We start from the raw sequence: 57,671 nt of genomic DNA, 5'->3' as shown, positions 1-57,671 counted from the left end.
TCCGACACCGGTGCGGCGCCGCCCAGCTGGCTGGACGGGCGCATCCCGACCAGGACGACCGCCATCGCGACGTACAGGATCGTGACGGCGCCGACGCCGAGCAGCATGCCCTGCGGGACCGTCTTGCGCGGGCTGCGGGCGTCCTCGGACGCGGTCGCGATCAGGTCGAATCCGATGAAGGCGAAGACGATCGAGCTGGCCGCGGTGAAGATGCCCATCAGGCCGAACGAGCCGAACGAGGAGTCCAGGATCCAGCTGAGCAGGGTCGGACTGGCCGTTGCCGGGGCCGGTCGTGCGTCGGGGACGAACGGCTTGTAGTTGTCGAAGTTGATGTGCGTGGCGCCGACGACGACGACCAGCAGGATCACCGCCACCTTCGCCAGCACCACGACGGTGAGCACGCGGGACGACAGCTTGGTGCCGGTGACGATCAGCGCGGTCAGCACCAGCAGCAACAGCGGCGCGACCAGGTTCAGCTTGGCGTCGGGGCCGAAGAACTGGGCCACGCCGGCGGGCAGGGTGACGCCGAATCCGTCCAGGGTCGCGAGGAAGTACGCCGACCAGACGCGCGCCACGATGGCCGCCGCGGTCACGAGCTCGAGCACCAGCGCCCATCCGACCAGCCAGGCCCACATCTCGCCGAAGGTCACATAGCTGAAGGTGTACGCGCTACCTGAGACGGGGATCGTCGACGACAGTTCGGCGTAACAGGCCGCAGCCAGTACGCAAACCACCGCCGCGATCAGGAACGACACAATCACCGCGGGGCCGGCGACGTTGGCCGCCTGCTTTCCGCTGAGACTGAAAATGCCGGACCCGATCATCACACCTAGTCCGAGAACGACTAGGTCGCGACGACCGAACAGGCGCGGCAGACGGTGCCGCGCATCCTCGACTCGAGTGAACGCCGACTCGACCGGCAGGCGCCGGCCTACGGTCTGTCCGTTCGCTGAGGGGGCCATGGTCAGGGGTGCCTCCGTTGCTACTAGGGCAATCGGGCCGAACAGTAGTCGACCAGTGGGGATTCGGGCCAGACCTCCTCAGGTATCTGCCGCGCGGTGGCTTGCGATGCCGCTGCCACTCCCGCATGGTCAGGACATGGTGCCCGACGAGGTCAGCGCAACGCCTTCCAGGGCGGAAGATTTCGCTGTGTTACTGGCTGACTACGAACGGCATCTGACGGCGGAAAGAGACCTCAGCAAACATTCCGTCCGAGCCTACATGGGCGATGTGATGGATTTAATCGATCATTTGACTCGGCTTGGTCACGATGATCTGAGCGGTCTCGATATTCGTGGTCTGCGGTCCTGGCTGGCCAAGCAGCAGAGTCTCGGCAAGTCGCGGACCACGATCGCGCGGCGCGCGACCGCCGCCCGGGTCTTCACCGCCTGGGCGCAGCGGACCGGGCGGATCGAGACCGATCCAGGCGCGTTGCTGGCCAGCCCGAAGCCGCACAAGTCGCTGCCGGGCGTGCTGGGGCAGGCCGACACGCGGGCGGTGCTCGACGCCGCGGCGGTCGCCGCGGACGACGGCAGCCCGGTCGGGCTCCGCGATCTGGCGATCATGGAGTTGCTCTACGCAACGGGTATCCGGGTCGGCGAGCTCTGCGCCATCGATGTCGACGACGTCGACGCGGGCCGGCGGGTGATCCGCGTCTTCGGCAAGGGCCGTAAGGAACGGTCGGTGCCGTACGGCGTACCGGCAGGGGTTGCTCTGGATGGGTGGCTGGACGGGGCGCGGCCGAAGTTGTTCCGGCCCGGGAGCGGGCCGGCGTTGTTCCTCGGAGCCCGGGGGGCACGGATCGATCAGCGGACCGTACGGCGGCTCGTGCACGCCCGGATGGCGGCGGTCGACGCGCCGGACCTGTCGCCGCACGGGATGCGGCACACGGCCGCGACCCACCTGCTCGAAGGCGGCGCGGATCTGCGCAGCGTGCAGGAGTTGCTCGGTCACGCTTCGTTGGCGACCACCCAGATCTACACGCACGTGTCGGGGGATCGGCTGCGACGCGCCTACGAACAAGCGCATCCACGCGCCTGACCTGGGGCCTCGATACGGCAGACTGCGGAGTATGCGGGTTTCGGCGAAGTCTGACTATGCGTTGCGGGCGCTGATCGAGATCACCCAGCGATGGGTGGCGAACGATCCCTCGGTGGTGTCTGCCGAGGAGCTCAGTCGTGCGCAGGGGATTCCGCACGGGTTCCTGCAGGGGATCCTCGCCGACCTGCGGCGGGCGGGTGTGCTGTCGAGCCAGCGTGGTCAGTCGGGCGGGTGGAAGCTCGCCGTCGACCCGAACGAGGTGTCCGTGGCCGACGTCATGCGGGCGGTGGACGGGCCGATCGTGAGCATCTCCGGAGTGCGGCCCGAGAGCGTCGCGTACAACGAGCGGGCGGTCGTGCTGCAGCGGGTGTGGATCGCCGCGCGGGCGAGCCTGCGGGACGTGCTGGAGCACACGACGCTGACCGACCTGGCCAAGGGCAAGCTGCCGGCTGGTGTCGAGCGTCGCTCGAAGGACGAAGACGCCTGGCAGGCGCGGGTCCCGGGGAGCTGATCCGGGGTCGGTTCGGCGGGGCATCAGTGCCGCCGGATCAGGAGGCTGCCGATGAGCGTGCCTGCGGCGGCCAGACCGACGACCACGCTGGAGGCGAAACCGCCGCGAGGTGAGGCCTCAACGGCCGGCGGAGAGGCCTGCCGGCGTGGGATGCGTGAGTCGGCCGGCTGTTGGGCTGTTGGCGGGGTAGTTGGGCGTGGCGGAGGGAGCTCCGCAGGCATGGCTGTTGGCGGGGTGGCTTGGATGGGCGCGCTGTCGTGGCGGGGTGCGGGTGGGCCTGGGACTGGGGCGTTGGGGTCGGCTGGGGTCGTTGGCAGTAGGCGGACTGGGTGGTGGGGGAGTAGGGAAAGCGGGTTCAGGTAGGTGGTGGACTCGAGTAGGCCCCAGTGGAGGCAGGTTGCTGGGGCACAGTGGGAGGCGGCTGCTGAGAGGTGGCCTAGTGGGGTGCCTGGGGTGACTTGGGTGCCTTTGCGGACTGTGGGGATGACCGGTTCGTAGGTGGTGCGGAGCGGGCCGGTGGCGATGACGATGACGCCGCGGCCGGCGAGGGGACCGGCGTACGTGACTGTGCCGGAGGTGGCGGAGCGGACCTGCTGGCCGGGAGAACCGCGGAGGTCGAGGCCGCGGTGGCCGGGGAGCCAGGGCTTGGGCGGGGGCGCGAAGCCGCGCACGACCTCGGGGCGAGGAGAGAGTGGCCAGACCGCAGCCGGCTGCGCCGGAGCGGCGGTCGGAGGGGCAGGCGCGGGGGTGGCCCAGGCGGGGAGGGTCGCGGGGGTGGCCCAGGCTGGGAGGGGCGCCGGGGTGGCCCAGGAGGGGAGGGTTGCCGGGGTGGCCAAGGCTGTGATGGCGGCGGGCGCGGCGGCTGTCAGGGCGGTGGCTGGGGCGGGGTTGGTGGGGGTGGCCGGGGCTAGGAGGGCGACGGCGGCGAGGAGGGTGAAGGTCATACAGGGAATGTGCCGTTGGAGGTGGGGGATGGGGACTGGGAATCTGTGGGGGTGTGGACAAGTGGGGCCGGTTAGGTTTGGGTGGCGGGTTTCCCGTAGACTTTTGGTGGCGTCCCACGTGAGTGGGGCGACTTCGCACGCCCGCATGTCCCGAGACTGACTCCAGCAACCCTGGTGGCGGTGGGGGCGCACCACTCGGTCCCGGATCTTCGGGGTCGGTGCGCGCGGGTGTCAGGCGCAACGGACCAAACCCGGTCCGCTGCGGGACAACCGAGACTGTGCCGTCCGAGTGTGCAACGCCGGGCCGGCACGACAGGAGGAACACCTCATGGCCGTCGTGACCATGAAGCAGCTGCTCGAGAGCGGCGTCCACTTCGGGCACCAGACCCGTCGCTGGAACCCGAAGATGAAGCGATTCATCTTCACCGAGCGCAACGGCATCTACATCATCGACCTGCAGCAGTCGCTGTCGTACATCGACCGCGCCTACGAGTTCGTCCGGAGCACCGTCGCCTCCGGCGGCGCGATCCTGTTCGTCGGCACCAAGAAGCAGGCCCAGGAAGCGATCGCCGAGCAGGCGACCCGGGTCGGCATGCCCTACGTGAACCAGCGCTGGCTGGGCGGCATGCTCACCAACTTCCAGACCGTCAACAAGCGGCTCCAGCGCCTCAAGGAGCTCGAGCTGCTGGACTTCGACGACGTCGCCGCCTCCGGTGTGACGAAGAAGGAGCTGCTGCAGAAGCGTCGCGAGCACGACAAGCTGCTCAAGACCCTCGGCGGCATCCGCGACATGGGCCGCGTTCCGGCCGCTGTCTGGATCGTCGACACCAAGAAGGAGCACCTCGCCGTCGACGAGGCGCGCAAGCTCAAGCTGCCGATCATCGGCATCCTGGACACCAACTGCGACCCGGACGAGGTCGACTTCCCGATCCCGGGCAACGACGACGCGATCCGTTCGGTCGGCCTGCTGACCCGCGTGGTCGCCGACGCCGTCGCCGACGGTCTGATGTCGCGCGGTGGCCAGGGCGCGGCCGCGGCCGGCGAGGAGCTGGGTGCCGAGGAGCCGCTGGCTGCTTGGGAGCGCGAGCTGCTGGAGAGCCAGAACGGCGCCACCACGGAGGCGAAGGCCGCCGAGGCCCCCGCCGCTGAGGCCACCGCCGTCGAGACCCCGGCCGCCGAGGCCGCTGTCGAGGCCCCCGCCGCCGAGGCTCCGGTTGCCGAAGAGGCCCCGGCCGCTGAGGCGACCGAGGCGCCGGCTGCCGACGAGGCGCCGAAGACCGAGGCCTGACCGGTCTGTCACCGCAGGGAGCCGGAGCCGCCGTACTACGGCAGCCCGGCGCCCGGCGGTGACAAAGCCGCCGGCCCGGCCCGTGCGGCGAATCCCATCAGCTGACGCACCACACAAGACTGAGAGATCGAGGAATGGCGAACTACACCGCCGCTGACGTGAAGCGGCTCCGCGACGCCACCGGCGCGGGCATGATGGACGCGAAGAAGGCACTCGAGACCACCGACGGTGACTTCGACAAGGCGATCGAGGAGCTGCGCATCCACGGCGCCGCCAAGGCCGCCAAGCGTGGCGCCGAGCGCTCCGCCACCAACGGCCTGGTCGCCGCCGCGGAGACCGCGATGGTCCAGCTCAACTGCGAGACCGACTTCGTCGCCAAGAACGAGCAGTTCCAGCAGCTCGCGGCCGACATCGTCGCGCACGCCGCCGCCAGCAAGGTCGGCGACGTCGAGGGTCTGCTCAGCGAGAAGCTGGCCGACGGCAAAACCGTCGCGGAGAACATCGAGGCGCTGGCCGCGGTGATCGGTGAGAAGCTCGAGCTCGGCAAGGTCGCCGTCTTCGACGGCAAGGTCGCGGCGTACATGCACAAGCGTGCGGCCGACCTCCCGGCCCAGGTGGGCGTGCTCGTCGAGTTCGAGGGCGACAACGCCGAGGCCGCCCGGGGCGCCGCCATGCAGGCCGCCGCGATGCGTCCGCTCTTCACCACCCGCGAAGAGGTCCCGGCCGAGACGGTCGAGAGCGAGAAGCGGATCGCCGAGGCGACCGCCCGCGAGGAAGGCAAGCCCGAGCAGGCGCTGCCGAAGATCATCGAGGGCCGGGTGAACGGCTTCTTCAAGGAGGTCGTGCTGCTCGAGCAGTCCTCGGTCCAGGAGAACAAGAAGACCGTGAAGGCGGTCCTCGACGAGGCCGGCGTGACCGTCAAGCGGTTCGCTCGCTTCGAGGTCGGAGCCTGACGGTTCACCGACCGAACAGCTAGTCAACGCAGTCGACGAGGAGGCCGGAGTCGTGACGGAAACCCTGGGTACCGAGACGAATCCGGCCTCCGAGCCGTTCGACCCGGCCTATCGCCGGGTGCTGCTGAAGTTGTCGGGTGAGGTGTTCGGCGGCGGCAAGCTCGGCGTCGACCCCGACGTGGTGAACTCGATCGCCAAGCAGATCGCCGAGGTGGTGCGCTCCGGCGTACAGGTCGCGGTGGTCGTCGGTGGCGGCAACTTCTTCCGCGGCGCCGAGTTGCAGCAGCGCGGGATGGAGCGCAACCGCGCCGACTACATGGGCATGCTCGGCACGGTGATGAACTGCCTGGCGCTGCAGGACTTCCTGGAGAAGCTGGGTGTCGAGACCCGGGTCCAGACCGCCATCACGATGGGCCAGGTCGCCGAGCCGTACATCCCGCGCAAGGCCGACCGGCACCTGTCCAAGGGCCGCGTGGTGATCTTCGGCGCCGGTTCCGGCATGCCGTACTTCTCCACCGACACGGTCGCCGCCCAGCGCGCGCTGGAGATCGGCGCCGAGACGCTGCTGATGGGCAAGCAGGGCGTCGACGGGGTCTACGACTCCGACCCCAAGAAGAACCCCGACGCGGTCAAGTTCGACCAATTGTCGTACGACGACTTCCTGTCCCGCGGGCTGCGGGTGGCCGACGCCACCGCGATCAGCCTGGCCCGCGACAACGCGTTGCCGATCGTGATCTTCGGACTCGAGGAGGGCAACATCGCCCGCGTCGTCCGGGGTGAGAAGATCGGGACGGTCGTCTCGCCGGGGCAGTAGTCACACGCACTAAGATCACGGCCAACACACGGGCCCAGGTCCGTCGTGGTGTAAACCAGCGTTCGTAGGGTTGGATCAGGCCGCACCGACGCGGCCCCGAGGAAGCGAGGAATGTCGTGATCGACGAAGCACTCCGCGAAGCCGAGCAGAAGATGGCGAAGGCCGTGGAGGTCGCCAAGGACGATTTCGCCGCGATCCGCACCGGCCGCGCGCACCCGTCGATGTTCTCGAACATCGTGGCGGACTACTACGGCTCGCCGACGCCGCTGCAGCAGCTGGCCGGTTTCCAGGTGCCGGACCCGCGGACCGTCCTGATCTCGCCGTACGACAAGGGCGCGATGGCGGCGATCGAGAAGGCCATCCGCGACTCCGACCTGGGCGTCAACCCGGGCAACGACGGCTCGGTGATCCGGGTGACCATGCCGCAGCTCACCGAGGACCGCCGCAAGGAGTACATCAAGGTCGCCAAGACCAAGGGCGAGGACGCCAAGATCTCGGTCCGCAGCATCCGCCGGCACGCGATGGACTCGATCGGCAAGTCGGTCAAGGACGGCGAGGCGGGCGAGGACGAGGGCAAGAGTGCTGAGAAGCGGCTGGACGGGATGACGAAGAAGTACGTCGACTCGATCGACCAGCTGCTCAAGCACAAGGAAGCCGAACTGCTCGAGGTGTGATGGGCGTCGACCAGAGCACGCCCGCGCCGAGCCGCGCCGGGCGCAACCTGCCCGCGGCGATCGGTGTCGGGGTCGGTCTCGGTGCGGTCATCATCGGTTCGCTCTTCTGGTACAAGGCTCTGTTCGTGCTCGTCGTGCTGGCCGCGGTCATCGCGGCCGTCGACGAGCTGGTCCGCGTGTTCCACGCCAGCGGCGCCAAGCTGTCCCGGATCCCGTTGTTCGCCGGTACGACGGCGATGCTGGTCGCCGCGTACTACGGTGGCCCGCTCGCCCTGCTGATCGCGATGGCGCTGACCGTGCTGGCGACGATCTTCTGGCGGATGCCCGGTGGTTCGATCGGCTTCGTCCGCGACGTCACCACCAACGTGTTCCTGATCGGGTACGTGCCGCTGCTGGCCGGGTTCGCGATCCTGCTCGTCCAGCCGGACCACGACGGCCCGAAGCGGGTGGTGACCTTCTTCCTGGTCGTCGTGGCCAGCGACGTCGGCGGCTACGTGGCCGGTGTGCTGTTCGGCAAGCACCCGATGGCGCCGACGATCAGCCCGAAGAAGTCCTGGGAAGGGTTCACCGGCTCCACGCTGGCTTGTATCGGCGCCGGCATCGGCTCCGTGGTCTGGCTGCTCGACGGCCCCTGGTGGGTCGGCGCGATCGTCGGCGCGGTGGCGGTGCTGACCGCGACGGTCGGCGATCTGGCCGAGTCGATGATCAAGCGCGACCTCGGGATCAAGGACATGTCGAACCTGCTGCCGGGTCACGGCGGCGTGATGGACCGGCTGGATTCCTTGCTGGCAACGGCTCCCGCGGCCTGGCTGTTGCTGCATCTACTCGTTTGACGTAGGCGGCGCCGCCGGGTTCGATGGCCGTATGACCATCGCACCCGACGGCCGCTCCCTGCACGGTGACATCGTCCGGCTGGACCGGCTCGTTGCCTCGGACATCGATTCCCTGTACGCCGCGATCGCCAGCGAGCAGGTCTATGCCGGCGGATTCGGCGGCGGGCCGGCCGCGATGCCGGCCAGCGTCGGCCACATGCGCGAGACGTGGATCCCCGCGGCTGCCAACCGCGTCGCGTACGTCGTCCGCCTGGCCGCCGACAGCGAACTGGGCGCCGAGGGCACCGTCGTCGGCACGTCGAGCCTGGCCGACGTCGATCTCCACAACGAGCGCACCCACCTCGGCTACACCGGGTACGCACCGGCCGTCTGGGGCACGAAGGTCAACCCCGCGGCGAAGCTCCTGCTGCTCCAGCACGCCTTCGAGGACTGCGGTTTCGGCCGGGTGAAGATCCAGACCGGCCTCGCCAACACCCGCTCCCAGGCCGCGATCGCCAAGCTCGGCGCGACGCGTGAGGGCGTTCTCCGCCGGCACATGAAGCTGGCCGACGGCTCCTGGCGTGACACCGTCGTCTTCTCGATCCTGGCCGACGAGTGGCCGGACGTCCGCAAGAAGCTCCAGGACCGGATCAGCGGCTAGTGAGGCTCCTGAGTCCAGCCAGCTCGCCGAGCAACCGATAGGACTCCAGCAGATCGGCGCGGTCGTACGTGTTCGTAGTGATCAGTACTTCGTCCGCGCCCGTCCGCTGCACCAACCCGCCCAGCGCGGCATCCACCTCCGCAGGCGTGCCGTAGATCTGCCCGCTGAGCGACTGCTCGAAGAACCCGCGCTCCTTCTCGGTCATGTCGAGCTCCAGCACCGTGGCGATCGACTGCAGCGGCGGGAACACGCCACGGGTCCGCGAGTACGCACTGGACCAGGCCTCAGGCAGCAGTAGTCGCCTAGCCGCTTCACCAGTCGCAGCCACGGCCACTGTGGCAGCCAGCACGACGTAAGGCGCACCCGCCCAAGCGGACGGCTGGAAGTCGGTGCGGTAGCGGTCGATGAGGCTCAGCAGCTCCTGCTCGCCTTTGACCCCAGCGATCACCAGGGGTAGTCCGAGCGAGGCTGCGAGCACAGCGCCTTCCCCGATCGCCAGCACGAACGGCGGCACGGTCAGGCCCTCGCCCGGACGTGCATGGACCTGCGGATGGTTCTGCTGAGTACCGGTGAAGTACCCGAGCAGCTCCCGCACCTGGTCGCTGAAGTCCTCCGCCGCGTCCTTCTCGACGCCCAGCGCCCGCCTGATCCCGTTGGTGAAGCCCACTGATCGCCCGAGCCCCATGTCGATCCGCCCCGGGAACAGCGACTCCAGTACGCCGAACTGCTCCGCCACAACCAATGGCTGGTGATTGGGAAGCATCACTCCACCAGTGCCAACGCGGATGCGAGACGTGGAAGCCGCCACCGCCGCCGCCAGGACAGTAGGAGCCGACCCGACCACCCCCGGCACGCTGTGATGCTCGGACACCCAGAACCGGTGGTACCCGAGCTCCTCGACCTGCCGCGCCAGCTGGACGGTTCCCCGAAGCGTCTCCGCCTCTGTCTCGCCCGCCCGGGTCCGCGACCGGTCCAGGACCGACAACGGGACCCCCGCGAGCGCAGTACCGGCCAGTGAATCCATGAAGAGTCCAACTGGCCCACCCAGGTCCCCATTCCCCGGTGACAGCGGCCGGTTTCGATCTGCGTCGAAATTGGCGGTGATATTTTCACGGCTCCCAGAGGGTGATGGAAATCTGATGACAACGCGCTGACCTGCGAAAACACCCCGATGTCAGTCGCTGAGCGTGCCCGGACGTGCCCGGAGAGTGGGTTTACAAGCCCGGCCGGAAGGAATCCACTGACATGTGCGACGGCCACGGAGGCCGCCGCGTCGAGGGCTTGAGGAGCTCACACATGAACAGTGATCTGTTCCAGCCGCCCGTGAGGCTCGGGAGGCGTACGACCACGAAGTTGAAGGCCGTGGCATGCGGTCTGGCCCTGATCGCCGGCGTGTCGATTCCGATGGCCGCGTCGGCCTCGGTGGCACCCGGACCGGCGGCCACTGCCCAGACAGGAGCCAAGGTCAGTACCGGGTTGTCGAGCGCCACGCTCGCCGCCAACCAGGCCGCCGCGGCCAAGAAGGTGCCGACGCTCGGCCACTCGACCCAGACCCTGCGCTCGCTGAGCATCCAGTTCCAGTACCAGCAGACCGGCTACTGGTGTGGCCCGGCCGCGACCCGGATGGCCCTGTCGGCGCGGATGTCGTCGCCGCCGAGCCAGCAGGAGCTGGCCAACCAGCTGCCCACCACGACCAACGGCACCGACTGGATCGGCCAGGTCACCCGGGTCCTCAACAACCGGCTCAACACCGGGTACTACGAGACCAAGGAGATGCCGAACGACCCGCCGACCCAGGCGCAGCGAAACCTGCTCTGGTACGACATCCAGTACGACATCGACCGCGGCTACGCGATCGTCGCGAACATCGTTGCCCCGGCCAACAACCACCCGCCGGGCTACCCGAACTACACGATCTGGCACTACTTCACGGTGATCGGCTACGACACCAGCGACTCGACCGTGCTGATCGCCGACCCGGCCGGCTTCGGCCCGGCGACGTACTGGCTGACCTTCAACCAGCTCGCCACCCTGATCCCGCCGAAGGGCTACTCCGCCTGACCTGAGCCTGGGTTGATGTGGCGACCTCGGTCGCCACATCAACCCATCGAGCGGAAAGATAAGTTTGAGGCTGTGACGACAGAGCCTCGGTTGGAGATCCACTACTGCACCCAGTGCCGCTGGCTGATGCGGGCGGCGTGGACCGCGCAGGAGTTGCTGACGACCTTCCCGAAGGAGCTGGGGGAGGTGGCGCTGGTCCCGGGGACCGGTGGGATCTTCGACATCTCGCTGCAAGGCGAGCTGCTCTGGTCGCGGAAGGCCGAGGGCGGGTTCATCGAGTTGCCGCTGCTGAAGCAAATGGTCCGGGACCGGATCGCGCCGGACCGGCAGCTGGGCCACTCCGACCGCAGGGCAGGCGCGACCGAGTTGTGATCCCCGGCACGTCGGGGATGTGAATTTGTGAATCGTCGACCGCCCGCGCGACAATGGGTTGCGATGACTACCTCCCTCCCGCTCGTTTTCGATGAGCCGCGCCGTGCCAAGAAGCCGCCGCGGCACCTGGCCGACCTCAGTGGGGAGGAGCGCCGCACCGCGGTGACGGCGCTCGGCGAGCCCGCGTTCCGGGCCAAGCAGTTGTCGAACCACTACTTCGCCCGGCTGACCGACGACCCGGCCGACATGACGGATCTGCCCGCCGCGACCAGGGACAAGCTGGTCGCCGAGCTGATGCCGCCGCTGCTGACCAAGGTCCGCGACCTGGAGTGCGACAACGGCACGACGCGGAAGTCGCTCTGGAAGCTGCTGGACGGTTCGCTGGTCGAGTCCGTGCTGATGCGGTACAAGGACCGCACCACGATGTGCGTGTCGTCGCAGGCCGGCTGTGGCATGGCCTGCCCGTTCTGCGCGACCGGCCAGGCCGGTCTGACCCGCAACATGAGCACCGCCGAGATCGTCGAGCAGGTGGTGGACGGCGCCCGCGCGCTGTCACGTGGCGAGATCGCCGGCGGCCCCGGCCGGGTCAACAACATCGTCTTCATGGGCATGGGCGAGCCGATGGCCAACTACAAGGCCGTGATCGGCGCCGTACGCCGGTTCACCGAGCCCTCGCCCGATGGCCTGGGCATCTCGGCGCGTGGCGTGACCGTGTCGACCGTCGGCCTGGTGCCGCGGATCAACCAGCTCTCCACCGAGGGCATCCCGGTCACCCTGGCGCTGTCGCTGCACGCGCCCGACGACGAGTTGCGCGACGAGCTGGTCCCGATCAACAACCGGTGGAAGGTCGACGAGGTCCTCGACGCCGCCTGGGGGTACGCCGAGAAGACCAAGCGCCGGGTCTCGATCGAGTACGCGATGATCCGCGACATCAACGACCACGCCTGGCGGGCCGACCTGCTCGCCGAGAAGCTGGCCGCCCGCGGCGACTGGGGCTGGGTGCACGTCAACCTGATCCCGCTGAATCCGACGCCCGGCTCCAAGTGGACCGCCTCCGACCCGGCCGACGAGCGCGAGTTCGTCCGTCGCCTGCAGGCCGGCGGCATTCCGACCACGGTCCGCGACACCCGCGGCCAGGAGATCGATGGCGCCTGCGGCCAGCTCGCCGCCGCCAACAAGGACTGACCGCGTGCTCCGCCCGGAGTTCGCGGTCAAGCGCTTCGGCGAGCGGTACGACCGCGCCGAGGTCGATGCTCTGATCGACAAGCTCCTGGCGACGGTGAACCGTACGACCACGCCGTCGGTGACCGTTGAGGATCTGCGCAGCGCTGCATTCCGTACTCCGCTGCTCGGCCCCGGCTACTCGGCCCAGGAGGTCGACGACTTCCTGACCGATGCCGAGCAGTGGATGCCGGACCGTCCGGCCGTGCGCCCGATGCCTACCGGGCAGCACCGCGAGGGGCCGCTGTTCACCCCGGTCCGTATCCGCGAGGGCTATTCGTTCGAGGACGTCGACGAGTTCGTCGAGCGGGTGATGGCGACGGTGAACGGCGAGCCGGTCAAGCGCCCTGTCACCGTCCGCGAGCTCCGCAAGGTGCGGTTCACGCCGGTCCGGCTCTCCGAGGGCTACGACGTCGAAGAGGTCGACAACTGGCTCGATCAGGCCGAACGCTGGCTCACCGGCGAGGACTGAACCGCACCGGCACGAACGGCGGCAGTCCTGAAATGGGATGATCGAGCGGTGAAGATCCTCTCGATCCAGTCCGCGGTCGCCTACGGCCACGTGGGCAACTCGGCCGCCGTCTTCCCGCTCCAGCGCATCGGCGTGGAGGTGTTGCCGGTCTACACGGTCAACTTCTCCAACCACACGGGCTATGGCGCATGGCGTGGTCCGCTGATCAGCCCGGACGACGTTCGCGAGGTCGTGCTGGGCATCGAGGAGCGGGGAGTCTTCCCGCAGATCGACGCGGTGCTGTCGGGCTACCAGGGCGGTGAGGGGATCGCCGACGTCATCCTCGAGACGGTCGATCGGGTGAAGAAGGCCAACCCAGCGGCGGTCTACTCCTGCGACCCGGTGATGGGCAACGCGAAGTCCGGCTGCTTCGTCGCCCCGGCCATCCCCGTGCTGCTGCGCGATCGGGTCGTACCGGCCGCCGACATCATCACGCCGAACCAGTTCGAGCTGGGCTTCCTCACCAACACCGAGCCGGACACCCTCGAGTCGACGCTGGCCTCGGTGGAGCTGGTCCGCGCGACCGGCCCGCGCACGGTGCTCGTGACGAGCGTCGAGCGGCCCGACCGCGAGGAGGGCACGATCGAGATGCTGGCGGTCGACGACAGCGGCGCGTGGCTCGTCCAGACGCCGTACATCCCGATGAAGGCGAACGGTTCGGGCGACGTGACGGCCGCCCTCTTCACGGCCCACTACGGACGTACCGGCGACCTCGCCGATGCGCTCGCCCGCGCCACCTCGAGCGTCTTCGACCTGCTCACTCGCACCCACGAGTCGGGCGAGCGCGAGTTGCAGCTGATCGAGTCGCAGGACGCCTACGCCAATCCGAGGATGCAGTTCACCCCGACCCGCGTCGCCTGAGGTTCGTACCCAGGGAAGGAGGTGGCCTTGCCGAGAAAGCGCTTGGCGCACAACTCGAACATCGTCTTGGCCATCCTTCATCTCGCCGGCGGAAGCCGGTTCGCCGACGCGGCCAGAGAGCTGCGCGATGGCAGCCCGGCGGCCTCCGGCGACTTCACCGAGCTGCCGGCCGAGCTGGCCGTCAAGGTTCTGAACCAGGCCGGTCATGAGTTCCGGCACGCGGCCGACGGCGACCTGGGGTCAGCAGAGCTGGCCCTTGAGGAACTCCTCGCGGCCGCACCGAAACGCGAGACCCTCGGCCGGGCGCTGCGCGATGCTGAGTCGCTGCGGACGTACCTGCTCAACCATGGCGGACGAGAGCGCCGGGCCGGTCTGCTGTCGGACGATGCGCAGCGGTACTTCGATCGCCTCCTCGATCTCACCTGCGAGTTCATCTCCCGTACGGTCCACGAAACCGACCTGGCCGGCCGCGCCGAGCGGGCCGGGATCGCGGAGTTGCTGGCGAACGTCGACCTCTGGCGGCAGGAAACGGCCGAGCTGCTCAGGACGGACGGCAAGGCTTGGAGTGGGGATGCCTTGGCCGTACTCCGGGTTGCGGGTGCCCAGGCCAGACGCAGCACCCAGCCGGAGATCCTGCCAGGAATGGACCGACTCGGCGCTCTCGAAACCGCAGTCGGCGGACTCACCAAGTCGCTGGCGATCATCGGTGAGGGAGGGCTCGGCAAAAGCGTCCTCGCCGGCCAGCTCTTCGAACGGTTCCAGGCCGATACCTCGACCATCTTCGTGCCATGCACCCGGATCCCGGCCTCCGCGGAACTGACCGACTCAGCCGCGGTCGACCTGGCCTTCGGGCAAGCGACTGCCGGCGACCGGGATGCAGGCCCGCTGACCGCGATCCTGGCGAACCTGCCGGCCGGCTCGCGGGCCGTCGTCATCGTGGACACTCTCGACCTGATCCTGACCGAGCAGAACGCGGACGACGTCGCCTATGTGCTGCGGCAGATCGCACGCACGGCCCTGCTGTTCATGACGTGCCGGGACCAGGAGTGGCACAGCTACCTGGAGTCGGAGCGCGACCTGGTCGAGGCGCTCTATCGCGTCCCGGCCTTGAGCTCCGACGAGATTGGCGAATGGGCGGAAGCGTACGTACAGGCGAGCGGCCTCCCGCAGGACCGGCGGGAGACCTTCGCGGCAAGCCTGAGCCACCGCCTGTCCGCAGCAGGTGTCAGAGACGTCTTCTCGTCGCCACTGCGCCTCGCGATGGCTTGCGACATCTATGCGGCGGCAGGTGTCGTCCCGGCGGGGCTCACCATCACACGGCTCTATGAGGCCTACTGGGAAGGCCGCGTGGCCAGGGACCGGCGTGGCAGGCGGGCCTACCGGGCCGCGCATCAGGTCCAGGCCGCCGAGGCGCTCGCGGCGTCTGTCTGGGAGGCCAGCGGCAGCCGGTTCATCGAGTACGTTCCAGCAGACGACGCGATGACCGCTACCGGCCTCAACGATCTACTCAGCGAGGGAACCGTCCAGGTGCTCGGCGGGCGGTACGCCTTCTTCCACCAGACCTATGCGGAGTACGCCGTTGCGCGCCACCTCGCCATTCGCGCCACCTCGGCCGAGCTGGACCGGCTGGAGGCCGGATTGCGCGCCGGAGTACCCGGCTACTGGGCGGTCGCCAAGCACTTGCTCATGCTGGAGATCCCTTCGGACCGGCTGCAGGAGCTGGCCGCACATGTGCCCAGGGACTCGGTCGAGGGGATCCGGCTCCACTTCCAGAGTGCGATGGCGCACGACGACAGCCGGTTGGTCGAGCGCCTGGCCGCGGAGCTGAAGGAGCGCCGCCCGGCGCTCCTCATCGCGAGCGTCGGCGTACTGGAGTCGGCGGCCGGAGACTGTGTCGGTCCTGCGCTCGACATCGCCCTGTGGTGCTTGGGTAACGCCGACACCTCGAGCTTCCCCACGGTCGCCATGACGGTCGGACCGTTGATCCCCGCCGCCCGATCGGCAGACCAGGCCGCGGCTTTGGGGCGCGCGTTGGATATCTGTCTGAAGCGGATGGCCGCCGACCGGAGGAGGCACATCGGCCCGGTCATCAGGCGGCTGCTCGAAGACGCGGTGACAGCCGATGCGACCGGGATCGACCTCCGGATGCTGGTCGACCGGTACGGCCAACTACCCGAGCCGGCCAGGGCCTGGGTACTGTCTGCGGCTCGCCATCGGGCTGCCGGTCCACAGCTGACGACAGCGCTGATCGTGCGGGCACTCGGTCTGAAGTGCCCGACCGGAGCGACGGAGGACGCCGCCGGGTTGTTGATCAGTGTCTGGCAGGAGCCCGAGGTTCGCGCGGCGGCGGGTTGGTCGGACTGGCGGTCGATGCTCAGCGCGGCCTTGCCGGAGCGCTGGAACGCTTGCCAGTTGCGGCTGATGCGCCACCTGTGCGCCGACCGGGCAACGGCACTGGAGTTGCTGGCGGCCGTCTTCGATCCGGACACGTCGATCGAGCGGACGCAGTACACGAACGCCGTCCTCAATCTGGCTGCCGACGAGCCTGACCTGGTTGCTCAGGCCGTCATCCGGACACCGCGGACGACCTCGAACGGCGTGCTGGGCACGTTGGCCACGGTGGCGAGCCATCTAGCCGGGCGGGTGGACGCCCACGCCCAGTCGGAGCTCGCCGATTCCATGGAGGCTTACCTGGGCGATCATCCACACGTGATCTGGCCGGTCGTCCTCAAGCTCGCCTGCGACAACCCCAGCAGGCTGCGGGAGTACGTCGAGCGGTTGACCCGCTTCTCGGTCGAGGACGCCGACGGTCTGATGCACGGACGATCGACGGTACGCCGTGCCTTCGCCGTCATTGTGTCCGCGGCCGAGCCGGCCGTCGTCCGCGAACTCGAAACGGAGCTCAGGGCGCTGTGTACGTCCGGGGATCCGGCCGATCTCGAGCAGATCGCCCGCCTGCAGGGCCGACTGACACCCGTCTCGGCCACCGCTCGCCAATGGGTCTCTGAGCAACTTCTGGAAGGCACCCGGCCGAAGGTTGCGAGGGCCGCCGCCCAGGCTACGGCCGACTCGTTGAACGAGTGGGATCGAGAAGAGCTCAAGGGGCCGGGTCTGGAGTGGCTGCTCGGATTGGTGGCCTCGGAGCAACCACACTCCGTCCGGGCCGTGGTTGCCGCGGTGGACCAACAGACCACGAGCCTCCAGCTCCCGGAGACCTGGGGACCTGTCGTCGTCGACCGGCTGGTGCGCTCGCTCGCCAGCGGCGAGGACCAAGAGGTCCAGACCGCGCTGATCCGGCTGATCAGCTCGATCGACCACGCGACCGGAATCAGCACGGCCGACGCGGTACTGATCATCGAAGCGCATCTCGAGGCCGCCCGGGTTGCCCTCGAACGGTCGTCCGCAGCAGACTCCCGGGCCAGGTCCGCGGCCTATGCCCGGCTGCTGGCTGCTGTCACCACGCTCGGCGCGACTCACCTCGGCCTTCAAGAGCTGGGCGACCTCGCGGTGCGCGTGCTCACCACGATCGACTCGGCCGCCGTCGTCTGGCGGGAAAGACCTGGTCACGACAAGTCCGGACGCCCGCGCAAGAACCTGGCGGACATGCTGATCCGGGTTGTTACCACCCAACCCCTCGCGATGCCGCGACTGGAGGACGCCTGGCCGCACTGCTCAGCCTCCAACAAGGCCGCGATTGCCGAGTGCGTCGCGCTGGTGGAGGCCGGGACCCGGGGCGTCATCAGTCTCAGGCTGGCCCGGCGGGCGGACTGCCCGCCGGACATCTCCAATCTGCTGCACGCCCGCTTCGGCGGATAGCCAAGTCAGCAGACTGCACGCCCGCTTGGTGGTCAGCACGGTTAGAAGACGCGGACTGCGACCTCCGCGGGGGCTGCGAGGAGTGAGGTGATCTCGTCGTCGAGCTTGACGAGCGTGACCGATGCGCCGGCCATGTCGAGGGAGGTGCAGTACTCGCCGACATAGCTGCGGCCGACGGTGATGCCGCGCCCGGCCAGTTGCTCGTGCGCACGCCCGTACAGGATGTAGAGCTCGCTGATCGGGGTGCCGCCCAGCCCGTTGATCATCAGCGCCACGTTGTCGCCGCGCTCGTAGGGCAGGTCGGTCACGACGGCTTCGAGCAGTTCGTCGATGATCGTGTCGGCATCGGCCAGCTTCTCGCGGCGGCGGCCGGGTTCGCCGTGGATGCCGACGCCGATCTCCATCTCGTCGTCGCCGAGCTCGAACAGCGGGCTGCCCTTGGCCGGCGGCGTGCAGGACGTCAGCGCCATCCCCATCGTCCGGGTCACCGAGTTGACCTTCTCGCCGATCCGGACCAGCTCGTCGAGGTCAGCGCCGGACTCCGACGCCGCCCCGACCGCCTTGATCACGAAGAAGTTGCCCGCCACCCCGCGCCGGCCGACCGTGTACGTCGAGTCGGCCACCGCGACGTCGTCGTCCACCATCAGCGTCTTGATCGTCACGCCGTCGGCCTCGGCCATCTCGCGGCCCATGTCGAACGCCATCCGGTCGCCGGTGTAGTTGTTCACCAGATGCAGCACACCCTTCGGCGAGGCGAGCAGCTTGCTGGTCTCGAGCACGTAGTCCATCGGCGGCGCGGCGAACACGTCACCGGGGCAGGCCGCATCGAGCATGCCTTTGCCGACGACCATCACGTGCGCCGGTTCGTGGCCGGAGCCCGACCCCTGGACGATCGACACCTTGTCCGGGCTCGGCGCGTCCGCGCGCATGATCAGGTTGTACTCCGGGACGTACCGCAGCGAGTTCGGATTCGCCAGCGCGATGCCCTTGAGCATCTCCGGCACAAAGTTCTTCGGGTCGTTGACGAACTTCTTCACGAGGGGCCTCCTTGCCACTCTTGCACCAATGCCTCGAACAGGACGGCGACCGCGGTCGCGCCGGCATCGACGCTGCCGATGCTGCGTTCGCCGGTGTAGGCGGCCCGCCCGCGACGGGCCTGCAGCTTCGCGGTGTCGTCGGCCGTGGTCCGGGCGACGGCCGCGGCAGCGCGGAGTACGGTGAGCGTGTCGTTGCCTTGGGCAACCTGACTCTCGATCTCGTCGGTCGCCGGGACGAGCGAGTCGAGCAGGGTCTTCTCGCCGAGGCTCGCGCCGCCGCGGGTCATGATTCCCTCGGCCGCGCTACGCAGCATCGCCACCACGGTCGGCCCGTCCAGCTCGGTCTTGCCGGCCGCGGCGGTGGCGGCGCGCAGGAACCCGGTGCCCCAGATCGGTCCGGAGGTACCACCGATGCGGCTGGTGATGACGACGGCGACCTTCTTGAGGAAGGTCGAGCTGTCGGTCCGGTCGAAGCCGTCCCAGTCGGCCAGCACGATCTCGAAGCCGCGGGCCAGCGAGTAGCCGAAGTCGCCGTCGCCGACGACCGCGTCGAGATCGCCGAAGTACTTCTCGTTGGCCACCGCCGTCCGGGCGATCGTCCGGACCACCCGCTCGACCTCGGGAAGCGAATCAGTCATGGTCGGTGCCTCCGTTCGGCGATGCAGGTGACGTGGGCGACCCGGGTGACGCGGGTGACGCGGTGACGGCCGGCAGGACAGCGGCCAGGTCGGCGAGGGTGACGTAGGCGCCGGGGGAGGCGGCGCTGTGGTTGGCCAGCACCGTGACCGGCTCGAGCTCCGGGTCGCCGAGTGAGTCGACGACGAAGGCCGCCTCGGCGAACTCCTCGTGCGCGGTGTAGCCGTTGACCGTCACGACACAGGCGATCCCGGCTGCATGGGCCGCCGCGAGCCCGAGTGCTGAGTCCTCGATCGCGACCGCGTCGTGAGCGGGCACTCCGAGACGTTCGAGAGCCAGCAGGTAGACGTCGGGCGCGGGCTTCTTCCGCGGTACGACGTCGCCGGCCAGGACGGTGAAGTCAGCTGCCCGGGTACGACCGACGACATGCTCCAGCACCGCGCGGACGGACGCCTCGGCCGAGGTCGAGGCGACGGCGAGTCGCCAGCCGGCGGCGTACGCCTCCTCGACGATCCGCACGATCCCCGGCCGGGCGGGCAGTGCGCCGTCGGCAACCCTGGCGGTGTAGAGCTCGGTCTTGCGCCGGTGCCACCGGGCCACCACCTTGGCCTGTGCCTCCCAGTCCTCGGGCAGACCGGACTCGGCCACGAACGACGGGGTGAGCAGGCTGGCCATCCGCTCCTTGCCACCACCGATCCGGAGCTTGTCGGCGTACTCGTCCTCGGACCAGCGCACCGGCAGCCCGAACTCGGCGAAGGTCTGGTTGAACGCCGGCAGGTGGCCGTCGCGCTCGGTGTCGGCCAGCGTGCCGTCGACGTCGAAGACGAGGGCGCTCACCATGCCTTCCCCGCACTCCCGAAGCGGTCGACGAGGCCGTCGACCAGGGTGACCACGTCGGCGCGCACGTGCCGGAACAGCGACGGCGGGTCCCAGGAGTTCTTCGCCTCGGCGTCGCGCAGGAAGTCGAGATTCGCCTTCATGTAGGCGATCTTGAGCGCCGTGGAGATGTTGACCTTCGCGCAGCCGCGGGCGATCAGGTCGTGGAACTGCGCGTCCGTCATCCCGCTGCCGCCGTGCAGCGCGATCGGGATCCCGGTCGCCTCGACGAGATCGGTGACGCGCTGCCCGTCGAGCTCCGGCGCACTGGAGTAGATGCCGTGCGCGTTGCCGATCGAGGGCGCGAAGACGTCGACCCCGGTCTCCTTGATAAAGGCGAGCGACACCTCCAGCGACTGCCGCTTGGCCTCCGCATCGGAGCCGATGCCGTCCTCGACCCCGGTGATCGACTCGATCTCGCCCTCGACGTGGGCGCCGACGGCGTGCGCCTCGCGGACCACCTCGACGGTCTGCCGCTGGTTCTCCTCGACCGGCAGCGCGGAGGCGTCGAACAGCACCGAGTTCCAGCCTTTGGCCAGGCAGTCGCTGATCACCGCGCGATCGGGGCAGTGGTCCAGGTGCAGCGTCACCGGTACTTCGATCCCCGCCGTCATCCCGCGCCAGATCGCCATCAGCACATCGGCGCCGATCGACCGGACGGTCTTGACCGAGGTCTGCACGATCATCGGCGAGCGCCGGTCGACCGCGGTCGCGAGCACGGCCTCGAGGGTCAGGTCGTTGACGATGTTGATCGCCGGTACGCCGTACCGGTCGGCCAGGGCTCGATCGACGATCTCCTTCAGCGCGACGACTGCCATCGCGGCACCTCCTCCGCCGTAACGCTAGAAGAGGCGATCGCCTGTGTCAGTGCGGAGAATCCCCCGTCTTTGCTGGGGGATATCCCTACCGGGACCGTCAGCGGTTCAGGCGTCCCTGGGACCCGGCGATCAGCTCCGAGCGGCTGCGCGCGCCGGTCTTCCGCAGTACCGCGCTGACGTGCTTCTCGACCGTCTTGACCGAGATCACCAGCTGCTCGGCGATCGCTCGATCGCCCAACCCCTGCTGGACAAGGGCGCGCACCTCGCGCTCGCGGGCAGTCAACCCGTCCGCATGCGACTCGCTGGACAGCCTGCCTTCCCAGACCTCGCCGTGCGGGACGATCGACTCACCGCGGGCCGCCGCGGCTACTGCTCCCGCCAACGCGGCACCATCGGCCGTGGTCTCCACACACCCATGGGCACCGGCCAGCAGCAGATCGACCACGGCCTGGTCATCGCCGGGCCGGCAGACCGCGATCACCGCCGGCGCCTGCTCGCCCTTCACCAGCTCACGGATCAACCCCAGTGAATCGGCTAGTGGCTCCTCGTTGACGGCGACGACCGCTACTGCCGGCCGCAGCCTCCCCACTGCTTCCAGTGCCTCGGCTGTCGTCGATGCCTCGCCGACAACCGAGAATGGTGGCTCCGACCAGGCAAGCAGCCGCGACAACCCAGCCCGCAGCATCGGCTGAGCCGCAACCACCAGTACGTCCACCCGTACGTCGCTAGCCATCACCGCACGTTGGTGCGGGAACACTGCCCGGATACTGGTTCCCCAGCCGGGCATGGAGTCCAGCGACAGCGAACCACCCGCCCCCTGCGCCAGCTCGACCATGCGTCGCAGCCCGAGGCCAGTGCGGAACTCATCCGGCTCCCGCAGCCCCTGCCCGGCCGCGAACCCCTGTCCGTCGTCCTGCACGAGCAGGGAGAGGGAGGCCGACTCATACGCCAGCCCGACCCGGACTGTCTTGGCGCGGGAGTGCTGCACGATGTTGGTGATCGCCTCCTGGGCAACGCTCAACACCCGTTGCGCCAGGGCCCGGTCGAGCGCTACCGGCGTACCGGCGACTACCAGGCGGGCGTCGACGGCTCTGGCGCGTGATGCCCAGGCGAGTTCGGAGCGGAGTACGTCCTCGAGGCTGTGGCCTTCGAGCGGCGAACTGCCCGCGCCGAGCAGCGCCCGGCGGATCGAGGCGACTGTGTCCCGCGCCGACTCCTGGGCCTCCCGGAGCTGACCAGCGAGTTCCACGGGTGCCAGTTGCTCCGCCCGCTCGAGCCCGGACAGCATGCCGACGAGTCCCTGGGCGAGGAGGTCGTGCACCTCGTCCAGCAGCCGCCCACGCTCGGCCGAGGCAGCCTGGAGCCGGGCTCGCTCCTCGGCAGCCTCGTAGGAGTTGGCGTTCACCAGTGCGACGGTCGCGTGCTTGGCGAACATCCGGAGCAGATCGGCATCGGCGCGGTCGAACCGGCGGCCTGCATCCCGGGAGAAGACGACGCAGGCACCGATGATCCGGCCGCGCCACTCCAGCGGTACGCCGATCACGCTCGTGAGGGTGGCCCGGTCCTCAGCGCTGATGTGTCCGCCGACGACATCGTCGTACCGGTCGAACCAGACCGGGCCGCGGCGGCGGACCACCTCGCCGGTCATCCCCTCGCCGAGCGGGAACACCCGGCCGGACTGACAGCGGACGCCGATGTCGGCCTGCTTGCGGTAGGTGCCTGCCGTCTCGTCGACACTGGAGATCGAGCCCGCGTCGCAGCCCATCAGCTCGGTGCAGCGCTGCAGGATCCGCTCCAGCAACGGCTGCAGCTGGAGCTCACCGGCGAGATCTTCGGCCACCGCGTTCAGCGCCTCGGCGCGTGCGGCCGGTGACGACGCAGGTCTGTCGTGGACGGTCACCGCCGGCTCCCTTCGGCCACACCAAGTCCCTGTGTAGCACAGGGCGCGAAGCCTCAGCAGTGGCTAGCCGGCGCAGATCAGCTGGACCGCTTCCTCGATCGAATCGACCAGGTGGATCGACGACGCCATCGGTCGGCCAGCGGCCAGGCGGTCCAGGACATCCCAGACGGGGACCGTTCGTGACCAGTGCTCGACCCCGACCAGGATCATCGGCGTCTGCATGACCTGGTCGCCGTAGTAGTTGGGGGTGACGGCCTGGAAGATCTCCTGGACGGTGCCGGCGGCTCCGGGGAGGTAGATGATGCCGCCGCGAGCCCGGCTGAGGAGGACGTCCTCGCGGAGGGCGTTGGAGAAGTACTTGGCGATGGAGCTGGCGAAGACGTTCGGGGGCTCGTGGCCGTAGAACCAGGTGGGGATGGAGACGCCGCCATCGCCGGGGAAGGTCTGGCGGACTGCCAGGCCACTCAGGGCCCAGTCGGCGATCGAGGGGCGGAAGGACGGCGTACCGGCGAGCATGGCTAGGGCTGAGGCGACCGCTGCGTCGTCGTACCCCGAGAGGCTGGAGCCCAGGTTGGCTGCCTCCATCGCGCCGGGGCCACCCCCGGTCGCGACGGTCAGGCCGGAGCGGGCGAGCGTGCGGCCGAGCAGGACGGCCGACCGGTACGTCGGGTTGGTACGGGCGATCCCATGCCCGCCCATCACGCCGATCCACGGCCTGTCGTCGGGTAGCTCATGCAGCGAGTCGGCGATCGAGTGGTCGTGCAGTGCGGCCGCCAGAGTGCGACTGGTGTCGCCGCGCTCGTCGTGCTGCCTCGACCAGGCGTAGATCCGCGCGTCCGGGGTCGCCTCGTACCCGTCCGCCAGACCCGCGTACAGCTCGTCGGCGTCGTACAGGCGACCGCGGTACGGGTCGAAGGGCAGCTCCGGGATGGTGGGGAAGATCAGCCCGCCGCCGTCGCGCACCCAGTCGGCCGCGGGCTCCTCCATCGGGCAGCCCAGGAACAGCGACCCCATCGGCGACAACTTGAGCAGTACCGCCGTACGCCCGGTCAGGTCCACCGACTGCACCCGCCACCCGCCCATCGAGGTGGCCCCGGCGGCGATCACCTCGTCGAAATGCCGCAGCGATTCGATGTCAAGGTGAGGGATGCTCGGCATTGTCACGAGGAGTCACCCTAGGCCACCGCCGGGGCGTGATAGCGGTTGGCTCTTGGATGAGGTATTGCTAAGTACATGACACACGCGGAGCTGTGGGAGCGTCACAAGGCCGTCATGCCGGACTGGCTTGCGTTGTACTACGAGCAGCCGATCGAGATCGTCAAGGGATCCGGCCGCCGGGTCACCGACGGCGAGGGCAAGGAGTATCTCGACTTCTTCGCCGGCATCCTGACCAACGCGATCGGGTACGACATCGCGGAGATCTCCGACGCGGTCCGCGAGCAGCTGGCGACCGGGATCGCGCACACCTCGACGGTCTACCTGATCCGGCGGCAGATCGAGCTGGCCGAGAAGATCGCGGAGCTGTCCGGCATCCCGGACGCCAAGGTCTTCTTCACCAACTCCGGCACCGAGGCCAACGAGGCGGCGATGCTGTTCGCCACCCAGAAGCGCCGCTCCAACCAGGTGCTGGCGATGCGCAACTCGTACCACGGCCGCGGCTTCGGCACCGTCGCCATCACCGGCAACCGTGGCTGGTCGGCGAGCAGCCTGTCGCCGGTCAACGTGCAGTACGTGCAGGGCGCGTACCGCTATCGCAGCCCGTTCAAGGACCTGCCGGACGCGGAGTACATCAAGGTCTGCGTGGACGACCTCCGCGAGGTGATCAACACCGGTACCGCGGGCGACGTCGCCTGCATGATCGTCGAGCCGATCCAGGGCGTCGGCGGCTTCTCGTCCCCGCCCGACGGCCTGTACGCCGCGTTCAAGGAGGTGCTCGACGAGTACGGGATCCTCTTCATCTCCGACGAGGTGCAGACCGGCTGGGGCCGGACCGGCGACCACTTCTGGGGCATCCAGGCGCACGACGTGGTGCCGGACGCGATGACGTTCGCGAAGGGCCTGGGCAACGGGTTCGCGATCGGCGGGGTCGTCGCGAGGCCGGAGCTGATGGACAGCCTCAGCGCGAACAGCCTGTCGACCTTCGGCGGCAACCCGATCTCCACCAGCGCGGCCAAGGCGACGATCGAGTACCTGCTCGACAACGACCTTCAGGCCAACGCCGCCAAGCGCGGCGCGCAGTTGATGGACGGCCTGCGCGGCATCTCCGACGAGTTCCCCGAGCTCGGCGACGTCCGCGGCAAGGGCCTGATGCTGGCCACCGAGCTGATCAACCCGGCCGACGGCAAGCCTGACGCCGCCGTCACGGTCAAGCTCCAGCAGGAGGCCATGGAGCGCGGCCTGCTGCTCGGCAAGGGCGGCCTCTACGGCAACGTCCTGCGGATGGCCCCACCGATGACCCTGACCGAAGAGGAGACCACCGAGGCCCTGGAGATCATCCGGGACTCGTTCAACACGCTACGCTGACCGGCTCCGGCCTCTGGGGGAAGCGAATGCGTCTGTACGTCGCCGTGCGCGAAGGCGATTCCGTCGAGATCTCGGGACTGATCGGTAGCGGCGTCGCCTACGCGCTGGGCAAGCTCGGCGCTGCCGGCGACCGATGGCAACAGCTCGACGAGGCGGTGGTTTCCTGCACGGTCGAGGTCGCCGGTACGCCGACCGTCCGCGAGCTGACTGTGCTGGCGCTGACCGAAGCGCGGGCGGCCGGCCAGGCCTCGAGGGTCGACGGCCTCCGGACCTGGCTGGCCGATCCGGCCACCGACGAAGAGTTCGCAGCGGACGAAACCGTCGAGGCGGCCGGGCTGCTGGACGGGGATCTGGTGGTGCTCTACATCGAGCACCGGATGAAAGGGATGTACGACTTCATCCCGGCCGCCGATCCCGCCGACGTCTTCGCGCAGCTGCAGTACTCGGACCGGGCCAGGCGGCGGGCTCGCAAGATCCGCGGGGTGCTGCTCTACACCGACGCGGACGTCGAGTTGGCTGCCTTCGTACGGACTCGTTTCGATGAGCTCAACGCGTTGTCCGGTGAGCTGTTCGAGATCTCGGTCTTCGAGCGACCGCAGAGCTGGCGGACGGCCAGGCGGTACTGGAAGGACCGGTTGAGCCCGGAGCAGTACCGGATGCTGAGCGCGCTGCGATGGCTGAAGTGGACGCCGTACGACAAGCTCGGGGCGTACGAGGTGGCGCGCGAACTCGGCGTACCGGGGGCCGAGCTGCCGTGTCTGGTCCTGCTCGCGTCCGGGCGCGACAAGTACGTCTTCCCGATCGGGGACGCCTCGATGGCAACCTTCCGCCGGCTGTTCAGCGACCTGTCGGCAACCATCGACGGAAGCGGCCCGGACGAAGGCGGGATCGTGCGGCAGCTGGCCGCGGCCGAGCAGCGGTTGCGGGCGGAGCTGGTACCGGCCGCCAGAGGCTATGAGTTCAAGGGCGCGACAGTCGTCATTCACACCGGAGGACAGGCCATGACCGAGAACTTCAACTTCCACGGCCAGACGACCTTCATCAACCGCCCGGTCGACACCGTCATCACCGACTTCCAGAACGCCCACGCAACCGGCACCGACCTCACCAGGCTGCTGCGGCTGGTCCTGACCAGCGACCAGCTAACCGACGACCAGCGCGAACAGGTCGCCCAGCTGATCGACGAGGTGGCCGGCGAGCTGAACACCGCCGACGCCGACAAGACCCGCACCAAGCTCGAGCGAATCAAGACCACCGTGAGCAAGGCGGCCGACATCGCCACCCCCGCCCTCGGCATCGTCGCCAAGGTCCTCGAACTACTGCCCTGACGGGCTCCCACCGCGAAGGTGGGAGCCCGTCAGGCCGGCTAGCGGACGGTGAGGTTGTAGGTGGTGGTGCCGGTCTTGCCGTCGGCCGAGCGGGCCGAAATCTTGACAGCGTAGGTGCCGCGCGGGGTCTGGAAGCTGGTGAAGAACCAGACGTTGCTGGTGCCGTTCTGGGCGATGGTCGTCGGGTTGAAGAAGGTCTGGGTGCCGGCGGGGACGCCGGTGGCGGTGAGGGTGAGGTTGCCGGCGCCGCCGGCGGCCTTGACCACCGTCTGGGCCAGCTGGCCCTGGGTGACGGAGCCGCTGGACGGCGTGGCGGTGACCTGTACGTCCCCAGTCGGCGGTTGGTCGCCTTCGACTGTGAGGGTGACCGTAGCGGTGGCGGTTTTGCCGGCCGCGCTGGTAGCGGTCACCGTGATGGTGTGGTTGCCGGCCGGGGTATTGGTGCCGGCTTCGAAGGTGAGTTTGGCGGTGGAGCCTGAGGCGATCGACTCGGGCTGGAAGGTGGCCTTGGCGCCGGTCGGCAGGCCGGAGGTGGTGAGGGTGAGGTTTTCGGACCCGCTGGAGCCGGCCGTGCTGGTCACCGTGGTCGAGATGTACTTGCCGGCGGCAACCTTCAGCGTGGCCGGGGAGACGCCGACGCCGAAGTCGCCGGTCGGGGGCGCGTCGCCGACCTGGGTCTTGACCCAGTCGCCCATGTCGTTGGTGAGCCGGCCGTAGACGCTGTACCACTTGAAGTCCGAGCGGCTCCAGGAGGCGACGCCGATCACCTTGCCCTGGACGATCAGCGGGCCGCCGCTGTCACCGGGCAGGATGGTCACCCGGCCGTCGGCGTACCCGGCGCAGATCATCGTCGCGGGCTTGAACCCGGCGCCGACCCCGTTGCAGACCTGCGCGCCGTCGACGATCGGCAGCGACGCCTTGTCCAGCGTGACGTCGCGGGCGGTGTCGTCGAAGTCCTTCTTGCCATAGCCGAAGCCCTGCGCGGTCACGCCCGGCTTCTCGAGACCGGCGTCGGCAGAGTTCGCGTACGACGCGTACTTGCCACCCGGCACCGGGATGTCGGCGTCCGTGGTGACCACCGCGACGTCGTACCCCTGGTCGAAGTTCACGTACTTCGGGTGCTTGATGTACGACACCACGCCGACCCGCGTCCCGCCACTGGCGTTCAGATCGTTGAGGCCGTACAGGAAGCTCTTGGCGCCGGCCGCGTCCGCACAGTGCGCCGCGATCAGGATCTTGCGCGGTGCGATCGCCGTACCGGTGCAGGTCTGGCCCTGCGGCCGGGTGCCGCCCTCGCGCAGTCCCGCGATGATGGACGGGAACTCGCTGACGGTCGCGTCCTGCCCACCGGCGAAGTTGGCGCCGGGTGTCGACGACTTGACCGGCACCGTGTCGCCCTCGTAGTTGGCGGCCGTCGGGGTGAAGTTGAGCGACCAGCCGTCGATCGTGCCGGTGTCGAAGCGGTAGACGTCCTTCACCTGCAGCTTCCAGGTGCCGTTGCGGGTCTCGCCCGACGTGTTGGCGGTGAAGGTCTGGTGGAGTCCGTCGGGGGAGCCGACGCCGCCGGCCTTGCGCAGGTTGATGACGGCACCGGATGGCCCGACCAGATCGACCTGGAGGTCGCCGGTGTAGGTGTGGTTGATGTCGACCTTGACGCTGGTCGTCGACGTCCCGTTGCCGTCGCAGCCGGTGATGGTGGTCGAGGTGGAGACCGCTGCGCCCGCGTCAGGGATAGCCGCGTCCTCGGTTGAGGCGCCGCCCGCACACGTCGGTGGCTCGGGGTCGCCGCCACCGATGAAGCCGGTGTAGAGCAGCTTGTTCGGCGAACCGCTGCCCGCGTTCTTCACGACACCGGCGCTCGCGTTGCTGGTCAGCGCCGAGGCGACCGCAGCAGGCGTGGCCGAGGGATTGCCTGCCAGGTAGAGCGCCGCGGCACCCGCGACGTGCGGTGCCGCCATCGACGTACCGCTGATGCTGTTGGTGCCGCCGTTGTTCCAGGTCGAGGTGATCCCCGATCCCGGCGCGAAGATGTCCAGGCAGGTCCCGATGTTGGAGAAGCTGGACCGGTTGTCCTGGTTGTCGGTGGCGCCGACGGTGATCGCCTCCGGCGCCCGGGCCGGGCTGTAGTTGCAGGCGTTCGCGCCGTTGTTGTTGCCGCCGGCAATGGAGAAGGTGACGCCGGCGGCGACCGCCTTCTGGACGGCGTCGTCGACCGACGAGTTCGTCTCGCCGGACAGGCTCATGTTGGCGACGGCCGGCTTCTTCGCGTTCTGGGCGACCCAGTCGATCCCGCCGATCACCTGGGACCACTCGCCGTTGCCCTGACAGTCCAGCACCCGTACGCCGACCAGCGCGACGCCCTTCGCGACCCCGTACGTCGTACTGCCGACCGTACCGGCGACATGCGTGCCGTGCCCGTTGCAGTCGTTGGCGATCGCATCGTTGTCGATGAAGTCGTAGCCGTCGGTCGCCCGGCCACCGAAGTCGCTGTGCGTCTTGTAGATGCCGGTGTCGACGATGTACGCCGTGACGTTGGTGGCCTTGGTCGGGTACGTGTACCCCTGGTCGAGCGGCAGCGCCTTCTGGTCGATCCGGTCGAGACCCCAGGTCGGGTTGGCCTGGCGGTCAGTGGCGTGAGCCTTGCCGTCCTGCTCGACGTACTTGACCTCTGGGTCCGCAGCAAGCTTTAGCGCCTCGGCCTCGGTCAAGGAGGCCGAGAAGCCGCGCAGTGCGGTCGTGTAGGTCAGCTTGACCTTGCCGCCGTACTTGGAGGCCAAGGTGGAGGCCGTTGCGCGAGCACCGTCCTTCAGCACGACGATGTAGCTGCCTGGAATGGTGCCCGGGGCACCGGCACCCCGGATGGTGGGGCTGGGCGCGGGTGGTGGGGCGGCAGCCTGCGCCGGTGGTGCCAGTACTGCGAGTGACAGACACACGATGGCGCCATAGGCCCCTGAGCGTGGGAGTTTCATCAGCTCTCCGTTCGGTCCCCGGCCACCCAGGGCGGAGGGGGTGGGGTGGCCGGTCCGATCACTGTCCTGGCGGGTTCGGACGAGAACAATCCGGGCAGCAGTAGGTAGGGGTACGTGACTATTGGTGCCGGGACCCTCACAGAAATGGGTTTCCCCCCCGTAGGCTCGGCCCCACATCCACGGGAGCGCAGATGGCTGGAGCACCGATCACCAGGACCAGTTCGCCAGTGCTGGTCGGCCGCGCCGATGAGTTGCGCCTACTGGCCGCCACGGCGAGCCAGTCCGGCGTTGCGCTGGTCGAGGGCGAGGCGGGGATCGGTAAGAGCCGCCTGATCAGCGAGTTGCTGCGCGAGCCCGACGTACGCGACAGACACCTGATGATTGGCTTCTGCCAGCCGCTGCGCGAGCCCTTCCCGTACGGCGCCGTGGTCGAGGCGCTCAGGAGCTACCCGCGCCACTCCGGTACTCCGCTAGGCCAGTTGACCTCGGTACTGCGCCCCCTCTTACCGGAGCTCGCAGACCGGTTCCCTGACGCGCACTGGCCAGCTGCAGACCCGGCGACTGAGCGGCACCAGGTGTTCCGGGCCATCCGCGAACTGCTGGCGGCAGCTGGCCCGGCGCTGCTGGTGGTGGAGGACCTGCACTGGGCGGATGACGGGTCCCGCCAGCTGCTGCGGTTCCTGATGACGGACCCGCCCGAGAACCTGTCGATCCTGGTCACCTACCGGCGGGAGGACCTGACGACCGGACCGCCGCTGGGAGCGGAGTACCGGCCGCCGGTCTGGTTGCCGAGCGCGGTAGTCGCTTTGCAGCCGCTCGACCTGGCCGGAGTCCGGTCGCTGACCGCCGGGATTCTGGGCGTGGAGGCGATCGCGGGCGACCTGGCCGAGCTGTTGTATGACCGGACGGCCGGCATCCCGGCGGTGATCGAGGAGGCGGTCCGGACGTTGCCGCTGCCGGTCGATGGGAGTACTGCGCGGCGGGCGCTTGAGCAGGTCGAAGTACCGGCTTTGCTGCGGGATGCGATGGCTGAGCGGCTCTCTGGGCTGGACCAGGAGGCCAGGGAGGTTAGCTACGCAACTGCAGCCCTCGGGATCCCGGCGGCGAGTGAGTTGCTCGGGCGGGTGACCGGTCAGGCTGAAGACGCGGTCGGCGCGGCACTCACCTCTGCATTGGCAGCAGGAGTCCTCAGGGATTCGGGTGACGGCCGCTACGACTTCCGCCACGCGCTGGGGCGGCAAGCGGTCTATGACAGCTTGCCGAGTCCGCAGCGGCAAGCACTGCACCGGAGGATCGCAGAGACCCTCGCAGAGACCAGTCCGCAGCCGCTGCTCCAGTTGGCCGAGCACAGTCGGCTCGCTGGTCGCACGCAGGAGTGGCGGCGGTTCGGAGAGGCCGCGGCCGACAGGGCCGGAGAGATCGGCGACGCCTCGACCGCTACCCGCCTGCTGCAACGCCTACTGGCTGAGCCCGACCAGGCGGTCGAGGCACTGGACCGGCTCGCGTCGAAGCTGGGATCCGTGGCCTACACAGGTCTGGATCAGCGGGACCCGATGGACACCCTCCAGCGGCTGCTGACCGACCACCGGCTCTCACCTGGAGTCCGTGGCGAGGTACGCCTCTACGCGGGCCTGCTGATGATCCGTGCGGCAGGCAGCATCGCGGCAGGCCGGGCAGAGATCGAGCGAGCCCTTGGAGACCTGGTGGACAGACCAGATCTCGAGGCCCGAGCGATCTCCGTCCTGGCCCAATGCTGGCTTGGCGCGGCGACGCTCGACGAGACCGGGCTGTGGGCGCAGCGAGCCGACGAGCGCCTTCACCAGGCCACCGATCCGGTACTGATCACCTCACTGCGCGCGAACCTCCTGGCCTCGCGACTGCACGCCGGTGACCCGTTCGTCCTGTCAGAGGTCGCTGAGCTGGCGTCCGACGGAGCCAGTGCGGCCGAGCTGCGCCACCTGGCCAGGGCGCACTGCAATCTCGCCGACGCGTGCATGTCGATCGGCTACTACGGCAAGGCCACCGACTTCCTCCGCAGCGGCCTCCAGTTCGCCACCGACTGCGGAGCGCCTTTCGTCGTCAGTACTGCGCGCGCGACCCAGGCAAGAGTCGACTGGTTCACTGGCGAGTGGGCCGGGCTCGACGAACGCGCGAGTCAGCTACTGGACGAGTACCGCGACCTGTTCCCGCTCACCAGCGAGCTGTCGCTGGTACTGGCCTCGCTGGCCGTCGCACGTGGTGAGTGGGCTGAGGCCGAGGCCTACCTGGCTGCCACGGGGATCGACGAGCCGGCCAACGCCATCGCGCCGATCGCGTTGGGCAGCTTCGGTCTGCTCGCGTGGATGCAGCTCTCCCGCAATGAGCTCCAGGCCGCAGTGACGACCGTCAACCGTGGGTTGGATCTCCTGCGTCGCAAGCAGGTCTGGTCGTGGGCGGGGGAGCTGGTGCCGTCGGCAGTCGCCGTGCTGCTTGCTGATGGGCGCGATGACGAAGTACGGAAGCTGCTGGGGGAGTTGGACGACTGTACGGCCGACTTGGAGGCGCCGCTGGCACGGGTGGCGTTGCGCTGTGGTCGAGCGCAGCTCGCGGAGTACGAGGGCGACTACAAGCGAGCAGTGGAGCTCTATAGAGAAGTAGAGATCCAGTACGAGGCCCTGCCGGCGCCGTACTTCGCCGCACTGGTCGCGGAGCGCGCAGCGCATTGCGGACTCGCACTGAAGCAGCCGGCCGACGCCTTCGCCAAGCTGGCGGAGACCTTCGACCGCCTGGGAGCGCTCAGGGATGCAGCACGCTGCCGCCACGAGCTACGGAACCACGGAGTCGCTGCTCCGAGCCGCAGAGGCCGCCGCGGCTACGGCGCCGAGCTGTCCCCGCGGGAGCAGGAAGTGGCTCGCCTGCTCGGCCGCGGCCACACCAACCGTGAGATCGCCGACGTCCTGTTCCTCTCACCCCGGACGGTCGAGCAACACGTCGCCAAGGTCCTCCGCAAGCTCAACGCGGCCTCCCGAGCAGACCTGGCCAACTCAGACTGAGTCGGCCAGCACCTGCTCGACGACGTGAAGATCGTCCGTGATCAAGGCCTTCCACAAGGCCCACCCGCGAGCCCGCGCCCAGGTCCCCGCATCCTGCGCGACCGTACGCCGGAACGCCTCACGACTCTCACCCGAGAACATCGTCCAGGCGATCACCAGATCACAAGCCGGGTCGCCGACTCCCGACGTACCGAAGTCGATGACCGCCGACAGCCGCCCATCGACGACCAGCAGATTCCCGTGCGCGATGTCCCCGTGGAACCAGACCGGCGGCCCCGCGAAGGACGAGCCGATCGCTGCCTCCCAGACCTCGGTGCAGGCTGCGACGTCCACCTGATCCGCCAGCCGCACCAACGCTTGCCGAGTCCCGTCGTCGTAGTGCACCGGCGACGCACCCCGGAAGAAGCTGTGCGCCCCACCTGCAGGGCCACCAGTAGCGTCACACCGCTGCAGCGCGCGGATGAACGAGGCTACGGAGACAGCAAAGCCGGGCAGGTCGTCGATGCGGTCCACCGAGGCGGTAGAGCCTTCTAGCCACCGCCTGATCGACCAGTTGAACGCATACCCTTCACCCGGCACGCCCTTGCCCACAGGCTCCGGCACAGCCACCGGCAACTGTGGCGCCAGCCGAGGCAACCACTCGTCCTCCTTGTCGACGGCCGGCGCATAGCCGGCAGCCGTCGGAAGCCGAACAGTCAAGGCATCCCCGAGCCGGTAAGTCCGGTTGTCCCACCCGTCGACCTTCACCGGCGTGATCGGCAGCTCGCTCCACTGCGGGAACTGGGCCTTGATCAACCGCCGGACCAGACCCGCGTCGATCCCTGCACGGCCGTCTGAAGCGCTGTTGTCAGTCATCCCGGCCAAGTCTCCAGTGCGGCCGGGATGCGAGGCAAAGCGTTTTCAGATCGTCAGGTTGATGCCGTAGTCGCGGATCTTGCGGTAGATGGTCGCCCGGGACATGCCCAGGTCGCTGGCGGCCTTGTCCTTGTTGCCGCGATGGATGACCAGCGCCTTGACGACTGCGTCGCGCTCGAGGGACTCCAGCTGGGTGAGTCGCCGCCGGGTAGTGGCCCGGCACTCGCCGGGGAGGTCGTCGAGGTCGATGGTTCCGGAGCGGCGTTGCTGGGCGATGCGCAGGAGGACGCGGCGGAGCTGCTCGACATTGCCGAGCCAGGGGAGGCGCATCAGCTGGGCCAGTGCGCTGGGGGAGATGCTGAGGTTGTTGCCCCGGTTGAGGCGGCCCAGCAGGTGAGGTACCAGCTTGTGCATGTCCTCCAGGTGATGCCGCAGGGGCGGCACCTCCACGGTGTGCGAGAAGTGCGGCAGCAGCTGCGCATCCACCTCGGGGTTGCGCGGCTCGCTCCGCATCGTCAGTGCGACCCAGACCCCGCTGCTCTGGTCATGCTCGAGCAGTAGTCCCGACAGCGCACTCACCGAATCGCTGTCGAGCAGATGCGCCCGGCGGATGACCAGTGATCCGACCCCGGCCGACAACTCCTCAGCAACCGTGTCCAGCCAGCCAGGGCCGCACTCAGAGGCATCCATGATCCGGAAGTGCCCGCTGCCGTTGCGTAGCTGGTTCACCGACCGCAGCAACGCGATCTTGCCGACACCGGCCTCGCCCTCGAGCACCATCCACGAGCCGTTGCGCCGGCTGGTGTCCACCGCCTGACACACCCGCTGCCAAGTAGCGCTGGTCCCAGCAAGCCCAGGCATGACCGGTACTACGCTGCGCACCGTCCCAGTAGTCGAGTCCAGCCCAGATTGCACCTGGATCTTCAACACCCCACCAGCGAACTCCGAACCAGCGAACACCGGCCGATAGTCCAACCGGGCCACCAGCCCGCTCGGTAGATCAGCAACCAGCGTCACCTGCTCCGAGGAGCCAGCAGCGTCGCGTGATCGTGCCAGGAGCGCAGTCTGGTCAACTGGATCGAACCGCTGTTGCGCCTGGCTGTTCATCATGACCAGGTCTCCGCTGAGCGCGATCACCCCACTGCTGGAGTGCTGGCACGCGGCCAGGTAGTCGCGGAAGAGCGCCAGCTCCTTGGCCCCCGACCGCGTCAGCAGTTGCTGCTCGATCTTCTGCGCCGTCGATCGCGCGCAGAACATCAGTAAAGCGTTCGAATGAGACACCGACGAGGTCAGGTCCAGGACGCCGAGCAGCGAGCCCGTCACCGGATGGTGGATCGGCGCACCCGCGCAGGCGAAGCCACCGAGCGGCCCGGTGAAGTGCTCGCTCCCCGTGACCATCGTGGGGACTCCGGCCTCCAAGGTGGTCCCGATGCCGTTCGTACCGACCTGCTCCTCCGCGTAGCTGAAGCCGGGGGAGAGGGACGCCTTGTCGAGCTGCCTGATCAGCGACGGGTCAGGGCAGGTCCGCTGCAGGACCAGGCCGTGCTGGTCGGTCAGGATGATGCTCACCGACTCGTTCGCCAGCTCGTCGGCCAGGGCGCTCAGCACCGGCGCGGCCGACAGCGCGAGCGGCGTCGGGCCCTCCAGCCCCAGGTAGCTGGGATCGACGTTGTCGGTGTCCACCCGCAGCCGGGATGACCGTAGCCACGACGCCTGGATCGACTCGCGCACCAGTCCGGGATCGAGGTCGCCGGACGTCAGGAAGGTGTCCCTGGCCTGCTGCAACAGCCGGCCGGTACGAGGTGTCTCGATCCAGTGCGCTCGTTCCACAGAGGCCTCCCTGCCATCACTCTAGGTGCGTCCGCCTTCCCACTGTGTCTCAGATTGAGACAAGCGCAAGGGGCCAGCCGGGGTGAGATCGGTCCACTTGAAACCCCGAGGAGGCAGACCGTGAGCAGGCAGAGTCTGAGCAAGGCCCACGCCAAGATCACCGAACTGTCCTGGGAGCCGACCTTCGCGACTCCCGCGACACGCTTCGGAACCGACTACACCTTCGACAAGGCCCCGAAGAAGGACCCGCTGAAGCAGATCATGCGGTCCTACTTCCCGATGGAGGAGGAGAAGGACAACCGCGTCTTCGGCGCGATGGACGGCGCGATCCGCGGCAACATGTTCCGCCAGGTCCAGCAGCGCTGGATGGAGTGGCAGAAGCTGTTCCTGTCCATCATCCCGTTCCCGGAGATCTCCGCCGCCCGGGCGATGCCGATGGCGATCGACGCGGTGCCGAACCCGGAGATCCACAACGGGCTGGCGGTGCAGATGATCGACGAGGTCCGGCACTCGACGATCCAGATGAACCTGAAGAAGCTGTACATGAACCACTACATCGACCCGGCCGGGTTCGACATCACCGAGAAGGCGTTCGCGAACAACTACGCGGGCACCATCGGCCGGCAGTTCGGCGAGGGGTTCATCACCGGCGACGCGATCACCGCGGCCAACATCTACCTCACGGTGGTGGCCGAGACCGCGTTCACCAACACGCTGTTCGTCGCGATGCCCGACGAGGCCGCCGCCAACGGCGACTACCTGCTGCCGACCGTGTTCCACTCGGTCCAGTCCGACGAGTCGCGGCACATCAGCAACGGGTACAGCATCCTGCTGATGGCGCTGGCCGACGAGGACAACCGCCAGCTGCTCGAGCGCGACCTGCGCTACGCCTGGTGGAACAACCACTGCGTGGTCGACGCCGCGATCGGCACGTTCATCGAGTACGGGACCAAGGACCGCCGCAAGGACCGCGACTCCTACGCCGAGATGTGGCGCCGCTGGATCTACGACGACTACTACCGCAGCTACCTGATCCCGCTGGAGAAGTACGGCCTGAAGATCCCGCACGACCTGGTCGAAGAGGCCTGGAACCGGATCTACAACAAGGGCTACGTGCACGAGGTCGCGCAGTTCTTCGCCACCGGCTGGCCGGTCAACTACTGGCGGATCGACCCGATGACGGACGAGGACTTCGAGTGGTTCGAGTTCAAGTACCCGGGCTGGTACAACAAGTACGGCAAGTGGTGGGAGAACTACAACCGCCTGCGGTACCCGGGCAAGAACAAGCCGATCGCGTTCGAGGACGTCGACTACCAGTACCCGCACCGCTGCTGGACCTGCATGGTGCCGGCCCTGATCCGCGAGGACATGGTCACCGAGAAGGTCGACGGCCAGTGGCGCACGTACTGCTCCGAGACCTGCGCCTGGACCGACATCAAGGCGTTCCGGCCCGAGTACGAGGGCCGGCCGACGCCGAACATGGGCCGGCTGACCGGGCACCGCGAGTGGGAGACGCTGCACCACAACCGCGATCTGGCCGACATCATCAAGGACCTCGGCTACGTCCGTGACGACGGCAAGACGCTGATCCCGCAGCCGCACCTGGACCTGGACGACCAGAAGAAGCTCTGGACCCTCGACGACGTGCGCGGCATCAACTTCGCCAGCCCGAACATCCTGCTCAACGAGATGTCCGACGCCGACCGCGAGGCGCACCTCGCGGCGTACAAGGCGGGTGGCCCTGGTGGCCGGCCGGCGCCGGCCGTCGCCTGACCCAGCAAGCAGATCGGTGGCGGCGGACCCTGGCGACACCCCGCCGCCACCGGTCGCTCCCCAGCCAGAACCACACAGCCCTTGAGGAGCAGGTTGATGGGTGACAAACACGTCGTGCGGTTCGAACCCGTCGATCTCGAGATGGAGGTCGACGAGGACGAGACCGTGCTGAACGCCGCCTTCCGGCAGGGCATCGCGCTGATGCACGGCTGCAAGGAGGGCCAGTGCGCCGCCTGCAAGTCGTTCCTGCTGGACGGCGACGTGCAGATGGACCGGTACTCGACGTTCGCGCTGGCCGAGTACGAGAGTGACGAGGGCTACATCCTGCTCTGCAAGTCGCACGCGTACTCCGATCTGACCGTCGAGCTGATGAACTACGACGAGGAGGAACTCCGCAGTGCTGTCCCGCTGCAGCACCTGCGGACCAGGGTCGCCGCGATCGAGCCGGTCACCCGCGACATCGTGTCGCTGCGGCTGGACCTGGTCGAGCCGGACAAGTTCACCTTCAAACCCGGCCAGTACGCCGACATCGCGATCCCGGGCCACGACGCGCACCGGTCCTTCTCGATGGCGACGCTGCCCGGCGACCCACTCGAGTTCCTGATCAAGAAGTACCCCGGCGGGCACTTCTCCGGCCTGCTCGACGGCGGCCTCGAGGTCGGCGACGAGCTCGAGCTGGACGGACCGTACGGCACCTTCACGCTGAAGAAGGCGTCGGACCGGCCGATCCTGTGCATCGGCGGGGGAGCGGGGCTGGCCCCGATCCTCAGCCTGCTGCGCCATGTCGTTGCCGACGGCATCGACCGGCCGGTGCGGTTCTACTACGGCGCCCGGACCCACGAGGACCTGTTCTACCTCGACCAGATCGAGGAGCTGGGCGCGGAACTGCCCGACTTCAAGTTCGTCGGCGTGCTGTCCGAGAGCTGGCCGGACGACTGGGAGCACACCGGGTTCGTGACGGAGGTGGTGCAACGGCTGGAGCCAGGACTGGCCGGGGCCGACGCCTACCTGTGCGGGCCCCCGCCGATGGTCGACGCGGCGATCGACCTGCTGGAGACGGCCGGCGTACCGCGTGAGCACATCCACTACGACAAGTTCACCACTTCGGTGGCGGAGTAGGAGATCGAGATGGCAGACACGAAAGAACGGAGTTTCCCGCACCCGGAGTTCACCGACTCCGAGGCCGGCGCGCTCACGTTCCCGAGCTCCACGAGTCGCAGTTACAACTACTACAAGCCGGCCAAGGCGCGGGCGACGACGTACGAGGACGTCACCTTCGACGTCCAGCCCGACCCCGACCGGCACCTGTCGCAGGGCTGGATCTACGGGTTCGCGAACTCGCCCGGCGGCTACCCGAAGGACTGGACCCGGCTGGTGTCGTCGGACTGGCACCGGTTCCGCGACCCGAACGAGGAGTGGGAGAAGACGATCTACCGCAACAACGCGGCGGTCGTCCGGCAGATCGGGCTGAGCCTGGAGAACGCCAAGCGGGCCAAGGCGTACTCACACTGGAACCCGGCCTGGACCAAGTTCATCCAGCGCAACCTCGGCGCCTGGATGCACGCCGAGAACGGGCTGGGCATGCACGTCTTCACCGCCGCCCAGCGGTCGGCGCCGACGAACATGATCAACAACGCGATCTGCGTCAACGCCGCGCACAAACTGCGGTTCGCCCAGGACCTGGCGCTGTTCAACCTCGACCTGGCCGAGTCCGACATCGACTTCGACGGCCAGGTGCACCGGGAGGTCTGGCAGTCCGACCCGGTCTGGCAGGGCGTCCGGGAGAACGTCGAGCGGCTGACCGCGATCGGCGACTGGGCCGAGGCGCTGTTCGCGACGAACATCGTCTTCGAGTCGCTGGTCGGCGTGCTGTTCCGGTCCGATCTGCTGATGCAGGTCTCGGCCCGCAACGGCGACTACATCACCCCGACCATCGTCGGGGCCGGCGAGAACGACTACAGCCGCGACCTCGGCTACACCCGGGCGCTGTTCTCGCTGCTCACCCGGGACTCCGAGCACGGTACGGAGAACAAGGCCGTACTGGGTGAGTGGCTCGCGACCTGGGTGCCGGTCAGCCTGCGGGCAGCTCACGAGCTGCAGCCGATCTGGTCGCAGCCGAACGAGAAGGTCGTCACCTTCGCCGACTCGCTGGCCGCCGCCAAGGACGGTCTGCGCAGTGCCCTGGCCGACCTCGACCTCGACGTACCGAAGGAGCTGGACCAGTGACTGAAGCGAAGGAGTTCGGCGCGGCCGACCGCACCTTCTCGAACATGTGCGGCGTGACGTTGATGAACAACCAGAACGGTCATGTGGTGGCCCAGATCATGGGCGCCAAGGACAACGTGGAGATCACCGAGTACCCGTCGATGATCCGGGTCGACGGGGTCGGCAGGCTCACCTTCGACTTCGCCGAGATCTCCGACGCGCTCGGCGCGGACTTCGACCAGTCCGACTTCGAGGAGATCATGTCCACCCACTACGGGCGGATGGTCCATTTCGACGACAAGACGATGCTCTTCTCCAGTCCGGAGGAGGCCGCGGAGTACATCGACTTCGACCTCGTCGAGGTCCCGAGCTGAATTCGTCGCCCGGGGCCCTGACCGGCCCCGGGCACTGCCTGCCAGGGAGGCAAACCGATATGTACGAGAGCAACGGCGAGAAGTACTTCATCGTCGACAGTCATGTGCACTTCTGGAACGGCCGGCCGGAGAACAACCGGAACCGGTACGGCGAGGGCTTCACCAACTGCTTCTACGACTACCACCGCAACCTGTCGCCGGCCGAGTACGTCTGGACGCCGGAGAAGTTCGGCGCGTACTCCGAGGCCGACCTGCTGCACGACCTGTTCGAGATCGGCTACGTCGACAAGGCGATCTTCCAGCCGACGTACCTGACCGACTTCTACGTCGACGGCTTCAACACCACCGAGCGCGACGGCGCCGTGATGGAGAACAACCCGGGCAAGTTCATCACCAACGGCGCCTGGGACCCCCGTGACGGCGCCGCCGGCCTGGACAAGCTGGAGGAGCTGCACGCCCGCTGGAACCTGCAGGGCGTCAAGCTCTACACGGCCGAGTGGAAGGGCGACTCGAAGGGCTGGAAGCTGTCCGACCCGGAGGCCGAGCCGTACCTGCGCAAATGCGTCGAGCTCGGCATCAAGAACATCCACGTGCACAAGGGCCCCACGATCTACCCGCTGAACCGGGACGCCTTCGACGTCCAGGACATCGACTACGCGGCCTCGATGTTCCCCGAACTCAACTTCATCGTCGAGCATGTCGGGCTGCCGCGGCTGGAGGACTTCTGCTGGATCGCCACCCAGGAGCCGAACGTGTACGGCGGGTTGGCGGTCGCGATGCCGTTCATCCACAGCCGGCCCCGGTACTTCGCCCAGATCATCGGCGAGCTTCTGTACTGGATCGGCGAGGACCGGATCACCTTCGCCAGCGACTACGCGATCTGGCAGCCGAAGTGGCTGGTCGAGAAGTTCGTCGACTTCCAGATCCCCGAGGACATGCAGTCGGAGTACGGCGTACTGACGCCGGACATCAAGCGCAAGATCCTCGGCCTCAACGCGGCCAAGCTGTACGGCCTCGACGTACCGGCCGAGCTGCGGATCTCCGGCGAGGTCTCCGACAAGCCGATCGGCTCCGCGCCGGTCCAGGTCTCCTGATCCTCTGATTCGAAGGGAATAGACAGATGGCCAAAGATCTTCGTTTCAGCAACGACGCCCGGCAACTGCTCGAGCAAGGGGTCAACGCCCTGGCCGACGCGGTCAAAGTGACGCTGGGACCCAAGGGGCGCAACGCGGTACTGGAGAAGCTGACCGGGCCGCCGACCATCACCAACGACGGCGTCACGATCGCGCGCGAGATCCAGCTGCGCAACCCGTTCGCCAACATGGGCGCGCAGCTGGTCAAGGAAGTAGCGATGAAGACGAACGGGGTGGCGGGTGACGGTACGACCACCGCGACCGTGCTCGCGCAGGCGCTGGTGCGGGAGGGGTTGCGGGCGGTTGATGAAGGCGCGAACCCGATGCAGTTGCGGCGGGGGATCGAGGAAGCGGTCGCGGTGATCGTGAAGACGCTGCACGAGCGGACGGCCGAGGTCGGTGGGCAGACGGATCTGCTGTTCGTGGCGACGTTGTCGGCGAATGACGATCCGGAGATCGGGTCGGTGATCTCGGAGGCGATGGCGCGGGTCGGGAAGACCGGTGTCGTCACGGTCGAGGAGTCACCGGCGTACGGGCTGTCGTTGAACGTGGTGGACGGGATCGAGTTCGACCACGGGTTCATCTCGCCGTACATGGTGACCGACAAGGACCGGATGGAGACGGTCTTCGACGATCCCTTTATTTTGTTGACGAACAAGAAGATCAGCCAGCTGCAGGAGCTGATGCCTACCTTGGAGCTGGTGACGCGCTCGGGCCGGCCCCTGGTGATCCTGGCCGAGAACGTCGACGGTCCGGCGCTGCAGATGCTGGTGAGCAACAACGTGCACGACACGTTCAGGTCGGTCGTGGTGCGGGCGCCTGGGTTCGGGCATCGGCGGGTGGCGGAGCTGGAGGACCTGGCGGCGGTACTGGGTGGTCGCGTGGTCAGCGAGGACTCGGGCGTCAACCTGCACTCGCTGACGGCCGACGACCTGGGGTCGTGTCACCGGATCACGATCACGGAGAACGGTACGACGATGGTCGGCGGCGCAGGCGATCCCGCGTCGGTGGAAGCCCGCCTGCACCAGCTCGAGAAGGAGCTGGAGCGTGCCACGAACGACCACGACGAAGACAACCTCAAACTCCGCATCGCCCGCCTGGCCGGCCGTGTCGCCGTCATCCATGTAGGCGCCGCAACCGGTGTAGAACTCAAGGAGAAGCAGCACCGAGTAGAGGACTCGCTGTCAGCAACCCGGGCGGCTTTGGAGGAGGGCGTCATCGCCGGCGGCGGCTCAGCACTGACCCAAGCCCGAGACACCCTGGACCGCCTGGAACTGACCGGCGATGCCTTGATCGGCCGGGAAATCGTCCGCCAGTCCCTCGCCGAACCCCTCCGCTGGATAGCCATCAACGCCGGCTACGACGGCGACGAGGTAGTCAAAACCGTCTCCGAACTCCCGCTCGGCCAAGGCTTCAACGCGTTGACCGGCGAGTACGGCGACATGTTCGACTTCGGCGTCATGGACCCCGTCAAGATCACCCGCTCGGCGTTGGAGAGCGCCGCCTCCATCGCCGCCCTCCTGATCACCACCGAAACCGCCATCGTCGAAGAAGTCCTCGGCAACCCAGGCGCCATCATGGCCCCCGGCTTCGGCGACCTCGCCGAAGGCATGGTCCGCCCCTCCAACATCTACTAGATGCAACTACTCCAACTGGCCCGCCCGCCCCCGCCCCTCCCGGGGGCGGGCACCCGTGTCGCGGCGGAGTGCCCACCCCAAGGGGCTGAAGGGCAAAGGGCAAGAGCAAAGGAGGATCCCGGCTGCCGCTGTGGTTCAGTGCTGTGCCGGGGCTCTAGTTCGTGGGGTGAGCAGTGATCAGGTCCTGTGGCGTTCGCCGGGTCGGTGATCGCCAGTGTGACGGCGGCGAACCAACTGGTCAGGTCAGTCGGCTTTTTCTTCTATGCCTACGTCGTCGGGGGAGACTGTGCGACCGCCTTGGCAGGAGCCTTTGGAGTTGTGGAGGGGGGAAGGGGTTTGCCAGTTGCCGTAGAACCATTTGGGGGGCTGGCCGATCGAGCGGCAGATGAGGACTACTCGGTAGAAGCCGCTACCTGCCCAGCAGCTTGCGCTGGCTGTGGTGGCGCCGGTTCGGCTGTAGCTGCAGTTCTCGGGCCAGCCGGTTGTGGTGGCTGATGCCTGGCCGGTGGGGACCACCATCGTTGCCAGGACAAGGGCAGGAAGACTGAGAAGTGTGAGGGGCCTACGCATAGGTTGCCGCCTTTCGTGGAGGGTTAGCGCGCGCCGGCGAGAGTTGCCGCGGGGTCCTGGGGGAAGGGCTTCCATAGGGAGCTGTCTGCCATCTCGGCGGCGGCGTTCTTGCCTGTGCAGGCGGCGCACCACTCGAGCTTGAGATACCAGCAACTGACGTACGGCGAGGCGACGATCGTGCTCGACGCTCCGCTGTACGACCAGGCGTACTCCAGCCAGCTGCTCGGACAGGTGAAGGTTGCCCGGACCCAGTACTTCCGTCCGCACTGATTGTGGAGGTAGACCTTCTGGACCACATCCCCGTTGCGCGAGATGCAGCCGCCCGCACCGGCCCAGGTCGCCGCCGAGGCCGTGCTGGGAGAGATCAGGACAGTGGTGGCCGCCAGCGCCATCACCGCGAGCACTGACTTGACCCGGATCATCTTTCGCATCGTTCTCACTCCTTCGGAGACAGCGTCGGTGTGCGATGGGCCGATCATCCTGCGTCACCGTTACCGGCTGCCTACCAAACCGCTACCGTAAGCTCGGAGGAGTGGAATTCAGGCTGCTCGGTGACGTGGTGGCGCTCAGCCACGATCAGCCGCTCGCGCTGGGCCGGCGGCAGGAGCGGTTGCTGCTCGGGATCTTGTTGCTGGAGCCGAATCGCCCCGTTTCCGTCGATCGCCTGATCGAACTGCTCTGGCCCGCCGACCAGCCCGCCAACCCACGACGAGCGATCCAGGTGTACTTCTCCCGGCTCCGGCGGGTCCTGGCGAAGGCGGGCGAGGACGACGGCCCGGTGCTCCTCCGCCAGGACGACGGCTATCTGGTCCGGACACCCGCGGAGTCCATCGACGTGCACTGCTTCACCCAGCAGATCCGCGCGGCGAGAACGATCGCCGACCCAGCAGCTCGGGCCGCCGCCCTGCGCTCAGCCCTGGACCTGTACCGAGGTGAGCCGCTCGAAAGCCTCGCATCTCAGTCGGTACTACGCCAGCTCGGCGGCCCGTTCGACGAGGCCTACCGGACAGCACTCGAACTGCGGATCGACGCCGCCCTCGAGGCCGGGCTGTACGACGACCTGCGCGCCGAAGTACCGGTACTGATCGGGCGCTACCCCGTCGCCGAACGGCCGGTCGCCGCGCTGATGCGAGCGCTCCATCACGATGCCCGCCCGGCTGAGGCGCTGACCGTCTACGAAGAGCTGACCGCTCGGTTGCGCGAGCGGCTCGGCCTCGAACCCGGCCCAGAACTCCGTGCCCTGGCCGACTCGATCCGGCAGAACGCACTCGGCTCACCCACTCCGATTCCGCAGCCGCCCGAGCCGGCCCGAACGGGCCCACGGCAACTACCTGCCGACGTCAGGTTCCTGGTGGATCGCGACCTGCTGCTGGCCCATGGACAGCTGCATCTCACCACGCGCAGGCCGGCTGTCTTCTGCCTCCACGGCGGCGCGGGCGTCGGGAAATCGGCAGCAGCAGTCAGGCTCGGCCATCGCGTCGCCGCCGATTTCACCGACGGACAGCTGTTCCTGCGCCTGCTCGAGCCCGACGGTACGGCGCTCCCGTCGAGGACGGCGCTCGCGCGGTTGCTGCGTGCGATCGGTGTTCCGCCGAGCGAGATCCCCGAATCGCTCGAAGCCAGGATCGCCGTCCTCACCGAGAAAGCCGCCGACCGAGAGTTCCTCCTCGTCTTGGACGATGCCCAGGACCTCGCTCAAGTCTCACCGCTCCTGCGGCTCGGCCCCCGATGCAGCGTGATCATCACCTCACGCCAAGCGCTGAGCGGGCTGGAACACGCCGAGCACCACCAGGTACGGCCGCTGGGCGATGACGCGAGCCTGCAACTCCTGCGCCATGTTGCCCAGGCGGAGTTCGACGGTGGAGAGATGGGTGACCTCGTCACGATCGTCGAGCGTTGCGCGGGTCTGCCGCTGGCCCTTCGAGTGGTCGGATCACGGCTCAGCCCGGTCGCCGGCCAGACGGTCCCGGCCATGGTCGCCGCGCTGGAGGACGCCGCCCAGCGGCTCGACGTCCTCGAGATCGGAGACCTGGCCGTTCGAGCCAGCCTCGAGCTGTCGCTCGCTGCGGTCGAACCATTGACCTGCGCGTTGCTAGAGCGAGTCGTTCAGCTCGGAATCGACGAGTTCTCTGCCTGGGTGGCAGCGCCGCTGCTCGACGTCGACGAGTCTGTCGCGGACCGGGAGGTCGAGCGTCTGTACGACCTGGGCCTGGTCCATCTGCGCACCGAGAGTCCCCGGCGATTCGGCGTACACGGCCTGGTTCGCGCCTATACGCTCGAACGATCGTCGGACGCCGGTGCGATCGAGGCCGCGACCCGGCGGTACGTGGGTGCGCTGGTCCGGCTGGCCACCATCGCCGATGAGGAACTCGACCACGGCTTCGTGCAGACCGAGGGCCTGTCCACACCGGAACCGCCGTCCCTGCCTGGCGTCGAGGCGTCCGCGCGGTCGATGCCAGGGGAGTGGTTCGGACTCGAAGCGCCCGCCATCTGCACCCTGATCGCCAAGGCTCCGCCGGAGCAAGCGGCCCTGCTCGCATTGCGGGTCCGCGGCTATCTCACCTTGCAGGACGAGAGCGAACAGGCCGGATCAGCCCTCGAAACAGCGCTCGGGAAGCTGAACGACGGCAGCCATCCCGGTCTGGAGGGGCGGCTGCTGCAGGCGTACTTCACCACCGTCGCGCAACACCACCGGCCGGTCGGCGAGCTGATCGCGCTGGCCGACCGCTCGTTGCGACTGGCTCGGCTGGACGATTCGACGTTGCTGGAGATGTCGGCGTACTGGCAGTTCGGCTACTCCATGATCGAGGCCTGCGATTTCGAGGCGGCGGCGATGGCCTACGAGTCGGCGCTCGTACTGATCAAGAAGGATCACGCCCTCGGCCACCACCGGGCCAAGGCGCTGTCCGGCGCCGGGGACGCCGCTCGGCTGAACGGTGACCTCGAGCGCGCGGCAGTCATCCTGGCCGAAGCGGCGAGCCTCGACCCAGGCCGCACCCGCTGGCGTGCGGTGACCTTGTACGACCTGGCGACAGCCCTGGTCGAGGGAGGCCGGCTGACCGAGGCGGAGCCGGTGATCCGGGAGGCCGAGGCGATCTTCGCCGAGCTGGGAGACAGCTTCGGCCGTGCGTACGTCGAGATCGTCGACGCCCGGCACGCCCTCCGCCGTCAGGACTGGGACAGAACCCGCAGGCTGCTCGACAGCGCGGCCCAGCAGTTCCTGGCGATCGACGACGTCTCGTCGCTGTGCGAGGTCCGGATCGCCGAGGCCGAACTCCTGCTGGCCAGGCAACAGCCCGCAGCCGCCCGTGAGTTGCTGCTGGCAACGATCGACGAGGCGCTGTCCGTCGAGGACACCCGCAGCGCGCACCAGTGCCGCCAACTCCTGAACACCTTCACAACCTGAAAGAGCCCTGCACGCGTTGTGCAGGGCTCTTTCGGGGAGTGCTGGGGTCAGGCTTCGCCGGTGCCGCCGGAGGGGAAGAGGTTGCCTTGGCGGGAGAAGCCGTCCGAGGGGCCGGCGGCCGGTGGCAGTGCGGTGCCGGTGGCGATCTTGCGGTTTCGGCGGGTGCGGCCTTCGAGGTAGCGGGCGAGGACCGAGAGGAGGGAGCAGATGCCGATGTAGATGACCGCTACCACCATGTACGTCGGGATGTACGGGAAGCCGAACTCGAGCCGGCCGCCCATCTGCTTGGCGACGTACAGGAGTTCGTTGTACGTGATGATGAAGCCGAGCGCGGTGTCCTTCAGCAGGACGACGAGCTGGCTGACGATGGCCGGCAGCATCGCCCGGATCGCCTGCGGGAGCAGGATCAGCCGGACGACCTGGTTCTTGCGCAGGCCGGTCGCGTACGCCGCCTCGCGCTGGCCCTTCGGGACTGCGCTGATGCCGGCCCGGAAGATCTCCGCCAGGACCGAGCCGTTGTACAGCGTCAGACCGAAGACGACCGCCCAGAACGGGCCCAGGCCCAGATGGAACTCGAGGTTGCCGTAGTAGAAGAAGAACATCAGGATCAGCACCGGGATCGCGCGGAACAGCTCGACCACGAAGGTCGCAGGGACCCGGACCCACTTGTGGTCGCTGATCCGGGCGGCCGCGAAGACCGCGGCGAACAGGAAGGCGAGTACCGCGGCCAGGCCGGCCGCCTTCAGCGTGTTCAGCAGGCCGGTGAGCAACTGCTCCTGGATCGACTTGTACTGGAACTGCGCCCAGCGCCGGCTCTGGAACTGACCGGTGTCGTTGAGCCGGTAGACCACCCAGGCGATCACGCCCAGCACGACCAGCGCCACGACGACGTTGAGGATCATGTTCCGTGCCCGCGCCCGGGGGCCGGGTACGTCGTACAACACGGCACTCATGCCGATACCGCCGTCCGTCGCTCGGCCCACCGCTGCAGGAAGACCAGGGGGATGATCAGGATCAGGAAGCCGATGGTGATCCAGACCAGGGTCAGCATCTGGTTCTCGCCGCGTTCGGCGATCGCCGCCGGGATGGCGCCCGCTTCGAGCACCGAGAATCCGGCCGCGATGGTGGTGTTCTTCAGCAGGGCGATCATCACGCTCATCAGCGGCGGCTGGATCGCACGGAAGGCCTGCGGCAGCACGACGATGCCGAGCACCTGCAGGAAGGACATGCCGACCGCGCGGGCGGCCTCGGACTGGCCGGGTGAGACGGTGTTGATGCCCGACCGGACCACCTCGCAGACGAACGCGGAGGTGTAGACGGTCAGCGCGACGATCGCCGACCAGAAGTACGACGGCAGCTCGATCCCCATCTTCGGCGCGCCGAAGACGAGGAAGGCGAAGACCAGGGTCAGCGGCGTGTTCCGCAGGATGTTCACGTAGCCGGTGCCGATGGCCCGCAGCACGGGTACCGGGGAGACCCGGAACCCGGCCAGCACGGTCCCGAGGACCAGGCTCAGCAGGCCCGCCACCACGAACAGCTTGATCGTGGTCCAGAAGCCGTCTCTGAACAGTTCCCAGTTGTCGGTGAGGACCGAGAGCATCGCGACCTTCCAAGGGTTGGAGACAGTCAGGGCGACCCCGCGACGCGCGGGGTCGCCCTGAGCTGAGGGTGGATCAGTACTTCTCGACCGGGGGCTGGGTGCCGGCCGAACCGGACTTGCCCAGCGTCTCGTCGTAGATCGACTTCCAGGTGCCGTCGGTGCCGGCGGTCTCGAGACCCGCGTTGATCTTGTCGCGCAGCGCCTTGTCGGCCAGCGGCACGCCGATGCCGTACTTCTCCTGGCTGAACGGCTTGCCGACCACCCGCAGCTCGTCGGGCGCGTTCGCCGCGTAGCCCTTGAGGATCGCGTCGTCGGTGGTGACCGCGTCGACCTTCTTGTCCAGCAGCTGGGAGACGCACTCGGAGTAGGTCTTGAACTCCGAGATGTTGCTGGCCTCGGTCAGGTTCTCGTCCTTGACCTTCTGGATCGGCGTCGAACCGGTCACCGAGCAGACCTTCTTGCCCTTGATCGAGTCCTTGCCGCCGTCCATCGAGGTGTCGGACTTGCGGACCAGCAGGTCCTGGCCGGCGATGAAGTACGGTCCGGCGAAGCCGACCAGCTTCTTGCGCTTGTCGGTGATCGAGTAGGTGCCGACGTAGTAGTCGATCTCGCCACCGGCGATCGCCGTCTCGCGGTTCGCGGACGGGATCTCCTTGTACTCGATCTGCGCCGGGTCGAAGCCGAGCTGGGCCGACACCATCTGGGCGATCTCGATGTCGAAGCCGCAGCGCTTGCCGCTGGCATCCTTGTAGCCGAGGTTCGGCTGGTCGGCCTTGACCCCGACGACCGCGTGCCCGCGGGTCTTGATCTTGGCGTAGGTCGGGCTGCCGGCCACGTCCGCGGCCGGAGCCACGGTGAACTTGTGCGGCTCGCCACAGCTAGCGGCGGCGCTGCCACCGCCACCCGCGGCGGTGTCGTCCTTGCCACAGGCGCCGACGCTCAGCGCGAGCGCAGCGACGCCGAGAGTGGCGACCACGTTGCGCATTCTCATGGGATCCCCTTCGTGTGTTTTTACTGCAGTTGCGGCCGGCCCGAAGGCCCGCCGGGCGTCTCGTCAGTGCTTGAGGATCTTCCCGAGGAAGTCCTGGGCACGGCGTGAGGTCGGGTTGGTGAAGAAGGACTCGGGGCTGGCCTCTTCGACGATCTCGCCGTCGGCCATGAAGACGACCCGGTTGGCCGCGCTGCGCGCGAAACCCATCTCGTGGGTGACCACGACCATCGTCATGGACTGCTTGGCCAGGTCGATCATCACCTCGAGGACCTCCTGGATCATCTCCGGGTCGAGCGCCGAGGTCGGCTCGTCGAACAGGATGACCTTCGGATCCATCGCCAGCGCCCGGGCGATCGCGACCCGCTGCTGCTGGCCGCCGGACAGCTGGGCCGGGTACTTCGCCGCCTGGTTCGCGACGCCGACCCGCTCGAGCAGCTCCATCGCGCGCTTCTCGGCGGCCTTCGGGTCGTTCTTGCGGACCTTCAGCGGGCCGAGGGTGACGTTCTGCAGGATCGTCTTGTGGGCGAACAGGTTGAAGGACTGGAACACCATGCCGACGTCGGCGCGCAGCCTGGCCAGCGCCTTGCCCTCGCTGGGCAGCGGCTGGCCGTCCAGGGTGATGGTGCCCGAGTCGATCGGCTCCAGCCGGTTGATCGCCCGGCACAGGGTGGACTTGCCCGACCCGGACGGGCCGATCACCACCACCACCTCGCCGCGGTTGATGGACAGGTTGATGTCCTTCAGCACGTGCAGGTCACCGAAGTGCTTGTTCACGTTCGTCAGGGCGACAAGACCTGTGGTCGTCACGGTGCCGACGGCGGAGGAATCGCTCATGGCGAGCAACCTAGCGCGACCGGAGGGTGACCCGCACGCGCAGCCGGTTCCACACAGGTAACGATCTGCCGCCTGAGCGGGGTCGCGCGACCGACCGGTCACCCAGCGGAAGATCGTGCAGGATTTCCCTTGACCCTTCGGCCCACCCCGGCGGGGCCAGGCCTGGCGGGTCCCGGGCGCTTCCTGACGGGGGAGGCCGGGCGTACGGTTTCGTCGGCCTTGTGCTACGGGAGTGCCCGGCGATCGACGGCACCCCGCCAAGTTGTCGGAGAAACTGTCATGCGCTTCTCGCTGACCAAACGCAGTCGGAAAATCGTCTCCGGAGTTCTGGGCATCGGCCTGGTCGCCGCCGGAGTGGGCGGCTATGCCGGCCGGTACGAACTCAAGGAGGAGTGGCTCAAACACCAGTGGGCCGACAAGCACTACAACGCGGCCGTGATGGAGAAGGCGCTGATGATCGCCGGCGGGAACCCGTCGGAGATGCAGAGCGAGTCGAAGGAAGCCTTCACCATCGCCGACGAGTTCGAGCAGGCCCGGACCGCTCCTGGTGGAATCGTCGCACCCGGTGCCTACTCGGCTGCTTTCAGTCAGCTCACCGCGATGCAGCACACCACCGGCACCTGGCGTGATGTCACCAAGGTGCCCTACAACGCCGACGACACCCGGTACCGCGACTGGTACTCGAACTCGTCCGGTGGCGCGGGCCACGTGACGGGCCGGGTGACCGGCCTGGCAGCCGACGGGGCCAACCATGTGTACGCCGCCGGCGCCAACGGCGGGGTCTGGCGCTCGAGCACCGGTGGCGGGAACTGGACACCGCTTTCCGACGCGTTGCCCTCACTGAGCGGCGGCGATCTGCAATTGGCCGGCGACGGCTCGCTCTGGTACGCGACCGGTGAGGCGAACACCGGCGGTACGTCGTACGTGGGCTCGGGTGTCTACCGGCTGGCGAACCCGGTCAGCGGTGTGTTCGCGCCGGCCGACCGGGTGGGCGGCAAGGAGCTCGAGTCGACCACGGTCGGCCGCCTGCGGTGGGGCGGTGGCCAGGTGTTCGCGGCGACCAACCGCGGCGTCTGGTACCACGACGCGTCGACGAAAGCCGGCGCCTGGAAGGTGGCGTTCTACCCGAATCCGGACTTCATGCCGGAGATCAAGGATGACGCCGGCAACGTCTTGGTGCCGGGCGGTTCGCAGACCGGTGGCGCCACCAACGCGGCGTACAAGAACATCGTCAACGACATCGCGATCGACCCGAAGAACCCCAAGCACCTGATCGCGGCGATCGGCTGGCGGTCGGGTGACACCTACAACGGGTTCTACGAGACGTCCGACTACACGGCCGGCCCGGCGAGCTGGAAGCGGCTGGACGTGGTCCTGGGCGGCATCAAGAACAGCACGGACGTCGGCTACACCACCTTCGCCTTCAGCAAGACCGGTGACCGGCTCTACGCGCTGGTGCAGCAGCCGAGCAAGATCAACGGCAGTACCAGCCTGGCCGGGATCTTCGTGTCGAAGACCGGCAGCCCGGCCGGTCCGTGGAACAAGATCGCGGACCCGCAGATCCTCCACAACAGTGGTTCCGCGCTGGATCGCAAGGGGTACGCGGTCGGCGTCCAGGCCTGGTACAACCAGTTCCTCACCGTCGATCCGACCAACGCCGACCATGTCTGGGCCGGCCTGGAGGAAGTGTTCGAGACCACCGACGCCGGCTCGCACTGGGCCACCGTCGGGCCGTACTGGAACTTCGGCTTCGCCTGCTGGAACATCGCGGACTCGAAGAACACCTGCCCGATGGCTCCGCACTCCGACCAGCATTCGGTCGCGGTCGGCACGGCGGGTGGAAAGCCGGTCGTGTTCGTCGGCAACGACGGTGGTGTCTACCGGCGCCCGGTGAACGGGCAGGTGAACGCCAACAAGAACGGCACCGACTGGTCCTCGCTCACCGACGACGGGACGATGGACGCGCTGCAGTACTACTCGGTGTCGGTCGGTAAGGACACCAAGAACGGCGGCACAGTGGTGTCCGGAGGCCTTCAGGACAACGGCGTGTCGAACCTCTTCGCGGTCCGGCCCGACGGTAGCAACGGCGATACCGAGATGGGCTCGAACTTCGGCGGTGACGGCGGTGACGGTGCGGCCGATCCGCAGAACGGCTGCAACCAACTGCAGGAGTACACGTCGCTGGCCATCAAGATCACCAACAACTGCGCACTGAACCCCGGAGCGCTCAGCGAGGCCGACGCGTCGTCGTGGAGTCTCGACCCGAACGACCCGTCACCGCGGTTCATCGCCCCGATCGCGCTGGACTCGGTCAACTCGAGTGGGTTCATCACCGGTGGGCAGTACGTCTACACCTCGACCAAGGGGTGGGGCATGCGCAGTGCGAGCGAGTGGACCAAGGCGTTCGACCTGGGCGCGGGCCACTCCGCCACCGCCGTGGCGATGCGTGACGGCGTTGGCTGGGTGAGCTGGTGTGGTCCCTGCAACAACGCCGGCTTCACTCGCGGCCTGGCGACCAACGCCGGTGGCTCGTGGCACCAGGTGACCCTGCCTGCCAGTTTCCCGAACCGGTTCCTGGCCGGCGTGGGGATCGACCCGGCCTCGGGTCAGCACGCCTACGTGGCCGTCAACGGATTCTCCCGCCGCTTCACCGAGGGGCCGGGGGCCGGGGTCGGACATCTGTACGAGACCAAGGACGGCGGCGCGACCTGGGCGGACATCTCGGCGAACCTGCCGGACATCCCGACCAGCTCGGTCAAGCAGCTGCCCAACGGCGCGCTGGTGCTGGGTTCCGACCTGGCGACCTTCTACCGGGCACCGGGTGCGACCAGTTGGCAGGTGCTGGGCACCGGCCTGCCGACGACGACCGTGATGGACATCGAGTCCGGACCGGACGGCAGGGTGTACGCGGCCACCCACGGCCGTGGCATCTGGAGCATCACCCCACCTGCCTGACCCCGGAGTTGCGTCCGAAGAACCGCTCTGGTTCCTCGGACGCAACGAGGTCAGTGCGGGCGGCCCGTTCCGCAACACCCACCGGCAGCCAGGACAGCGGCTGCCGGTGGGGTCTTGACGGCAGCCTCCACGCCGGCCAGCATCCGGGACCGTTCGGCGGGGGAGATGATCCGGCCGCGGGTGACGACGGTGTGGATGCGGCGGGTGTTGCGGATGTCCCGGAGCGGGTCGGCGTCCAGGACGACGAGGTCGGCGAGCTTGCGTGGGGCAACGGACCCTAGGTCGGCGGCCATGCCGAGGAACTTGGCTGGTTCTACCGTTGCGGCGTACAGGGCCTGTCGGGTGGTGGCGCCGGCGGCGACGAGTAGTTCGAGTTCGTCGTGGAGGGCGAAGCCGGGGACCATGTACGGCGTACCGGTGTCGGTGCCGGCCAGCACGGGGACGTCGTGGGCGAAGAGCTCGCGGACGAAACGTTGCCGGTACTCCCACATCTGCTGCTGGTGGGAGATCTCCTCGGCGGTCCGGTTGGCCTTGTAGAGGTCCTCGATCACGTAGTCGTAGGTGCCGATCGAGTCCTCGCTCAGGTACTTCCGCGTCGCCGGGTCCGGTCCGGTGAAGTCGGGCATGTCCAGCACGTGGTGCATGGTCAGCGTCGGGGTGACCCGGGTCCGGTTGCGCCGCAGCGTGCCGAAGACGTCGGCCGCGCGGGCCCGGCTGAAGGTGTTCGCCGCGATCCACTCGATCGGGTGCATCTGCCGGAACCAGCCGTTGTAGTCGCCGGTCTTGATCGCGATCGCCTGCTGCATCCGGCGTACCTCCACCTCGCGGCTCGATACCGACAGACCCAGCGAGTGGATGTGCTCGATGCTGCGCTGACCGGCGTCGCTGACCTGCTTGATCGGGACCTGGTCCGGCGCATGGCCGTGCACGGTCAGCCCCTGCCGCCGCGCCTCGTCCAGGATCGCCCGGTACGCCGATGAGCTCAGCCGCGAGTAAACCTTGACGAAGTCCGCCCCCTCCTCCTTCACCTGCCGTACTGCCGCACGCGCGCCGGCCTCGTCATCCACGACCAGCACGTGGAGGAGATTCGGATCCCACAAGGTCGGATCGCCGTCGATGATCTGGCTGGCCACGATCATCCGCGGACCGAGCAGCGTGCCGGCCTCGATCCGATCGCGCCAGTCGTAGACGACCGGGTCGGGCGCGGCCATCTCGCGGACGGTCGTGAGCCCGTTGGCCAGGTACAGCGGTGGCGAGACGTGCTCGTCGCCGAGGGAGTGGACGTGCATGTCGGCCAGGCCGGGGATGACGAACTTGCCGGCGAGGTCGATCTCGGTGGCGCCGCGGGGGACCGGCAGGCGGCCGACCCCGATGATGCGGTCGCCGCTGATCAGTACGGTCTGGTGCCGGTCGCGCCGGCCGGTCGAAGGGTCGATCACGGTGACGTCGGTCAGCGCGGTGATCCGGGTCTTGTCGGCCGACATGGCGGGCCAGCTGAGGGCGGCGGCGTGGTTGGCGGTGAAGGAGCCTCCGGCGACCACGGCGGCTCCTGCGGCGGTACGGGCGAGGAACTGACGACGGGAACTGTTCATGCCCTCCACTGTTGTTTGCCGGGCGGCTGCGGTCAGGGGTTGCAGGGACCCGATCCCAGGTAGGGGAAACCCCACCACGCCACGTACTCTTAGTGGCTGTTATGCGTACATACGAGGTCCGCACCCACGGGTGTCAGATGAACGTCCACGACTCCGAGCGTCTGCGGGGCCTGCTGGAGACCGCCGGTTACGTCCGCGCGTCCGAGGGTGACCTCGCCGACGTGGTCGTCTTCAACACCTGCGCGGTCCGGGAGAACGCCGACAACAAGCTGTACGGCAACCTCGGCCAGCTGGCGCCGGCGAAGGCGAAGAACCCGGGCATGCAGATCGCCGTCGGCGGCTGCCTGGCGCAGAAGGACCGCGCCACCATCACCAAGAAGGCGCCCTGGGTGGACGTCGTCTTCGGAACCCACAACATCGGCTCGCTGCCGGTACTGCTCGAGCGGGCCCGGATCGCCGAGGAGTCGCAGGTCGAGATCCTCGAGTCGCTCGACGTCTTCCCGTCGACGCTGCCGACCCGGCGCGAGTCGCCGTACTCCGCCTGGGTGTCGGTCAGCGTCGGCTGCAACAACACCTGCACGTTCTGCATCGTCCCGGCGCTGCGCGGCCGCGAGAAGGACCGCCGCCCTGGTGATGTGCTCGCCGAGGTGGAGGCGCTGGTCGCCGAGGGCGTGCTCGAGGTGACGCTGCTGGGGCAGAACGTCAACTCGTACGGTGTCGAGTTCGGCGACCGGTACGCGTTCTCGAAGCTGCTCCGCGCGTGCGGCTCGATCGACGGGCTGGAGCGGGTTCGCTTCACCTCGCCGCATCCGCGTGACTTCACCGCGGACGTGATCGAGGCGATGGCCGAGACGCCGAACGTGATGCCGTCGCTGCACATGCCGCTGCAGTCGGGGTCGGACCAGATCCTCAAGACGATGCGCCGCTCGTACCGGCGGGATCGCTACCTCAAGATCATCTCCGACGTCCGGGCGGCGATGCCGGACGCGGCGATCACGACCGACATCATCGTCGGCTTCCCGGGGGAGACCGAGGAAGACTTCCAGGGCACGCTCGACGTCGTCCGCGAGGCACGGTTTGCCGGGGCCTTCACCTTCCAGTACTCGAAGCGGCCTGGTACTCCGGCCGAGTCGATGGAGGACCAGGTGCCGCACGAGGTCGTGCAGGAGCGGTATCTGCGGTTGGTCGAGTTGCAGGACGAGATGGCCTGGGACGAGAACAAGAAGCTGGTCGGCCGCTCCGTCGAGGTCCTGATCGCCGAGGGCGAAGGCCGCAAGGACGCAGCCACGCACCGCCTCTCCGGTCGCGCCCGCGACAACCGCCTGGTCCACTTCACCCTCCCCGAGGGCGTCGAGAAGCCCCGCCCCGGCGACATGGCAACGGTCGAGGTCACGTACGCCGCCCCCCACCACCTAGTCGCAGACGTCTTCGGCTCCGTACGCCGAACCCGCGCCGGCGACGCCTGGCAACGAGCCCAAGACACCCCACCGTCCGCCACCACCCCCGGCGTCATGCTCGGCATGCCCCCCGTCGGCGCCCCAGCCCCACTGGCCCCCGCCACCGGCGGCTGCGCCGTCAACTGACTTGCCGGCGACGCCCCCGAAGACGGGCAAAGCTGACGTGCCCCCGGAGCCACCCGAAACTCCCCCCGAGCAAAACGCCGCCATCCCCAAGCCCAACCCGAGCGACGCCACGCCCGCCCCTGGGCCGAGCGACGCCGCACCGGCGACTGGGGTGAGTGAGGCTGCGCCGGCGTCTGGCGTGAGCGGGGCTGCGCCGGCCCCCGTGCAGAGTGGGGCTGTGCCGGCCCCCGTGCAGAGCGGGGCTGTGCCGGCCACCGTGCAGAGCGGGGCTGCGCCGGCCCCCGTGCAGAGCGGGGCTGTGCCGGCCACCGTGCAGAGCGGGGCTGCGCCGGCCCCCGTGCAGAGCGGGGCTGTGCCGGCCCCCGTGCAGAGCGGGGCTGTGCCGGCCACCGTGCAGAGCGGGGCTGTGCCGGCCCCCGAGCAGAGCGGAGCCGCGCCCGCTCCTGGGGGGAGCGACGCCTCGCCCGCCCACGGGGCAAGCGGGGCTGCGGCCGCTGGTCGCGCTGGTGGGTTGTTGCCGGATGGGGCTGAGCCGTTCGCCTTCGGGCGGGATGCGGATGTCTACTCGATCGACGACGCGTGGGTGTTGCGGCGGTATCGGGATGGGCATCCGGTGCGGGAGGAAGCGGAGTACATGACGTGGGTGGCGAAGTACGACTACCCGGTACCGGCCGTGCGGCAGATCGATGGGCCGGACATGGTGATCGAGCGGCTCACCGGGCCGACGCTTGCTGATGCTGCGATCGCGGGTGAGGTCTCGCCGGCGGAGCTCGGGCGGATGCATGCCGATCTCCATCGCCGCCTTCACGCCATCCCGGCGACGAGCGGCACCCAAGGCAACGTGGTGGTCCACGGCGATCTTCATCCGTACAACGTGATCCTGACCCCGACCGGCCCTGTCGTCATCGACTGGCGCAACGCCGAAGAGGGCCAACCTGAGTTCGACCTCGCGATGACCGCGATAATCTTCGCCCAGGTAGCCCTCGACCCCGCCTTCGCCAACCTGAGCGGGATGCTCCGCGAAGCTCTCGCCACCTACCTGGCCAACTCGATCGACCTGACCCCCGGCCTCGAGGCCGCCCTGGCAGCCCGATCCCGAAACCCCACCCTGACTCAGGCGGAACGAGACCTCCTCCCAGCCCAGTCGGAGCTAATCCGCTCACACCTGCACCAGCTCCGCACCCGCTGACAAATCCGGCCACCAGCCGGCAGGGTCACCCAACGCTCGGCTGCCCCCGGCCACCAGTTGGCAGGGCAACCCAACGCCCGGGCTGACCCGTTATCAGGCCGCTGCCGCCCTGCAGGTCGCCAGCGGACGAACAACCCGTCAGCCGAGCTGGCCGGCTCGCCGCCGAGGCCGGTTCCGCCGAGCCGTCGCCGCGCGACGCCGAACTCCACTGGCAGACCTGTCCGGCTGAGATGAAGCGCCAGGCCCGGGCCGCCATGCACGCACAACCCTCGCGAACAGCTCCAACACGCCGAGGTAAGCGGTTGCCCTGGCAAGTTAGGTGTGCACCCCGCTCCGGCCGTTGCCGCCGGCAACCTCCGCGGGACCCCCGCGACCCCGGGACCCCCGCGACCCCGGGACCCCCGCGACCCCCAAGACCCCGGGACCCCCAAGAGTTGAGTCCAGCAGAGTGGTGTACGGCGAGATCCTGGTGATGCGCGGGGCGGA

At 68.3% G+C, this 57,671-nt stretch carries 45 protein-coding genes (1 of these 45 running past the window's edge); 27 read left to right on the top strand and 18 right to left on the bottom strand.

Annotation, left to right across the window (positions count from 1 at the left end):
- Positions 1–962 carry the 5' portion of an APC family permease gene (locus ABD116_RS29520; RefSeq protein WP_343977471.1) on the bottom strand. 664 nt of this gene lie to the left of the window's left edge, so only the first 962 of its 1,626 coding nucleotides appear in the window; it begins with the start codon at positions 960–962; its stop codon lies off the left edge, out of view.
- 136 nt (positions 963–1,098) lie between these two features.
- Between ABD116_RS29520 and ABD116_RS29515 the strand changes: the two genes are divergently transcribed.
- A complete protein-coding gene (locus ABD116_RS29515; RefSeq protein ID WP_343977468.1) occupies positions 1,099–2,040 on the top strand; it encodes a tyrosine recombinase XerC in 942 nt (313 codons plus the stop codon).
- Between the two features lie 31 nt (positions 2,041–2,071).
- Entirely contained in the window at positions 2,072–2,551 is a 480-nt protein-coding gene (locus tag ABD116_RS29510; RefSeq protein WP_343977465.1) for an RrF2 family transcriptional regulator, read from the top strand.
- A gap of 23 nt (positions 2,552–2,574) precedes the next feature.
- Here the strand turns inward: ABD116_RS29510 and ABD116_RS29505 are convergent, their stop codons facing one another.
- Positions 2,575–3,495, bottom strand: coding sequence for a peptidoglycan DD-metalloendopeptidase family protein (locus ABD116_RS29505; protein WP_343977463.1), 921 nt, complete (start codon positions 3,493–3,495; stop codon positions 2,575–2,577).
- A 328-nt stretch (positions 3,496–3,823) separates the two neighbouring features.
- On the opposite strand from ABD116_RS29505, the gene rpsB reads away from it, so the two are divergent.
- From rpsB to ABD116_RS29475, 6 genes are all read left to right on the top strand, one after another.
- Positions 3,824–4,783, top strand: a complete 960-nt coding sequence (gene rpsB / locus ABD116_RS29500; protein WP_343977460.1) for a 30S ribosomal protein S2 — start codon at positions 3,824–3,826, stop codon at positions 4,781–4,783.
- A 134-nt stretch (positions 4,784–4,917) separates the two neighbouring features.
- The gene (tsf, locus tag ABD116_RS29495; protein ID WP_343977458.1) at positions 4,918–5,736 is read left to right on the top strand and encodes a translation elongation factor Ts; all 819 of its coding nucleotides are present in this window, start codon (positions 4,918–4,920) and stop codon (positions 5,734–5,736) included.
- Positions 5,737–5,788: 52 nt separating this feature from the next.
- Positions 5,789–6,550, top strand: a complete 762-nt coding sequence (gene pyrH / locus ABD116_RS29490) for a UMP kinase (RefSeq protein WP_425552178.1) — start codon at positions 5,789–5,791, stop codon at positions 6,548–6,550.
- Positions 6,551–6,669: 119 nt separating this feature from the next.
- Positions 6,670–7,224 (top strand): ribosome recycling factor, encoded by a 555-nt coding sequence (gene frr, locus ABD116_RS29485; protein WP_425552180.1) that lies wholly within the window; start codon positions 6,670–6,672, stop codon positions 7,222–7,224.
- Entirely contained in the window at positions 7,224–8,057 is an 834-nt protein-coding gene (locus tag ABD116_RS29480; protein WP_343977456.1) for a phosphatidate cytidylyltransferase, read from the top strand. Before frr ends, ABD116_RS29480 begins: the two co-directional genes overlap by 1 nt.
- Positions 8,058–8,088: 31 nt before the next feature.
- On the top strand, positions 8,089–8,697 hold the full coding sequence (locus ABD116_RS29475) for a GNAT family N-acetyltransferase (protein ID WP_343977453.1): 609 nt from the start codon (positions 8,089–8,091) through the stop codon (positions 8,695–8,697).
- Here ABD116_RS29475 and ABD116_RS29470 read toward each other — a convergent pair.
- Entirely contained in the window at positions 8,687–9,721 is a 1,035-nt protein-coding gene (locus ABD116_RS29470) for an LLM class flavin-dependent oxidoreductase (RefSeq protein ID WP_343977450.1), read from the bottom strand. The two genes, ABD116_RS29475 and ABD116_RS29470, sit on opposite strands and share 11 nt — an antisense overlap.
- Positions 9,722–9,993: 272 nt before the next feature.
- On the opposite strand from ABD116_RS29470, the gene ABD116_RS29465 reads away from it, so the two are divergent.
- The 6 genes from ABD116_RS29465 (at position 9,994) to ABD116_RS29440 (ending at position 17,539) form a co-directional block, all read left to right on the top strand.
- Entirely contained in the window at positions 9,994–10,758 is a 765-nt protein-coding gene (locus ABD116_RS29465) for a C39 family peptidase (RefSeq protein ID WP_343977447.1), read from the top strand.
- 72 nt (positions 10,759–10,830) lie between these two features.
- Positions 10,831–11,130, top strand: coding sequence for an Rdx family protein (locus ABD116_RS29460; RefSeq protein WP_343977445.1), 300 nt, complete (start codon positions 10,831–10,833; stop codon positions 11,128–11,130).
- A gap of 63 nt (positions 11,131–11,193) precedes the next feature.
- Entirely contained in the window at positions 11,194–12,315 is a 1,122-nt protein-coding gene (gene rlmN, locus ABD116_RS29455; protein WP_343977443.1) for a dual-specificity RNA methyltransferase RlmN, read from the top strand.
- A gap of 4 nt (positions 12,316–12,319) precedes the next feature.
- Positions 12,320–12,823 (top strand): DivIVA domain-containing protein, encoded by a 504-nt coding sequence (locus ABD116_RS29450; protein WP_343977441.1) that lies wholly within the window; start codon positions 12,320–12,322, stop codon positions 12,821–12,823.
- 48 nt (positions 12,824–12,871) lie between these two features.
- Complete coding sequence (gene pdxY / locus ABD116_RS29445; RefSeq protein ID WP_343977438.1) at positions 12,872–13,723, top strand: pyridoxal kinase PdxY; 852 nt, start codon at positions 12,872–12,874, stop codon at positions 13,721–13,723.
- A gap of 27 nt (positions 13,724–13,750) precedes the next feature.
- The gene (locus ABD116_RS29440) at positions 13,751–17,539 is read left to right on the top strand and encodes a hypothetical protein (RefSeq protein ID WP_343977435.1); all 3,789 of its coding nucleotides are present in this window, start codon (positions 13,751–13,753) and stop codon (positions 17,537–17,539) included.
- A 41-nt stretch (positions 17,540–17,580) separates the two neighbouring features.
- Here the strand turns inward: ABD116_RS29440 and dhaK are convergent, their stop codons facing one another.
- The 6 genes from dhaK to ABD116_RS29410 all read right to left on the bottom strand — a co-directional run bounded on the left by dhaK (position 17,581) and on the right by ABD116_RS29410 (position 23,964).
- Positions 17,581–18,576 carry a dihydroxyacetone kinase subunit DhaK gene (gene dhaK / locus ABD116_RS29435; RefSeq protein WP_343977432.1) on the bottom strand — a complete coding sequence of 332 codons (996 nt, stop codon included), beginning with the start codon at positions 18,574–18,576 and terminating at the stop codon, positions 17,581–17,583.
- Positions 18,573–19,214 carry a dihydroxyacetone kinase subunit DhaL gene (dhaL, locus tag ABD116_RS29430; protein ID WP_343977429.1) on the bottom strand — a complete coding sequence of 214 codons (642 nt, stop codon included), beginning with the start codon at positions 19,212–19,214 and terminating at the stop codon, positions 18,573–18,575. Before dhaL ends, dhaK begins: the two co-directional genes overlap by 4 nt.
- Positions 19,207–20,049 (bottom strand): HAD-IA family hydrolase, encoded by an 843-nt coding sequence (locus tag ABD116_RS29425; RefSeq protein WP_343977426.1) that lies wholly within the window; start codon positions 20,047–20,049, stop codon positions 19,207–19,209. The genes dhaL and ABD116_RS29425 overlap by 8 nt, the downstream gene beginning before the upstream one ends.
- Complete coding sequence (locus ABD116_RS29420) at positions 20,046–20,906, bottom strand: class II fructose-bisphosphate aldolase (protein ID WP_343977423.1); 861 nt, start codon at positions 20,904–20,906, stop codon at positions 20,046–20,048. The genes ABD116_RS29425 and ABD116_RS29420 overlap by 4 nt, the downstream gene beginning before the upstream one ends.
- 97 nt (positions 20,907–21,003) lie before the next feature.
- Positions 21,004–22,806: a hybrid sensor histidine kinase/response regulator gene (locus ABD116_RS29415; protein WP_343977420.1), complete on the bottom strand. Its 1,803-nt coding sequence runs from the start codon at positions 22,804–22,806 to the stop codon at positions 21,004–21,006.
- Positions 22,807–22,869: 63 nt separating this feature from the next.
- Complete coding sequence (locus ABD116_RS29410; protein WP_343977417.1) at positions 22,870–23,964, bottom strand: LOG family protein; 1,095 nt, start codon at positions 23,962–23,964, stop codon at positions 22,870–22,872.
- Between the two features lie 75 nt (positions 23,965–24,039).
- Here ABD116_RS29410 and ABD116_RS29405 point away from each other — a divergent pair, with 75 nt between their 5' ends.
- A complete protein-coding gene (locus tag ABD116_RS29405) occupies positions 24,040–25,329 on the top strand; it encodes an aspartate aminotransferase family protein (protein WP_343977414.1) in 1,290 nt (429 codons plus the stop codon).
- Positions 25,330–25,355: 26 nt separating this feature from the next.
- Positions 25,356–26,657 (top strand): hypothetical protein, encoded by a 1,302-nt coding sequence (locus ABD116_RS29400; RefSeq protein WP_343977411.1) that lies wholly within the window; start codon positions 25,356–25,358, stop codon positions 26,655–26,657.
- A gap of 38 nt (positions 26,658–26,695) precedes the next feature.
- Here ABD116_RS29400 and ABD116_RS29395 read toward each other — a convergent pair whose 3' ends face one another.
- Positions 26,696–29,626 (bottom strand): S8 family serine peptidase, encoded by a 2,931-nt coding sequence (locus ABD116_RS29395; RefSeq protein ID WP_343977404.1) that lies wholly within the window; start codon positions 29,624–29,626, stop codon positions 26,696–26,698.
- Between the two features lie 191 nt (positions 29,627–29,817).
- Between ABD116_RS29395 and ABD116_RS29390 the strand changes: the two genes are divergently transcribed.
- Positions 29,818–32,658 (top strand): helix-turn-helix transcriptional regulator, encoded by a 2,841-nt coding sequence (locus ABD116_RS29390; protein WP_343977401.1) that lies wholly within the window; start codon positions 29,818–29,820, stop codon positions 32,656–32,658.
- On the opposite strand, the gene ABD116_RS29385 is transcribed toward ABD116_RS29390, so the two are convergent.
- Together ABD116_RS29385 and ABD116_RS29380 are read right to left on the bottom strand one after the other, a co-directional pair.
- Entirely contained in the window at positions 32,650–33,513 is an 864-nt protein-coding gene (locus ABD116_RS29385; protein WP_343977398.1) for an aminoglycoside phosphotransferase family protein, read from the bottom strand. The genes ABD116_RS29390 and ABD116_RS29385 overlap by 9 nt on opposite strands.
- Before the next feature lie 45 nt (positions 33,514–33,558).
- Complete coding sequence (locus ABD116_RS29380; protein ID WP_343977396.1) at positions 33,559–35,343, bottom strand: sigma-54-dependent Fis family transcriptional regulator; 1,785 nt, start codon at positions 35,341–35,343, stop codon at positions 33,559–33,561.
- Between the two features lie 120 nt (positions 35,344–35,463).
- Between ABD116_RS29380 and ABD116_RS29375 the strand changes: the two genes are divergently transcribed.
- From ABD116_RS29375 to groL, 6 genes are all read left to right on the top strand, one after another.
- Positions 35,464–37,116 carry a ferritin family protein gene (locus tag ABD116_RS29375; protein ID WP_343977393.1) on the top strand — a complete coding sequence of 551 codons (1,653 nt, stop codon included), beginning with the start codon at positions 35,464–35,466 and terminating at the stop codon, positions 37,114–37,116.
- A gap of 96 nt (positions 37,117–37,212) precedes the next feature.
- Complete coding sequence (locus ABD116_RS29370) at positions 37,213–38,235, top strand: 2Fe-2S iron-sulfur cluster-binding protein (RefSeq protein WP_343977389.1); 1,023 nt, start codon at positions 37,213–37,215, stop codon at positions 38,233–38,235.
- A 9-nt stretch (positions 38,236–38,244) separates the two neighbouring features.
- Entirely contained in the window at positions 38,245–39,342 is a 1,098-nt protein-coding gene (locus ABD116_RS29365) for an aromatic/alkene monooxygenase hydroxylase subunit beta (protein WP_343977386.1), read from the top strand.
- Positions 39,339–39,695 carry a propane 2-monooxygenase effector subunit MimD gene (gene mimD / locus ABD116_RS29360; protein ID WP_343977384.1) on the top strand — a complete coding sequence of 119 codons (357 nt, stop codon included), beginning with the start codon at positions 39,339–39,341 and terminating at the stop codon, positions 39,693–39,695. Before ABD116_RS29365 ends, mimD begins: the two co-directional genes overlap by 4 nt.
- A gap of 59 nt (positions 39,696–39,754) precedes the next feature.
- Complete coding sequence (locus tag ABD116_RS29355; protein ID WP_343977381.1) at positions 39,755–40,789, top strand: amidohydrolase family protein; 1,035 nt, start codon at positions 39,755–39,757, stop codon at positions 40,787–40,789.
- A 26-nt stretch (positions 40,790–40,815) separates the two neighbouring features.
- On the top strand, positions 40,816–42,465 hold the full coding sequence (gene groL / locus ABD116_RS29350; protein ID WP_343977378.1) for a chaperonin GroEL: 1,650 nt from the start codon (positions 40,816–40,818) through the stop codon (positions 42,463–42,465).
- 593 nt (positions 42,466–43,058) lie between these two features.
- Here the strand turns inward: groL and ABD116_RS29345 are convergent.
- Entirely contained in the window at positions 43,059–43,466 is a 408-nt protein-coding gene (locus ABD116_RS29345; RefSeq protein ID WP_343977375.1) for a hypothetical protein, read from the bottom strand.
- Positions 43,467–43,567: 101 nt separating this feature from the next.
- On the opposite strand from ABD116_RS29345, the gene ABD116_RS29340 reads away from it, so the two are divergent.
- On the top strand, positions 43,568–46,441 hold the full coding sequence (locus ABD116_RS29340) for an AfsR/SARP family transcriptional regulator (RefSeq protein ID WP_343977372.1): 2,874 nt from the start codon (positions 43,568–43,570) through the stop codon (positions 46,439–46,441).
- Between the two features lie 47 nt (positions 46,442–46,488).
- Here the strand turns inward: ABD116_RS29340 and ABD116_RS29335 are convergent, their stop codons facing one another.
- From ABD116_RS29335 to ABD116_RS29320, 4 genes are all read right to left on the bottom strand, one after another.
- Complete coding sequence (locus tag ABD116_RS29335; protein WP_343977369.1) at positions 46,489–47,394, bottom strand: amino acid ABC transporter permease; 906 nt, start codon at positions 47,392–47,394, stop codon at positions 46,489–46,491.
- A complete protein-coding gene (locus ABD116_RS29330) occupies positions 47,391–48,041 on the bottom strand; it encodes an amino acid ABC transporter permease (RefSeq protein ID WP_343977366.1) in 651 nt (216 codons plus the stop codon). The genes ABD116_RS29335 and ABD116_RS29330 overlap by 4 nt, the downstream gene beginning before the upstream one ends.
- 73 nt (positions 48,042–48,114) lie before the next feature.
- Positions 48,115–49,032: a glutamate ABC transporter substrate-binding protein gene (locus tag ABD116_RS29325; RefSeq protein ID WP_343977363.1), complete on the bottom strand. Its 918-nt coding sequence runs from the start codon at positions 49,030–49,032 to the stop codon at positions 48,115–48,117.
- 63 nt (positions 49,033–49,095) lie between these two features.
- A complete protein-coding gene (locus ABD116_RS29320; protein ID WP_343977360.1) occupies positions 49,096–49,866 on the bottom strand; it encodes an amino acid ABC transporter ATP-binding protein in 771 nt (256 codons plus the stop codon).
- Between the two features lie 279 nt (positions 49,867–50,145).
- Here ABD116_RS29320 and ABD116_RS29315 point away from each other — a divergent pair, with 279 nt between their 5' ends.
- Positions 50,146–52,821: a hypothetical protein gene (locus ABD116_RS29315; protein WP_343977357.1), complete on the top strand. Its 2,676-nt coding sequence runs from the start codon at positions 50,146–50,148 to the stop codon at positions 52,819–52,821.
- A gap of 50 nt (positions 52,822–52,871) precedes the next feature.
- On the opposite strand, the gene ABD116_RS29310 is transcribed toward ABD116_RS29315, so the two are convergent.
- Complete coding sequence (locus ABD116_RS29310) at positions 52,872–54,413, bottom strand: amidohydrolase family protein (RefSeq protein WP_343977353.1); 1,542 nt, start codon at positions 54,411–54,413, stop codon at positions 52,872–52,874.
- A 101-nt stretch (positions 54,414–54,514) separates the two neighbouring features.
- Between ABD116_RS29310 and miaB the strand changes: the two genes are divergently transcribed.
- Complete coding sequence (gene miaB / locus ABD116_RS29305) at positions 54,515–55,996, top strand: tRNA (N6-isopentenyl adenosine(37)-C2)-methylthiotransferase MiaB (RefSeq protein WP_343977349.1); 1,482 nt, start codon at positions 54,515–54,517, stop codon at positions 55,994–55,996.
- 217 nt (positions 55,997–56,213) lie between these two features.
- Positions 56,214–57,185, top strand: a complete 972-nt coding sequence (locus ABD116_RS29300; RefSeq protein ID WP_343977346.1) for a phosphotransferase — start codon at positions 56,214–56,216, stop codon at positions 57,183–57,185.
- The last annotated feature ends 486 nt before the right edge of the window (positions 57,186–57,671 follow it).

The organism is Kribbella koreensis (assembly GCF_039525325.1).
GTDB classification, from domain to species: domain Bacteria; phylum Actinomycetota; class Actinomycetes; order Propionibacteriales; family Kribbellaceae; genus Kribbella; species Kribbella koreensis.
This window is presented reverse-complemented; position numbering and strand designations above follow the sequence as displayed.

What these genes read in the sequence shown, in the direction of transcription:
- ABD116_RS29515 (WP_343977468.1), top strand. Translation starts at nt 1,099, where the DNA reads ATGGTGCCCGACGAGGTCAGCGCAACGCCTTCCAGGGCGGAAGATTTC.
- ABD116_RS29510 (WP_343977465.1), top strand. Translation starts at nt 2,072, where the DNA reads ATGCGGGTTTCGGCGAAGTCTGACTATGCGTTGCGGGCGCTGATCGAG.
- ABD116_RS29505 (WP_343977463.1), bottom strand. Translation starts at nt 3,495, where the DNA reads ATGACCTTCACCCTCCTCGCCGCCGTCGCCCTCCTAGCCCCGGCCACC.
- rpsB (WP_343977460.1), top strand. Translation starts at nt 3,824, where the DNA reads ATGGCCGTCGTGACCATGAAGCAGCTGCTCGAGAGCGGCGTCCACTTC.
- tsf (WP_343977458.1), top strand. Translation starts at nt 4,918, where the DNA reads ATGGCGAACTACACCGCCGCTGACGTGAAGCGGCTCCGCGACGCCACC.
- ABD116_RS29480 (WP_343977456.1), top strand. Translation starts at nt 7,224, where the DNA reads ATGGGCGTCGACCAGAGCACGCCCGCGCCGAGCCGCGCCGGGCGCAAC.
- ABD116_RS29475 (WP_343977453.1), top strand. Translation starts at nt 8,089, where the DNA reads ATGACCATCGCACCCGACGGCCGCTCCCTGCACGGTGACATCGTCCGG.
- ABD116_RS29470 (WP_343977450.1), bottom strand. Translation starts at nt 9,721, where the DNA reads ATGGATTCACTGGCCGGTACTGCGCTCGCGGGGGTCCCGTTGTCGGTC.
- ABD116_RS29465 (WP_343977447.1), top strand. Translation starts at nt 9,994, where the DNA reads ATGAACAGTGATCTGTTCCAGCCGCCCGTGAGGCTCGGGAGGCGTACG.
- rlmN (WP_343977443.1), top strand. Translation starts at nt 11,194, where the DNA reads ATGACTACCTCCCTCCCGCTCGTTTTCGATGAGCCGCGCCGTGCCAAG.
- dhaL (WP_343977429.1), bottom strand. Translation starts at nt 19,214, where the DNA reads ATGACTGATTCGCTTCCCGAGGTCGAGCGGGTGGTCCGGACGATCGCC.
- ABD116_RS29420 (WP_343977423.1), bottom strand. Translation starts at nt 20,906, where the DNA reads ATGGCAGTCGTCGCGCTGAAGGAGATCGTCGATCGAGCCCTGGCCGAC.
- ABD116_RS29410 (WP_343977417.1), bottom strand. Translation starts at nt 23,964, where the DNA reads ATGCCGAGCATCCCTCACCTTGACATCGAATCGCTGCGGCATTTCGAC.
- ABD116_RS29405 (WP_343977414.1), top strand. Translation starts at nt 24,040, where the DNA reads ATGACACACGCGGAGCTGTGGGAGCGTCACAAGGCCGTCATGCCGGAC.
- ABD116_RS29400 (WP_343977411.1), top strand. Translation starts at nt 25,356, where the DNA reads ATGCGTCTGTACGTCGCCGTGCGCGAAGGCGATTCCGTCGAGATCTCG.
- ABD116_RS29395 (WP_343977404.1), bottom strand. Translation starts at nt 29,626, where the DNA reads ATGAAACTCCCACGCTCAGGGGCCTATGGCGCCATCGTGTGTCTGTCA.
- ABD116_RS29390 (WP_343977401.1), top strand. Translation starts at nt 29,818, where the DNA reads ATGGCTGGAGCACCGATCACCAGGACCAGTTCGCCAGTGCTGGTCGGC.
- ABD116_RS29385 (WP_343977398.1), bottom strand. Translation starts at nt 33,513, where the DNA reads ATGACTGACAACAGCGCTTCAGACGGCCGTGCAGGGATCGACGCGGGT.
- ABD116_RS29370 (WP_343977389.1), top strand. Translation starts at nt 37,213, where the DNA reads ATGGGTGACAAACACGTCGTGCGGTTCGAACCCGTCGATCTCGAGATG.
- ABD116_RS29365 (WP_343977386.1), top strand. Translation starts at nt 38,245, where the DNA reads ATGGCAGACACGAAAGAACGGAGTTTCCCGCACCCGGAGTTCACCGAC.
- ABD116_RS29355 (WP_343977381.1), top strand. Translation starts at nt 39,755, where the DNA reads ATGTACGAGAGCAACGGCGAGAAGTACTTCATCGTCGACAGTCATGTG.
- groL (WP_343977378.1), top strand. Translation starts at nt 40,816, where the DNA reads ATGGCCAAAGATCTTCGTTTCAGCAACGACGCCCGGCAACTGCTCGAG.
- ABD116_RS29345 (WP_343977375.1), bottom strand. Translation starts at nt 43,466, where the DNA reads ATGCGAAAGATGATCCGGGTCAAGTCAGTGCTCGCGGTGATGGCGCTG.
- ABD116_RS29335 (WP_343977369.1), bottom strand. Translation starts at nt 47,394, where the DNA reads ATGAGTGCCGTGTTGTACGACGTACCCGGCCCCCGGGCGCGGGCACGG.
- ABD116_RS29330 (WP_343977366.1), bottom strand. Translation starts at nt 48,041, where the DNA reads ATGCTCTCGGTCCTCACCGACAACTGGGAACTGTTCAGAGACGGCTTC.
- ABD116_RS29325 (WP_343977363.1), bottom strand. Translation starts at nt 49,032, where the DNA reads ATGAGAATGCGCAACGTGGTCGCCACTCTCGGCGTCGCTGCGCTCGCG.
- ABD116_RS29320 (WP_343977360.1), bottom strand. Translation starts at nt 49,866, where the DNA reads ATGAGCGATTCCTCCGCCGTCGGCACCGTGACGACCACAGGTCTTGTC.
- ABD116_RS29315 (WP_343977357.1), top strand. Translation starts at nt 50,146, where the DNA reads ATGCGCTTCTCGCTGACCAAACGCAGTCGGAAAATCGTCTCCGGAGTT.
- ABD116_RS29310 (WP_343977353.1), bottom strand. Translation starts at nt 54,413, where the DNA reads ATGAACAGTTCCCGTCGTCAGTTCCTCGCCCGTACCGCCGCAGGAGCC.
- miaB (WP_343977349.1), top strand. Translation starts at nt 54,515, where the DNA reads ATGCGTACATACGAGGTCCGCACCCACGGGTGTCAGATGAACGTCCAC.